52 protein-coding genes and 1 pseudogene (2 of these 53 cut by a window edge) are annotated in these 57,177 nt (G+C 70.0%); 32 read left to right on the plus strand and 21 right to left on the minus strand.

The window, feature by feature from the left end:
- From FHS23_RS05905 to folK, 12 genes are all read left to right on the plus strand, one after another.
- On the plus strand, positions 1-29 hold the final stretch of the coding sequence (locus tag FHS23_RS05905; protein ID WP_246381740.1) for a zinc-dependent metalloprotease. 961 nt of this gene lie to the left of the window's left edge; the window shows 29 of its 990 coding nt (coding positions 962-990); the start codon falls outside the window, past its left edge; it ends in the stop codon at positions 27-29.
- Entirely contained in the window at positions 8-1,054 is a 1,047-nt protein-coding gene (gene tilS / locus FHS23_RS05910) for a tRNA lysidine(34) synthetase TilS (RefSeq protein WP_221218963.1), read from the plus strand. The genes FHS23_RS05905 and tilS overlap by 22 nt, the downstream gene beginning before the upstream one ends.
- 14 nt (positions 1,055-1,068) lie before the next feature.
- Entirely contained in the window at positions 1,069-1,641 is a 573-nt protein-coding gene (hpt, locus tag FHS23_RS05915; protein WP_183648991.1) for a hypoxanthine phosphoribosyltransferase, read from the plus strand.
- Between the two features lie 184 nt (positions 1,642-1,825).
- Positions 1,826-2,194 (plus strand): hypothetical protein, encoded by a 369-nt coding sequence (locus FHS23_RS05920; protein WP_183648993.1) that lies wholly within the window; start codon positions 1,826-1,828, stop codon positions 2,192-2,194.
- Positions 2,195-2,212: 18 nt separating this feature from the next.
- Positions 2,213-3,718: a WXG100 family type VII secretion target gene (locus FHS23_RS05925; protein ID WP_343053667.1), complete on the plus strand. Its 1,506-nt coding sequence runs from the start codon at positions 2,213-2,215 to the stop codon at positions 3,716-3,718.
- A 6-nt stretch (positions 3,719-3,724) separates the two neighbouring features.
- Complete coding sequence (locus tag FHS23_RS05930; RefSeq protein WP_183648996.1) at positions 3,725-4,519, plus strand: ESX secretion-associated protein EspG; 795 nt, start codon at positions 3,725-3,727, stop codon at positions 4,517-4,519.
- Between the two features lie 89 nt (positions 4,520-4,608).
- Entirely contained in the window at positions 4,609-5,397 is a 789-nt protein-coding gene (locus tag FHS23_RS05935) for an ESX secretion-associated protein EspG (protein WP_183650971.1), read from the plus strand.
- A 325-nt stretch (positions 5,398-5,722) separates the two neighbouring features.
- Positions 5,723-8,155: an ATP-dependent zinc metalloprotease FtsH gene (ftsH, locus tag FHS23_RS05940; RefSeq protein ID WP_183648999.1), complete on the plus strand. Its 2,433-nt coding sequence runs from the start codon at positions 5,723-5,725 to the stop codon at positions 8,153-8,155.
- A 22-nt stretch (positions 8,156-8,177) separates the two neighbouring features.
- Positions 8,178-8,795 (plus strand): GTP cyclohydrolase I FolE, encoded by a 618-nt coding sequence (gene folE / locus FHS23_RS05945; protein WP_425501084.1) that lies wholly within the window; start codon positions 8,178-8,180, stop codon positions 8,793-8,795.
- 35 nt (positions 8,796-8,830) lie between these two features.
- Positions 8,831-9,631, plus strand: coding sequence for a dihydropteroate synthase (gene folP, locus FHS23_RS05950; protein WP_183650975.1), 801 nt, complete (start codon positions 8,831-8,833; stop codon positions 9,629-9,631).
- 3 nt (positions 9,632-9,634) lie between these two features.
- Complete coding sequence (gene folB, locus FHS23_RS05955) at positions 9,635-10,018, plus strand: dihydroneopterin aldolase (protein WP_343053668.1); 384 nt, start codon at positions 9,635-9,637, stop codon at positions 10,016-10,018.
- A gap of 37 nt (positions 10,019-10,055) precedes the next feature.
- On the plus strand, positions 10,056-10,547 hold the full coding sequence (gene folK / locus FHS23_RS05960) for a 2-amino-4-hydroxy-6-hydroxymethyldihydropteridine diphosphokinase (protein WP_183649002.1): 492 nt from the start codon (positions 10,056-10,058) through the stop codon (positions 10,545-10,547).
- 15 nt (positions 10,548-10,562) lie between these two features.
- Here the strand turns inward: folK and FHS23_RS05965 are convergent, their stop codons facing one another.
- Complete coding sequence (locus FHS23_RS05965) at positions 10,563-11,543, minus strand: MerR family transcriptional regulator (RefSeq protein ID WP_183649005.1); 981 nt, start codon at positions 11,541-11,543, stop codon at positions 10,563-10,565.
- Between the two features lie 218 nt (positions 11,544-11,761).
- Between FHS23_RS05965 and FHS23_RS05970 the strand changes: the two genes are divergently transcribed.
- From FHS23_RS05970 to FHS23_RS06010, 9 genes and pseudogenes are all read left to right on the plus strand, one after another.
- Complete coding sequence (locus FHS23_RS05970; protein ID WP_183649008.1) at positions 11,762-12,205, plus strand: DUF3180 domain-containing protein; 444 nt, start codon at positions 11,762-11,764, stop codon at positions 12,203-12,205.
- Positions 12,206-12,292: 87 nt separating this feature from the next.
- Positions 12,293-14,815: a DUF6779 domain-containing protein gene (locus FHS23_RS05975; protein WP_183649011.1), complete on the plus strand. Its 2,523-nt coding sequence runs from the start codon at positions 12,293-12,295 to the stop codon at positions 14,813-14,815.
- Positions 14,816-15,032: 217 nt separating this feature from the next.
- A complete protein-coding gene (locus FHS23_RS05980; protein WP_183650981.1) occupies positions 15,033-16,151 on the plus strand; it encodes a PrsW family intramembrane metalloprotease in 1,119 nt (372 codons plus the stop codon).
- 124 nt (positions 16,152-16,275) lie between these two features.
- Positions 16,276-17,172, plus strand: a pseudogene (locus FHS23_RS05985) (Rossmann-like and DUF2520 domain-containing protein); the annotation flags it as partial.
- Between the two features lie 15 nt (positions 17,173-17,187).
- Complete coding sequence (gene panC, locus FHS23_RS05990) at positions 17,188-18,180, plus strand: pantoate--beta-alanine ligase (RefSeq protein ID WP_183649017.1); 993 nt, start codon at positions 17,188-17,190, stop codon at positions 18,178-18,180.
- Positions 18,181-18,192: 12 nt separating this feature from the next.
- Positions 18,193-18,708: an aspartate 1-decarboxylase gene (gene panD, locus FHS23_RS05995; RefSeq protein ID WP_183649020.1), complete on the plus strand. Its 516-nt coding sequence runs from the start codon at positions 18,193-18,195 to the stop codon at positions 18,706-18,708.
- A gap of 7 nt (positions 18,709-18,715) precedes the next feature.
- Complete coding sequence (locus FHS23_RS06000) at positions 18,716-19,522, plus strand: type III pantothenate kinase (protein ID WP_183649023.1); 807 nt, start codon at positions 18,716-18,718, stop codon at positions 19,520-19,522.
- A 74-nt stretch (positions 19,523-19,596) separates the two neighbouring features.
- Positions 19,597-21,102 carry a lysine--tRNA ligase gene (gene lysS, locus FHS23_RS06005; RefSeq protein ID WP_183649026.1) on the plus strand — a complete coding sequence of 502 codons (1,506 nt, stop codon included), beginning with the start codon at positions 19,597-19,599 and terminating at the stop codon, positions 21,100-21,102.
- 265 nt (positions 21,103-21,367) lie between these two features.
- Entirely contained in the window at positions 21,368-21,718 is a 351-nt protein-coding gene (locus FHS23_RS06010) for a histone-like nucleoid-structuring protein Lsr2 (RefSeq protein ID WP_183649029.1), read from the plus strand.
- Between the two features lie 213 nt (positions 21,719-21,931).
- Here FHS23_RS06010 and FHS23_RS06015 read toward each other — a convergent pair whose 3' ends face one another.
- Entirely contained in the window at positions 21,932-22,783 is an 852-nt protein-coding gene (locus FHS23_RS06015) for a (2Fe-2S)-binding protein (RefSeq protein WP_425501103.1), read from the minus strand.
- A gap of 515 nt (positions 22,784-23,298) precedes the next feature.
- Here FHS23_RS06015 and FHS23_RS06020 point away from each other — a divergent pair.
- Complete coding sequence (locus tag FHS23_RS06020) at positions 23,299-25,860, plus strand: ATP-dependent Clp protease ATP-binding subunit (protein ID WP_183649031.1); 2,562 nt, start codon at positions 23,299-23,301, stop codon at positions 25,858-25,860.
- Positions 25,861-26,041: 181 nt separating this feature from the next.
- On the opposite strand, the gene FHS23_RS23895 is transcribed toward FHS23_RS06020, so the two are convergent.
- The 4 genes from FHS23_RS23895 to FHS23_RS06040 all read right to left on the minus strand — a co-directional run bounded on the left by FHS23_RS23895 (position 26,042) and on the right by FHS23_RS06040 (position 29,163).
- Entirely contained in the window at positions 26,042-26,299 is a 258-nt protein-coding gene (locus FHS23_RS23895) for an NAD(P)H-binding protein (RefSeq protein ID WP_183649034.1), read from the minus strand.
- Positions 26,300-26,345: 46 nt separating this feature from the next.
- A complete protein-coding gene (locus FHS23_RS06030) occupies positions 26,346-27,182 on the minus strand; it encodes a Sir2 family NAD-dependent protein deacetylase (protein ID WP_183649037.1) in 837 nt (278 codons plus the stop codon).
- Complete coding sequence (locus FHS23_RS06035) at positions 27,179-27,496, minus strand: antibiotic biosynthesis monooxygenase family protein (protein ID WP_183649039.1); 318 nt, start codon at positions 27,494-27,496, stop codon at positions 27,179-27,181. The genes FHS23_RS06030 and FHS23_RS06035 overlap by 4 nt, the downstream gene beginning before the upstream one ends.
- Positions 27,497-27,690: 194 nt before the next feature.
- Positions 27,691-29,163, minus strand: coding sequence for a M1 family metallopeptidase (locus tag FHS23_RS06040; protein WP_183649042.1), 1,473 nt, complete (start codon positions 29,161-29,163; stop codon positions 27,691-27,693).
- Positions 29,164-29,176: 13 nt separating this feature from the next.
- Between FHS23_RS06040 and FHS23_RS06045 the strand changes: the two genes are divergently transcribed.
- Entirely contained in the window at positions 29,177-29,938 is a 762-nt protein-coding gene (locus tag FHS23_RS06045; protein ID WP_183649044.1) for an alpha/beta fold hydrolase, read from the plus strand.
- Positions 29,939-30,002: 64 nt separating this feature from the next.
- Here the strand turns inward: FHS23_RS06045 and FHS23_RS06050 are convergent, their stop codons facing one another.
- The 4 genes from FHS23_RS06050 to FHS23_RS06065 all read right to left on the minus strand — a co-directional run bounded on the left by FHS23_RS06050 (position 30,003) and on the right by FHS23_RS06065 (position 33,827).
- Positions 30,003-30,986, minus strand: a complete 984-nt coding sequence (locus tag FHS23_RS06050) for a peptidoglycan recognition protein family protein (protein WP_183649047.1) — start codon at positions 30,984-30,986, stop codon at positions 30,003-30,005.
- A 239-nt stretch (positions 30,987-31,225) separates the two neighbouring features.
- Entirely contained in the window at positions 31,226-32,113 is an 888-nt protein-coding gene (locus FHS23_RS06055; protein WP_425501085.1) for an HhH-GPD family protein, read from the minus strand.
- A gap of 39 nt (positions 32,114-32,152) precedes the next feature.
- The gene (locus tag FHS23_RS06060) at positions 32,153-32,656 is read right to left on the minus strand and encodes a beta-class carbonic anhydrase (RefSeq protein ID WP_183649050.1); all 504 of its coding nucleotides are present in this window, start codon (positions 32,654-32,656) and stop codon (positions 32,153-32,155) included.
- A 70-nt stretch (positions 32,657-32,726) separates the two neighbouring features.
- The gene (locus FHS23_RS06065; protein WP_183649053.1) at positions 32,727-33,827 is read right to left on the minus strand and encodes a LacI family DNA-binding transcriptional regulator; all 1,101 of its coding nucleotides are present in this window, start codon (positions 33,825-33,827) and stop codon (positions 32,727-32,729) included.
- A gap of 301 nt (positions 33,828-34,128) precedes the next feature.
- Here FHS23_RS06065 and FHS23_RS06070 point away from each other — a divergent pair, with 301 nt between their 5' ends.
- Genes FHS23_RS06070 through FHS23_RS06080 form a run of 3 tightly spaced genes read left to right on the plus strand, consistent with a single transcriptional unit; the run spans position 34,129 to position 37,025 of the window.
- Positions 34,129-35,229, plus strand: a complete 1,101-nt coding sequence (locus tag FHS23_RS06070) for a metal ABC transporter solute-binding protein, Zn/Mn family (protein WP_183649066.1) — start codon at positions 34,129-34,131, stop codon at positions 35,227-35,229.
- A gap of 47 nt (positions 35,230-35,276) precedes the next feature.
- Entirely contained in the window at positions 35,277-36,080 is an 804-nt protein-coding gene (locus FHS23_RS06075) for a metal ABC transporter ATP-binding protein (RefSeq protein ID WP_246381746.1), read from the plus strand.
- Between the two features lie 54 nt (positions 36,081-36,134).
- Positions 36,135-37,025: a metal ABC transporter permease gene (locus FHS23_RS06080; protein WP_183649072.1), complete on the plus strand. Its 891-nt coding sequence runs from the start codon at positions 36,135-36,137 to the stop codon at positions 37,023-37,025.
- Here FHS23_RS06080 and FHS23_RS06085 read toward each other — a convergent pair.
- Positions 36,982-38,316, minus strand: a complete 1,335-nt coding sequence (locus FHS23_RS06085; protein WP_183649075.1) for an alginate O-acetyltransferase AlgX-related protein — start codon at positions 38,314-38,316, stop codon at positions 36,982-36,984. The genes FHS23_RS06080 and FHS23_RS06085 overlap by 44 nt on opposite strands.
- A gap of 69 nt (positions 38,317-38,385) precedes the next feature.
- Positions 38,386-39,615 (minus strand): DUF445 domain-containing protein, encoded by a 1,230-nt coding sequence (locus FHS23_RS06090; protein ID WP_183650987.1) that lies wholly within the window; start codon positions 39,613-39,615, stop codon positions 38,386-38,388.
- 111 nt (positions 39,616-39,726) lie between these two features.
- Between FHS23_RS06090 and FHS23_RS06095 the strand changes: the two genes are divergently transcribed.
- From FHS23_RS06095 to FHS23_RS06105, 4 genes are all read left to right on the plus strand, one after another.
- Positions 39,727-40,896, plus strand: coding sequence for a cell division protein DivIVA (locus tag FHS23_RS06095; protein WP_183649078.1), 1,170 nt, complete (start codon positions 39,727-39,729; stop codon positions 40,894-40,896).
- A gap of 139 nt (positions 40,897-41,035) precedes the next feature.
- Positions 41,036-42,055 carry a hypothetical protein gene (locus FHS23_RS06100; protein WP_343053674.1) on the plus strand — a complete coding sequence of 340 codons (1,020 nt, stop codon included), beginning with the start codon at positions 41,036-41,038 and terminating at the stop codon, positions 42,053-42,055.
- An 835-nt stretch (positions 42,056-42,890) separates the two neighbouring features.
- Entirely contained in the window at positions 42,891-43,013 is a 123-nt protein-coding gene (locus tag FHS23_RS23510) for a hypothetical protein (RefSeq protein ID WP_281372349.1), read from the plus strand.
- Between the two features lie 74 nt (positions 43,014-43,087).
- Positions 43,088-43,645, plus strand: a complete 558-nt coding sequence (locus FHS23_RS06105; RefSeq protein ID WP_221218966.1) for a DUF1697 domain-containing protein — start codon at positions 43,088-43,090, stop codon at positions 43,643-43,645.
- Between the two features lie 142 nt (positions 43,646-43,787).
- On the opposite strand, the gene FHS23_RS06110 is transcribed toward FHS23_RS06105, so the two are convergent.
- From FHS23_RS06110 to FHS23_RS06140, 7 genes are all read right to left on the minus strand, one after another.
- Positions 43,788-45,224, minus strand: a complete 1,437-nt coding sequence (locus tag FHS23_RS06110) for an MBOAT family O-acyltransferase (protein WP_183649080.1) — start codon at positions 45,222-45,224, stop codon at positions 43,788-43,790.
- A gap of 155 nt (positions 45,225-45,379) precedes the next feature.
- On the minus strand, positions 45,380-46,348 hold the full coding sequence (gene rlmB / locus FHS23_RS06115) for a 23S rRNA (guanosine(2251)-2'-O)-methyltransferase RlmB (RefSeq protein WP_183649083.1): 969 nt from the start codon (positions 46,346-46,348) through the stop codon (positions 45,380-45,382).
- A 4-nt stretch (positions 46,349-46,352) separates the two neighbouring features.
- Positions 46,353-47,729 (minus strand): cysteine--tRNA ligase, encoded by a 1,377-nt coding sequence (gene cysS, locus FHS23_RS06120; protein WP_183649086.1) that lies wholly within the window; start codon positions 47,727-47,729, stop codon positions 46,353-46,355.
- Positions 47,730-47,746: 17 nt separating this feature from the next.
- Positions 47,747-48,433, minus strand: a complete 687-nt coding sequence (locus FHS23_RS06125) for an HAD family hydrolase (protein WP_183649089.1) — start codon at positions 48,431-48,433, stop codon at positions 47,747-47,749.
- Between the two features lie 86 nt (positions 48,434-48,519).
- Positions 48,520-48,987, minus strand: a complete 468-nt coding sequence (gene ispF / locus FHS23_RS06130; protein WP_183649092.1) for a 2-C-methyl-D-erythritol 2,4-cyclodiphosphate synthase — start codon at positions 48,985-48,987, stop codon at positions 48,520-48,522.
- The gene (locus FHS23_RS06135; RefSeq protein ID WP_246381347.1) at positions 48,984-49,670 is read right to left on the minus strand and encodes an IspD/TarI family cytidylyltransferase; all 687 of its coding nucleotides are present in this window, start codon (positions 49,668-49,670) and stop codon (positions 48,984-48,986) included. Before FHS23_RS06135 ends, ispF begins: the two co-directional genes overlap by 4 nt.
- A gap of 113 nt (positions 49,671-49,783) precedes the next feature.
- On the minus strand, positions 49,784-50,275 hold the full coding sequence (locus FHS23_RS06140; protein ID WP_030532268.1) for a CarD family transcriptional regulator: 492 nt from the start codon (positions 50,273-50,275) through the stop codon (positions 49,784-49,786).
- 362 nt (positions 50,276-50,637) lie between these two features.
- On the opposite strand from FHS23_RS06140, the gene FHS23_RS06145 reads away from it, so the two are divergent.
- Together FHS23_RS06145 and radA are read left to right on the plus strand one after the other, a co-directional pair.
- Positions 50,638-51,183 (plus strand): copper chaperone PCu(A)C domain-containing protein, encoded by a 546-nt coding sequence (locus FHS23_RS06145; RefSeq protein ID WP_343053676.1) that lies wholly within the window; start codon positions 50,638-50,640, stop codon positions 51,181-51,183.
- Between the two features lie 151 nt (positions 51,184-51,334).
- Positions 51,335-52,702, plus strand: a complete 1,368-nt coding sequence (gene radA, locus FHS23_RS06150; RefSeq protein ID WP_183649096.1) for a DNA repair protein RadA — start codon at positions 51,335-51,337, stop codon at positions 52,700-52,702.
- A 264-nt stretch (positions 52,703-52,966) separates the two neighbouring features.
- On the opposite strand, the gene otsB is transcribed toward radA, so the two are convergent.
- Positions 52,967-55,495 (minus strand): trehalose-phosphatase, encoded by a 2,529-nt coding sequence (gene otsB, locus FHS23_RS06155; RefSeq protein ID WP_246381350.1) that lies wholly within the window; start codon positions 55,493-55,495, stop codon positions 52,967-52,969.
- 140 nt (positions 55,496-55,635) lie between these two features.
- A protein-coding gene (locus FHS23_RS06160) for an alpha,alpha-trehalose-phosphate synthase (UDP-forming) (protein WP_246381351.1) crosses the window boundary here: on the minus strand, positions 55,636-57,177 show its 3' portion. Its footprint extends 84 nt past the window's final position; 1,542 of the gene's 1,626 nt are visible here — the last part of the coding sequence; its start codon lies off the right edge, out of view — the gene reads right to left on this strand; it ends in the stop codon at positions 55,636-55,638.

Here is a 57,177-nt window from a genome sequence, read left to right on the forward strand (position 1 = left end):
CGCAGGCATGGGTGCGGCGGGTTCACTGACGTCCGTGAGCGGGTTCCACGCCGTCGCGGCGGTGCGCAAGGCCGTCCGGGAGTTCCTGCGCACGGCTCCGGAAGCGGTGGACTCGCTGTGCGTCGCGGTCTCCGGCGGCGCCGATTCGCTCGCCCTCGCCGAAGCGACCGCCTACACGTGCCGCGACCTGCGGGTGACGGCGTTGGTCGTCGATCACGGACTGCAGGACGGTTCCGACGCGGTGGCGGACAAGGCGGCGGCCACGGCGCGTGAACTCGGTGTCCACGATGCCCGGGTGCTGCCGGTGTCGGTGTCCGGTCCCGGTGGTCCGGAGGCTGCGGCGCGCAGGGCCAGGTACGCCGCGCTGCGCGAGGCCTCGGCGGGCGCGCCGGTGCTGCTCGGCCACACCCGCGACGACCAGGCCGAGACGGTTCTGCTCGGACTGGGCCGCGGCTCGGGCCCGCGATCGATCGCGGGTATGCGCCCGCACGACCCGCCGTGGGGCAGGCCACTGCTCGGCCTGCCGCGGACGACGACGAGGGCGGCGTGTGACGAACTCGGCATCACGCCGTGGCAGGACCCGCACAATGCGGACAGCCGGTATCGGCGGGTGCGGATCCGTGACGAGGCGTTGCCGACGCTGGAAGACGTCCTCGGCGGCGGCGTCTCGGGAGCACTGGCGCGCACGGCGGCGCAACTGCGCGAGGACGTCGACGTCCTCGACGACCTGGGCGAGGAGTTACTCGCCGCCGCGCTCACGGAGACACGTGACGCGGCGGAGACCTCGCCGGACGCCGTCCCGGAACCGGCGGTGCCGGTGCTCGCCGCGGCACCCGCGGCGCTGCGCAGACGGGCTCTGCGCAGCTGGCTGCTCGGCGCCGGAGTGCGTGAACTCACGGATGCGCACCTGCGGTCCGTGGACGCGCTGATCGCCGACTGGCGCGGCCAGGGCGGCGTTTGGCTCGCGGGGGATTTTGAGGTGCGCCGGGCACGTGGAAAGCTCAGGGTCGAACCGGCAGCGGCCGGGAGCATTACGACGTCAGACCACCGCTAGAGGGGACAGCTGCCGTGTACGAAGGCGACATCGCCTCCGTCCTCATCACCGAGCAAGAGATCAAGGACAAGATCGCCGAGTTGGCCGAGAAGGTCGCCGCGGACTACACCGGAGGCGACGATCCGGCGGGCGAGTCGGGCGGCACCGACCTCGTGCTGGTCGGCGTACTCAAGGGCGCCGTCATGTTCATGACCGACTTCGCGCGTGCGCTACCCGTGCCCGCGCAGCTGGAGTTCATGGCCGTGTCGTCGTACGGCTCGTCGACGACGTCGTCCGGGGTGGTCCGGATCCTCAAGGACCTCGACCGCGACATTGCGGGCCGGGACGTGCTGGTCGTCGAGGACATCGTTGATTCGGGCCTGACGCTGTCATGGTTGATGAAGAACCTGACGGCGCGCCACCCCCGGTCGCTGAACGTCGTGTCACTGGTGCGTAAACACGAGGCGGTGCAGGTCGACGTGCCGGTGAAGTACATCGGCTTCGATATTCCGAACGAGTTCGTCGTCGGCTATGGTCTGGACTACGCGGAGCGTTATCGTGACCTGCCCTACATCGGGACTCTCGACCCGAAGGTGTACTCCACGTAAGGCGGCCCGCTACTCGAGGTGAGCGCATCGCGGCTGGTTCGGTCCACACGGATGACTGCGGAACCGCGGTTCCTTCGATCGCGTCATACCGAACACGTTGATGCGTTAACCTAAGCGAAGATCGCAGGTCGGCTGCCGAAAGGCCTGCCGTCGGCTCTGAGGGGACGTAGGGAGAGTCTGGAAGATGGGGAACAGCAGTCACGCGGACGCGGCGGCGTTCCGCCAGGCGGCGGTCAACGGCCAGGTCGGCATCGACCCGGACCACGCCGAAACGGTGCTGAACAAGCTCCGCACCGGTAAGGACGCGGTCGAGGCGCTGATCCAGAAGTCCGAGGAGCTGGCCACTCCGCCGCAGATCGGCGCGAACCCGGTCGGCAACGCGATGGCCACCAAGTTCTCCCAGCGCGCGGGCGGGGGTGGCGAGTCCTACACCGACGCGCTCCGGAATCTCTACAACCAGTACGACGAGGCCGAGCAGGCGATCACCACTGCGATGCGCCGCTACCGCGACATCGACGCGGACAACGCCCAGCCGTTCACCGGGCAGCTCTGACACAGGGGGAAGTGAGCAGTGAACATCGACAACGATTCCGGTCTGATCGGTTCCGGCCCGACCGGTGACGGCGGCGCCGGAGACACGTCGCTGGACGCGGGTCCTGCCCCGGTCGAGTCGGGGTTCGAGGCCGGTCCTGCTCCGGTGAGCGCCGGGCTGACGGGCGGTCCCGCGCCGGTGACGGGCCCCGGCGACGCGGTGCGGCTCGGCGGGGCCGGCGAGGTCGCCGACATCGTCAGCCGCGCCCGTAACCGGCAGGACGGCTTCTCCTTCGACAGTGAGCGGGCGATCGCCGACCGGCCGAACTGGGAGGCGCACGAGAGCAAGCAGCTCTACGCCTTCGCGACGGTCAACAACGTGCCGGGCAGCGCCGAGGAGATCGGCAGCTCGTGGGGTCGGCACGGGACGACGTTGCAGCAGGTCTCCGAGGATCTGTACGCCACGATCAGCGAACTCGGCACGGCGTGGGTCGGCCAGGCCTCGGGTGCCGCCCAGGGCGCGCTCGTGGGTATCGCCAACTCCAGCTCGCAGGCGGCGGAGGCCGCCAGGGCGATGGGCAACCGGCTCTCGCAGCAGGCCGCAGCAGCCGCGGAGCTGAAGAAGATGCCGCAGCCGGAGGAGTTCGACCCGGCGTCCGAGACCGCGAACATGCTGGCCATGGGGCCCGCCGCGATGGTCAACGACATGAAGGAGAAGTTCGACCAGGCGCGCGCGGTCAAGGCGCAGCAGGTGCAGTACCTGAACACCTACACCGCCGCGATGTCCGAGGTCGACAACTCCACGCCGAGTTTCGGCCCCGAGTCGCTGGGCCTGAAGCAGTCGACGAACTCGAGTGGCACCCACGTCTCGTCGGTCGGCGGGCCCGGCCCGGTCGGTTCCGTCGGCTCGGCCGGTGTCGCCGGCCCGATGGGCGGTGGCCGCGCCGACGGGCTCTCCCTCCACGGCGGCCCCGCGCACCAGCAGGCGCCGAACGCGCCGCAGCAGCAGCCCGCACCGCAGGCGCCTCAGTCGCCCGCCGCGCAGGCTCCGGCTCAGGGCGTCTCCGCGGCGGCCGGTCAGGCTGCGGCTCCGGCGAACTCCGCGGCCGGTGGTCTCGGTGCGGTCGCGGGCGGTGCCGCGCTCGCCGGTGGTGGCGCCGCCGTCGCGGGTCGCGCGCTGTCCAAGGGGAGCAAGACGAGCGCGTCCGAGAAGGAGCAGAACGCCGAGGGCGCGACCACGGCCCAGGCGCAGCAGGCGGCACAGCCCGCCGCGTCGGTGCAGCAGCCGCAGAACACGGGCATGCCGGGTGCCGGTGGCGTCATCGGCGGCCGTGAGGCCGCGGCGATGAGCCCGGCCGCCACTCCGATGGGTGGAGGTATGGGCGGTATGGGTGCCGCGGGTGCCGCTGCGGGTAATGGTCAGGGAGAAGAGGAACACACGCACGCGTCGTTCCTCATCGAGGCCGACCCGGACGACGTGTTCGGAGCGAACCAGGCGACGGCGCCGCCGGTGCTCGGCGCCTGGGGCCCGGACGACGAGGAGTGATGACCGTTGGCGGAGCGGCTCACGCCACTGGAGTTCGATTTCCTGTGGGAGTCGTTCGGCGCCGGTGAGCTGCCCTATCCGCTCGAGGTCCGATCGCACGGCGAGACGCTGGAGCAGCGAGCGGCACTGCGGGCGCAGATCCTCGCACAGCTGGCGGCTCGGGGGCTCGTCGACGAGTCGGGCAGGTCCTCACCGCTGATCGAGGACTGGTTCGGGTGTCTCGCGACGGCTCAGGTGAGCCTGGACTCCGTGCAGGTCGACGCTCCGGATGACGAGCCGCACCTGGCGGTGGCGGCCGCGCTGGGGCCGCAGGGCGTGCTGCTGATCTCCGACTCCGGCGGCTACGTACTCGACCGGGTCCCGCCGGACGGCCTGGCCAGTGCCGTCGTGGGGCTGCTGCCCGCGGAGCGCCGCGGCGAGGAGAAGTCGATCACGGTGCCGCTCGAACAGCTGCTGTCCGGTTCCGGGGTGGACTTCCTGCAGCGGCGTGGTCCGGCCGGTCCGGACGGCAAGGCGGAACCGGACGACGACCGCAAGGCCCTCGCACGGCTCAACGCGCAGCCGCGGCTGCGGGGCGGGCAGATCGGCGCCAACGCCCGCAACGCGTCGGGCGGCAGGACCCGGATGCCGGTGCTGAGCTGGTTCGATACCGAGTCGGGTCGCTACTTCACACAGGCCAGCCGCGGCCAGGACGGCCGGGACTGGATCACCATCGCCCCCGCGGACGCTCCGACGTTGCGGCACCGCCTGTCCGAGATGCTCGCCGGTGCGGCCGGTGCCGCGACGACGGCATCGCTGTGACGGCGGCATTCGAGAAGCGCTGACGAGGTCGGTTCATGTTCACGCACCAGACGAGCACCATCACCGGTTCGGGATTGGTCGGGAGGATCGTGCCCACCCAGGAGTTCTTCAGCCCCGTCACGTTCGATTTCCTGTGGGAACGGATGGGCGCCGGCGAGTTGCCGTACCCGCTGAAGGTCGTCTCGCACGGCGAGACGGAGAGTCAGCGGCGCAGGCTGCGAGACCGCGCCGAACAGGAGATCGAGGCCCGTGGCGTCGAGGGCTCGCCGGTCGAGGGCTGGCTCGACCTGCTGGGCAGGGCGTCGATGGCGGTCGACGCCCTGTTCATCCCCGAGTTCCAGCACCCGCCGGTAGGGGTGATCGCCGCATCGGACGGCAAGCAGGCCGCGCTCGCGATCCAGGACCGGGAGGGCGTGCGGCTGAGCGCCGCCTACCCCGACGGCCTGGCCTCGGCGGTGGTCGACCTGCTCCCTCAGGCGCAGCGCGGCACGGAAGCGTCGATCACGCTCCCGCTCGACGAGGCGCTGCGGGCGCGACCGGACCGCACCGGGGCCCTGGCCGGCAGGGCGGGCGGTGACGCTGACGGCGGTCGCAAGCGCGGCGGCTTCTCCGAGCGTGCGCGGGACCCGCGGGAGGCGTACTCCCAGTTGATCGCCCAGCCGCGGTTGCGGGGCGGTCAGCTCGCGGCGAACAGCAGGGACGAGCTGGGCTACAAGCAGCGGTCGGCCGTCCTGGCATGGTTCGACACGGCGACGGGTCGGTACCTGAGCACCTCCGCGTCCGGCGGCGACGGCAGTGAATGGGTGACCGTCGCGCCCGCGGACGCGAAGACGCTGCGCAGCAGGCTCGGCGAGCTGCTCAGCGGGGTCTGCCGCTGAGCGCTGTGCCCGCCACGCCCGCCGTTCCCTGCCCGGCTCGGCCCTGGTCGGGGAGCGGATCAGGTGATGCCACGCACGGAACGGGAACATGTGCCGGGTGGTGTCCGTTGACCTATCGATGACGGCTGCGGACGTGGCCGGAGCCGATGCACGGATTTCGATGAGGATGCCCCGATGGCCCCGTTAACCGGGCGGTACCCTGATAGAACGGCATTCGCCGCGGCAGTGCGAACCGTGCACCAGCGGGAGTTGACAAGACCGTGACGGCGGAAGTCACCATCCACCGCCTAACCAGGGAGGGTCGAGGCCTCAACGGCCGGATCTAATGGACCGCAAGCGCCTGCTCAAGAACCCACTGCTGTGGATAGTCGCGGTTCTGCTGCTCTATTTCGCGTTCAGCATGCTTTTCGACAGCGACCGTGGTTACACGGCGGTGCCGACCTCGCAGGCCGTGCAGCAGATCGAATCCGGCAACGTCACCGAGGCGAACCTCGAGGACAAGGAGCAGCAGCTCAAGCTGCACCTTTCCGAGGGCATCAACGTCGACGGCGAGAACGCCAAGCAGATCATCACGAAGTTCCCTGGAGGCGCTTCCGGGCAGCTGTACAACGTGCTGCTCGACGCCCGCACGGGCTCCGGTGACAACGGTCAGAGCATCAAGTTCGACACCACGGTCACGCAGGACTCGTTCTTCACGCAGATGCTCATCTACATGATCCCGCTCGGGATCTTGTTGCTGCTGCTGATGTGGATGATGAACAACGCCCAGGGCGGCGGGAACAAGGTCCTCAACTTCGGTAAGTCCAAGGCCAAGCAGCTCAACAAGGACATGCCGACCACGATGTTCCACGACGTGGCGGGTGCCGACGAGGCCGTCGAGGAACTGCACGAGATCAAGGACTTCCTGAGCAGCCCGGGCCGTTACCAGCAGCTCGGCGCGAAGATCCCGAAGGGCGTGCTGCTCTACGGGCCGCCCGGTACCGGCAAGACGCTGCTCGCGCGGGCCGTCGCCGGTGAGGCGGGCGTGCCGTTCTACACGATCTCCGGTTCGGACTTCGTCGAGATGTTCGTCGGTGTCGGCGCTTCACGTGTGCGTGACCTGTTCGAGCAGGCGAAGCAGAACGCGCCGTGCATCATCTTCGTCGACGAGATCGACGCGGTCGGCAGGCAGCGCGGCGCAGGAATGGGCGGCGGCCACGACGAGCGCGAGCAGACCCTGAACCAGCTGCTCGTCGAGATGGACGGGTTCGACTCGCGTGGGGGCATCATCCTCATCGCCGCGACGAACCGTCCCGACATCCTCGACCCGGCGCTGCTGCGGCCGGGCCGGTTCGACCGGCAGATCCCGGTCGCGGCGCCCGACCTGCGGGGCCGCGAGGCGATCCTCCACGTGCACTCGACGGGTAAGCCGTTGGCCGAGGACGTCGACATGAACGCGCTGGCGAAGCGCACGGTCGGGATGTCCGGTGCCGACCTGGCGAACGTCATCAACGAGGCGGCACTGCTCACGGCCCGGCAGCACGGCACGGTGATCACGGACTCGTACCTGGAGGAGTCCGTCGACCGCGTGGTGGGCGGTCCGGCGCGCAAGAGCCGGATCATCTCCGAACAGGAACGCAAGATCACCGCGTATCACGAGGGCGGGCACGCCCTGGCCGCGTGGGCGATGCCGGACATCGAGCCGGTGTACAAGCTGACGATCCTGCCGCGCGGGCGCACCGGCGGGCACGCGCTGATCGTGCCCGAGGACGACAAGGACTTGATGACCCGGTCCGAGATGATCGGCAGGCTGGTGTTCGCCATGGGCGGGCGCACGGCCGAGGAGCTGGTCTTCCACGAGCCGACGACGGGCGCGTCCTCCGACATCGAGCAGGCCACGAAGATCGCCCGCGCGATGGTGACCGAGTACGGCATGAGCCCGCGCCTCGGCGCGGTCAAGTACGGCCAGGAACAGGGCGACCCCTTCGTGGGCCGCGCGGCGGGCCAGCAGGCGAACTACTCCCTCGAGGTCGCACACGAGATCGACGAGGAAGTGCGCAAGCTGATCGAGACCGCGCACACCGAGGCGTGGGAGGTGCTCAACACCTACCGCGATGTCCTCGACGAGCTCGTGGTCGAGGTCCTCGAGAAGGAGACGCTGCAGCGTCGCGATCTCGAGCGGATCTTCTCGGCCGTCGAGAAGCGGCCGCGGATCACGGTGTTCAACGAGTTCGGTGACCGGCTCCCGTCGGAGAAGCCGCCGATCAAGACGCCGCGCGAGCTGGCCGCCGAGCGCGGCGAGTCGTGGCCCGAGCCCGAACCGGCCAGGCAGCCGGAGCCCGCGCCCGTCGCGGCGCCGGCACCCCAGTCGCCGGTGGCGGGCGAGGAACCGCAGAGCGGCGAGCTGCCGCAGGGTGGCTCGCCCCAGGGGGGACAGCAGGAGCAGCCGAGTCCGGGGTCGTACAACCCGTACGCGCCGCCGTCGGGGCCGAACGGCACTCGCGGTCAGAACGGTGGCCAGAACGGCGGGAGGCCCTGGCCGGGGCAGTCGCCCGGAAACAACCAGCCCGGCAACAACCAGCCCGGCCAGCCGTACGGCCAGTCCGGGTCGCGGCCGTCGGGCCCGCCGAACTACGGCGCGCCTCCCGGGTGGACGCCGGCGACCTCGCCGAACCCGCGGCCGACGAGGCCGTGGGCCCAGCCGAACCCGAACCCTCAGCCGCAACAGCGCCCGCAGGACGAGGGCGGCTCCGACGAGCAGGACGGTCACCATCGCTAGCGAGATCTCCGGGAATGGGTACGTGGTGGTCGACGAGAACAGCATCGACGCACCGCGTGCCACGGGCCGGTCGTTCGATCAGGCGCGCGCGGAGGCGGCCGTGCGGGAGCTGCTGCTCGCGTGCGGTGAGGACCCCGACCGCGACGGCTTGAAGGAGACGCCCGCGCGCGTGGCGCGGGCGTACCGCGAGATGTTCGGTGGGCTGTACAACGACCCGGACCACGTGCTGGACCGGACGTTCGACGAGAGCCACGAAGAGCTCGTGCTGGTGACCGACATCCCGCTGTTCAGCCAGTGCGAACACCACCTGGTGCCGTTCCACGGGGTGGCGCACGTCGGTTACATCCCGAACGCGCAGGGCAAGGTGACGGGGCTGTCGAAGCTGGCCCGGCTGGTGGACCTGTACGCGAAACGGCCGCAGGTGCAGGAGCGGCTGACGACACAGGTCGCCGACGCACTGGACCGCAAGCTCAACCCCCGCGGCGTGATCGTGGTGATCGAGGCCGAGCATTTGTGCATGGCCATGCGGGGTATCCGCAAGCCGGGTGCACGCACCACGACGTCGGCGGTTCGCGGGATCCTGGAACGTTCGGCGACCTCGCGTGCCGAAGCGTTGCAGTTGATCAAGGGGAACCGGTGAACGAGCGCATTCCTACGGCGGACCGCTGTGTGGTGATGGGCGTCCTCAACGTCACGCCCAATTCGTTCTCGGACGGCGGCAAGTACCTGAGCCGCGAGGACGCACTCGCCCACGCGCACGCCATGTGGCGGCGCGGGGCGGACATCATCGACGTCGGTGGTGAGTCGACCCGGCCCGGTTCCGAACGGGTCGACGCGGACACCGAATTGGCACGGGTGGTGCCGGTGGTGCGGCAGCTCGCCGCCGACGGCGTCCCGCTGTCGGTCGACACGACGCGTGCCACGGTCGCCGAGGCTGCCGTCGAAGCAGGCGCGCAGATCATCAACGACGTCTCGGGCGGTTTGGCCGACCGGAACATGGCGAAGGTCGCCGCGCAGACGGGCGCTCCGTTCATCCTGATGCACTGGCGTGGCCACAGCAGGGACATGAACGCCCTCGCCGAGTACACCGACGTAGTGGCTGAGGTGCGCGACGAGCTGCGCGCGCGGATCGACGAGGCGCTGGCGGCGGGCGTGTCCGCCGACTCGATCGTCCTCGACCCGGGGTTGGGATTCGCCAAGCGTGCCGAGCACGACTGGGCGTTGCTGCAGCGGCTCGACGAGTTCATCGGCATGGGCTTTCCCGTGCTCGTGGGCGCATCGCGGAAACGGTTCCTCGGTGCCCTGTTGGCGGACGCCGAAGGTGAGCCGCGGCCCGCGTCGGGCAGGGAGGTCGCGACGGCGTCGATCTCCGTGCTGTCCGCTGCGGCAGGCGCGTGGGGCGTGCGGGTGCACGACGTCGGCGCGTCGCTCGACGCCGTGAAGGTCGCCGCCGCCTGGGCCCGGGGAGGGCACTGAGCCGTGGCGGACACCTCGGTGCCGCGGGCACGCGACCGCATCACGCTGACCGGCCTGCGCGTGTTCGGCCGGCACGGTGTGTTCGACGACGAGAAACGCGACGGTCAGGAGTTCGTCGTCGACATCACGGCGTGGCTGGACCTGACCAGCGCCGCCGCGTCCGACGAGCTGACGGAGACGCTGCACTACGGCGAGTTGGCGCAGCTGGCCGCCGACATCGTGGCCGGCGAGCCCTACGACCTCATCGAGAGCGTCGCGGGCCGGATCGCCGACGAGGTGATGACCGACGAACGACTGTCAGCGGTCGAGGTGACGGTCCACAAACCCGCGGCGCCGATCCCGCTGACGTTCGCCGACGTCGCGGTGACCGTCGGGAGGAACCGTTGACCCGGGCCGTCGCCGGTGGCCATCAGGGAGGGATCCGATGAGCCGGGCCGTGTTGTCGCTGGGGTCGAACCTGGGCGACCGGTCGGCGTACCTGCGACGGGCCGTCGACGGTATGCGTGATGCGCTCGTCGCGGTGTCGAGCGTGTACGAGACCGCGCCGTGGGGCGTGACCGACCAGCCCGACTTCCTCAACGCCGTGTGCATCGTGGACGACCCGGTGCGCGACCACTGGGCGTGGCTGCGCGCCGGACAGGCCCTTGAACGCGAGGCCGAACGCGTCCGTGAGCAGCGGTGGGGACCGCGCACGCTCGACGTCGACGTGGTGGCGGTCGACGACGTGCGCTCGACGGACCCGGAACTGCTGCTCCCGCACCCGGGAACGCCCGAACGGGCCACGGTGCTGATCCCGTGGCTCGAGATCGACCCGGACGCCGACGTCCCGGGAGTGGGACGGGCCGATGCGCTCCTCGCCGCCCTACCGGCGGCCGACCGCGACGGCGTGCGCAAGCGCACCGACCTGTCCCTCTGACCCGGCCGACGGCGACTACGCCGACGCGCGAACCGCCGCGACGACCCACTTCGTGGCCGCGACCCTGCTGGGAATGGGCGGCCAGCCGTTGATGATCGCCAACAGCTGCCAGTAGCGCTCCGCCCTGGCGTCGCCGCCCGCGTCGATCTGCCCGGCCAGCCACGTGCGGTACTCCGGGCCGTCGACCGGCTCGGGAACGCCGGCACCCACGAACCACGTGGACGTGTCGGCCTCCCCGAGGGACGCCCGCACGATCTCGTCGGCGAGCGCCCTGCCCTCGGCCGACTGCGGAGAGACGCCACCGTCGAGCAGGTCCTGGGCCCGCGTATGCCAGTCCTCCCAGCGCTGCTTCTGGGCCCACGAGAACGCGTCGACATCCTGGCCCGCCTCGCGCCGCTGTGCCTGCTGCTCACCCATGCCCCGGATCAGCGCCCGGAATTCGGCGTCGGACACGAGCTCGGCGAACTCGATCCACGCCTCCAGCTGCTGCGGCGACGGATCGTCGGGCAGCTCGGGCTTGGCCGACCGCATCCACGCGTAGAACTCCGTGTCCACGTCAAGGCCCTCGGTGACCTCGTCCCAGAACTCGTCGACGAGGCGCTTGCGCTCCTCGTCCGACATCGATGCCAGTTTGTTCATCAGTCCCACCTCTTCCAACTCGGATTCACGGTTCGCGACCGCCCGCAGTACGGCCCTGCGGTGGCGCAGCTCCCGGAGCCGGTCGTCGAGCGCCGCCACGTGCGCCTTCGCCAGCTCCGCGACCGTCGACGCCCCGCCCAGTACCCGCTCGATGTCGGCCAGGGCGAGACCGAGCTCGCGCAACGTGCGCACGAGTTCGAGCCGCGCCAGCGCGGTGACGTCGTAGAGCCGGTAGCCGGCCGCGGTGCGGTCGGTGGGAGGCACGAGACCCTCGTCGGAGTAGAACCGGATGGTCTTCACCGGCAGGCCGGTGCGACGTGCCAGTTCGCCGATCGTGAATCGTCCCGATGGGGTCATCTCCGCCTCCACGAATCCGAGCCTCGAGGCTCCAGTCGGTGGAGAGTCAACAACAATCCGCGGACGCGTGCCTGCCGGATCCGCGGACCGGCGCCGACCGAGGATCGCCGGGCGACGATCGCGATTGCAGAACACGTGGGTCCGATTGCAGAAGCCGCGGTGCTGACTGCAGAACGCGCCGCGGTCTGCGGGTCGGCGGAGCCCAGTACGGTGGGGACATGCACTTCACGCGCCCTCGCGAGCTGGTCGTCGCCGGGCTGGTCGGGCTCGTCGCGGTGTATCTGCTCTTCGAGTTCGCGTACGGACAGTTGCCGAGCCTGCCGACTCTCGCGGGTACGACGTTGCTCGTGCTGGCCGCGATCGAGACGGTGCTGGCGTTCGTGGTGCGGTCCCGGATCCGCGAGGGACGGGTGATCACGGGACTCGGTATCGCCCGTGCCGTCGCGCTGGCGAAGGCGTCCTCGCTTCTCGGGGCTCTCATGCTCGGCGCGTGGCTCGCGGGTGTGGCCTTCCTCGCGCCTCAAGCGGGCGATATCACGGCCGCTGCCGACGATCTGCCCGCCGCGGTGATCGGAACGGCGTGCGCTGCGATGTTGATCGGCGCCGCCCTGTGGCTCGAACATTGTTGTCGCGCACCGGATACCGGCGACCGCGACGAGTGATCAGCACCGACCGGTCAGCGATCAGAACCTGCCGCTCGAAGTACCGACGAGGTCACGATCAGGCAACCGGAAGGTACGGTATCCGGCATGACTGGCGAGGGTGAGGACGAGCCCGGCCGCAGATCGGGCGGCCGACTGTGGCCGGCCGTGGGCGTGCTGCTCGCGCTCGGCGCCACCGTCGCACTGATCCTGGCGGAGGACATGCGGCTGCTGCGGTTGGGCATTCTGGCCGCGCTCTGGGCCGCACTCATCGGCACCTTCCTCGCGACCCGCTACCGCAAGAAGGCCGCGGAAACCGAGGTGGCCGCATCCAAGGCACAGGAGATCTACGAGCTCGAACTGGAGCGCGAGGTCGCCGCCCGGCACGAGTTCGAGCTCGAGGTGGAGGCCGAGACCAGGGAACGTGTCGAGGACGAGTCGCGCGCCGAGCTCGAGGCGCTGCGCGCCGAGGTCTCCTCCCTCAGGGAGAGCCTCCAATCCCTTTTCGGCGGTGAGGTGATGTGGGAGCGCATCGCACTCACCGCACAGTCGACGCGGATGCGCTCGTTCGGTGACGAGCGCCCTCTCGTCGCCGCCGGTGAGAGCCCGGAGAAACCCCGGCTGACCGCGGGCCGGGCCGAGAATCCCACCGAGTTCATCGGCCGGGTCGTCGACGCCGACGGCAACGATGCAGGCGCCATCGCCAGGGCCATCGGCACGGCAGGCGGCAACGGCGACGTCGCCGACGCGTTCGGGGGCGGCAACGGCTCGTCGCGCAGCGCCGCGGCGAAGGCCGCTGCCGCGCAGAACACGGCGGCCCCTCAGAACACGACCTCTCGCAACGGTTCGTCGGGCAGCGCCGCGTCGAACGGTGCCCGGTCCGCCGCCCCGGCTCGGAACGGCGCCGCCGCCGACGGCACGACCTCGAACGGCGCGGCGTCCAACGGCACGGCGTCCAACGGGGCGGCCTCGAACGGTGCGGCGCCCCACGGCCGGACGTCTCGCGGTTCGGCGGGCGGCGCGATGCGGAACGGTGCGGCCGCGAACGGTGCAGGACCGCACGGTGCGGCGGCGAACGGTGCGGCGTCCAACGGTGCGGATCCGCGGCAACGGTCCGGTCGCCGCGAGGAGCCGGCGGAGTCGACGGCGTGGTTCGCACAACCCGTGGACACCGGCGACACCGACACCGACGACGGCGAGTTCGACGAGTACGGCGACCCCATCGACGAGTCGGACACCGACCGCGCACCTGCTCCAGCACCGTCGGCCGATCCGCGGGCCGCACCTCGCAAGAGTCGCGGCCCCCAGCGGCGGCCCGAGGAGGCAGGTTCGCCTCCGGTGCCGCCGCGGCAACGCCCCGCCGGCCCGCAGCAGCCGCACGACCCGCGGTCCAGCGCCGCACAGTCCGAATCCCCGCAGTCCCAGCCCCCGCAGCCCCAGCCCCCGCAGCCCCAGCCCCCGCAGTACCAGGGCGCACAGTCCCACGGCGCACAGGCCAGTGGCCCGCAGCAGGCCGGGGGACAGCGGCGGGGCACCCCAGGCACCCGGACACAGGTCGCACCGCGGATGTCGAAGGCGTTCGGCGACGTCGCCGGCAACCGTCCCGATGCCGACGCCGATGCCGACGACCAGGCCGACGACGACGGGCGTAGCAGTCCGCCGGACCCCGGCGGTAGCGGCGCCGGGCCCGACGAGGATCCGACCCGCCGGGTGCGTGCCCGTGAGGCCGCCGCCGCGAAGGAACGCTTCCGCCCCGCTCAGCGGGCCGGTGCGCAGCCGCCGCAGTCGGTCAGGCAGGGAGCGAAGCCGCCCCAGCAGGAGGCCGGTCGGGCGGTCCCGCCGCGGGCCACCGATTCGCGGCCCGCGCAGCAGCCCGCAGGTCCGCCGAAGCAGCCGGGTCGGGACCGCGGTGGTGCTGACCGGAATGGTTCCGACCAGCCGGGCGGCGATCCGGTCGGCGCCACGGCCCAGCAGCGCGCGCAACCCGCACATCCCGCCTCGGCGGTGCGCGCCCGGCCTGCGGTGTCACCCTCACGGCCGAACGAACCCGACAACCAGGGTCAAAATCGACGTGATGTTGGCCTCACCCGGACGAGTGAAGCGGACGAGCACGGGCGTCCTGCCTCGCAACCTGGAGCTTCGGTCGGTCAGGGTATGGACGAGACCGCATCACAGACCGCTTACGCTCAGACACCCGAGACAGACTCCGGAGGGGCGCGTGACCCACGCGCCGGCGCTCCGAAGGCCGCCGAGCCGGCACCCGAGGTGGCTCCGGCGGAACAACCGATCGTGAAGGGACCCCTTCCACCCATGTCTTACCCCGAGCAGCCCGCCGGCGCGGCCGACTCGACCGAGGCCTCCGGCGAGGATTCCGTCGTCAACCCGACGCTGCCGCCCGAGGTGCGCGATCTCGCGCGCAAGCCGGGTGGTCGCCGTCGGCGTGCCGAGCCGGAGGACGAGGAGCAGGGCGAGCAGGCGGCCGAATCCGGCGGCGGCCGTCGTCGCGCTCCGGATACAGAGGACGGCGAGCCCACGGGTTCGCACTCCTCCGGTCGTTCGGTGAGCGAGCTCCTCGCCGCCTACGGCACGGGCGACACGACGCCGCGCCGCCGTCGTCGCGCCGAGGACTGAACCTCCCGGTTTCCGCGCCCTCCGGAGCTCCGTGGTCACTTCGAGACGTGACAGCGGGGCTCCGGAGGGCGTTGCCGTCCGGCGAACCCGGGCATTCGTGACATTCCGCCCGTAAGGCTTGCGCCGGTCCGTGTCCCTCGCCCGGGTGTCGAGGTCGGCTACTACCCTGCGCGGCGTGAACGGAGCGGCGACCGTCGTGCGGCACGCCCGGCGGAACATGACACGTCTGGTCACCGTGCTGGTGCCGGTGACCGGCATGGTCGCGGTGGCGATCTGCGGCCTGATCGTGTTCGGGCTCGTCACCGTCCAGGCGGGGGCGCTCCCCGTGATCGTGGGCGTGATCGCAGCCGTGGTGCCGGTCTCGATCGTCACGGCCGCGCTGCTGTGGGTGGACCGGTGGGAACCGGAGCCCGCCAAGTACCTGCTGTTGACCTTCCTGTGGGGCGCGTGCGTGGCGACGCTGCTGGCGCTGTTGGTCAACGACACCGCCAAGAGCGTCGGCGACTATCTCCTCGGCTTCGAGGGCGGCAACAGGATCGCCACCATCATCTCCGCACCGCTCGTGGAGGAGGCGATCAAGGCGGTGCCGCTCGTGGCGGTGCTGTGGCATCGGCGGAGCGAGTTCAACGGCGTCGTCGACGGCATCGTCTACGCGGGATTCAGCGCCGCCGGTTTCGCGTTCACCGAGAACGTCTACTACTTCGCGAGCGCGTTCAACGAGGCCGGTTTCGGCGACGGCATGTCCTCGGGCGTGCTCGCGGCGTTCACGCTGCGCGGCGTGCTGTCACCGTTCGCGCACCCGCTGTTCTCCGTGGTCATCGGTATCGGCGTGGCGCTGATGGTGCAGAAGCGCTACTACGGCGCCGCCCGGTTCATGCTGCCCGTGGTGTCGTACATCGGGGGCGTGTGCCTGCACGCGCTGTGGAATGCCGCGGCGACCCTCGGCGGTGCGCAGACGTTCCTCAACGTCTACTTCTTGATCATGGCGCCGTTGTTCATCGGGGTCGGACTGATCGTGGTGTGGCAGCGGCGCCGCGAACAGCGCGTCGTCGCCGGGGCGCTGCCCGCGATGGCGCGCCGCGGCTGGATCGCGCAGTCGGAGATCGACCTGCTGGCGGACCTGGCCGCGCGGCGGCGCTGGCGCAGGCAGGCGCGCCGCGAGTCGGGTTCCGAGGCCGCGAGAGCCGTGGGCGACTACCAGGCGGCCGTGACCGAGCTGGCGTTCCTGCGTCGCAGAGGCGTCACGACCGACGACGAACGTGCACGGCACGACGATCTGCTCGCCGAGGCCCGGCAGGCCAGGGCCGACGCCGTGACCCTCGCGCGTACCGGGTGAAGCCGGTCACCCGAGCGCGTGACCGGCACCGGGTTGGCGCTACGCTCGCGGCGTCGTCTGGTACCCGCGACGAGGTCGGGACTGGAACGAGTTTTGGGAGTTTTGCGGCCATGAGCCTCCGAAGGGGCGCGCGATGACGCGGCCCGCCCGCCTCGCGGTGGGCGTCGTGTCGGCGGGACGTGTCGGCAGTGTTCTCGGTGCGGCACTGACCCGCGCCGGACATGCCGTGACCGCGGTCAGCGCGGTGTCGGACGCTTCCGTCCGCCGCGCCGAACAGCTGCTGCCGGACGCCGAAATCCTGCCTCCCGACGAGGTCGCCCGTCGCGCCGACCTGGTGCTGCTGGCGCTGCCCGACGACGTCCTCGAACCCATGACCGCGGGTCTGGCCGGTGCCGACGCACTGCGTCCCGGCCAGATCGTCGTCCACACGTCCGGCGCCCACGGGGTCGGTGTGCTCCGCGCCGCCGCCGAGGCGGGTGCGCTGCCGTTGGCGCTGCACCCGGTCATGACCTTCACGGGCCGCGCCGAGGACGTGGAACGGCTGACCACGGCCAGTGTCGGCATCACCGGGACGTCCGGCGACGACGCGGCCTGGCACGTCGGCGAGGCGCTGACCGTCGAAATGGGTGCCGAACCCGTCCGGGTGCCCGAGGCCGCCCGCCCGCTGTACCACGCGGCGCTGGCGCACGGCGCGAATCACCTGGCCACGATCGTTGCCGACAGTGTCGACCTGCTTGCGGACGCCGGCGTCGACCACCCGGACCGGGTCGTGGCGCCGCTGTTGTCGGCCTCGCTCGACAACTCCCTCCGCCACGGCGGCCGTGCGCTCACTGGACCGGTGGCCCGTGGCGACACCGGCACCGTGACCGAGCATCTGCGGGTCCTGGCGGAGCGGGCTCCCGACGTCGAACCGACCTACGCGGCGCTGGCCCGCCGCACGGTGGCACGGGCGAAGCTCGCGGGGCTGCTCGGCGACGACGCGGCAGCCGAACTGGAAAACCTCCTCGACAACCGATCGTGACAGGCAGCGAACCCCATGACTTTCCCGAAGAACACGCCGAAGTTCACCCGCGGCGAGCTGAACGTCTACCGCAGGCCCGCCGAGGTGTCGCAGGTGACGGCCGCACTGCGCGGGGTGGGCCGCAACGTCGCGCTGGTGCCCACGATGGGCGCGCTGCACGAAGGGCACCGTGAGCTGATCCGCAGGGCCAAGCGGTTGCCGAACACGGTCGTCGCCGTGTCGATCTTCGTGAACCCGTTGCAGTTCGGCGAGGGCGAGGATTTCGAGGCCTATCCGCGCAGTCTCGAACAGGACTTCGAGACGCTGCGGGAACTCGGCGTCGAGCTCGCGTTCGTCCCGGAGGTCGAGGACCTGTACGGCGAGTCGGGCGTCGCCGTGACGCTCGATCCCGGTCCGCTGGGCGCCGAACTCGAAGGCGAGATGCGGCCAGGGCACTTCGGCGGCATGCTCACCGTCGTGGCCAAGTTGCTGAACATCGCGCGCCCGCACTACGCCTTCTTCGGGGAGAAGGACTACCAGCAGCTGGTTCTGGTCAAGCGCATGGTCGCGGATCTGAACCTGGAGACGCGCATCGTCGGTGTGCCGACGGTTCGGGAGGACGACGGGCTGGCCCTGTCGTCGCGGAACGCATATCTGTCCGAAGAGGACCGACGCAGTGCCGCCGTCCTGTCGACCGCCTTGGGGATGGGCGTGAACGCGGGAACCGACGGTGCGGAGGCGGTGCTCGAGGCCGCGCACAGGGAGCTGGCGGCGCACCCGGAAATCGAGATCGAATACTTGGAGTTGAGGGGAACCGATCTGGGGCCCGCACCCGTCGATGGTGAGGCGAGGTTGTTGATCGCGGCCAGGCTCGGCCGTACCAGGCTGATCGACAACACGCCGGTACCGCTCGGTGCCGCCGCCGCAGGACTGGGCGACGACCAGGACGAGGCGGACCACGACGACGTGGCAGGCGACGGCCGCAACGCCGCCCCAGCGGGAACAACTCCGTCTCAGCAGGGGTACTAAAGGGAGTCGAAGATGTACCGCACCATGCTCAAGTCGAAGATCCACAGAGCCACGGTGACGCAGGCGGACCTGCACTACGTGGGCTCGGTGACAGTGGACGCGACCTTGATGGAGGCCGCCGACCTGCTGCCCGGCGAGATGGTGGCCATTGTGGACGTCACCAACGGAGCGCGGCTCGAGACGTACGTCATCCCCGGTGAGCGCGACAGCGGGGTGCTGGGCATCAACGGTGCGGCGGCGCACCTGGTGCACCCCGGCGACATCGTCATCCTCATCGCCTACGGCCAGCTGGACGACGCCGAGGCCAGGACGTTCCGTCCCCGCGTGATCTTCGTCGACGCCGACAACCGCATCGCCGACCGCGGCGCCGACGCGGGCCACGCTCCGGAGGGTTCCGGCCTCGTCTCCGGGGCGCTGCCGATCGACGACAGCGGGCACGCGTTCATCGAAGGCGAGCTGCCCGCGTTCCCGCTCGCCGAGACAGCCGACGCCGCCCGCCTCGACGCGCTGCTCCACGCGGAGAGCTGAGACGCGCGTGCTGCTCACCATCGACGTCGGGAACACCAACATCTCGCTCGGTCTGTACCCCGAGGACGGTTCCCGCGTCGAACTGGTGCGTGATTGGCGCATGCGCACCGACGCGCAGATCACCGCCGACGAACTGGCGTTGACCATGCGCGGCCTGCTCGGCGAGTACGCCGACCGCATCACCGCGATCAGCGCGCTGTCGACCGTGCCCGCCGTGCTTCGCGAGCTGCGGGTGATGCTCGGCCGCTACTACGCCGACGTGCCCACCGTGGTGGTCGAGCCGGGCGTGCGCACCGGTGTGCCGCTGCACGTCGACAATCCGAAGGAGGTCGGGGCGGATCGGCTCGTCAACACGTTGGCCGCCTACCACCTGTGCGGCTCCGCGTGCGTGGTCGTCGACTTCGGTACGTCCACGAACGTCGACGCGATCTCGGCGAAGGGTGAATTCCTCGGCGGTGCGTTCGCCCCGGGCATCGAGATCTCGGTCGACGCGCTCGCGTCGCGTGCCGCGGCGCTGCGGAAGGTCGAATTGACCCCGCCCCGTTCGGTGATCGGGAAGACCACCGTCGAATGTCTCCAGTCCGGCATTCTGTTCGGTTTCGCGGGCCAGGTCGACGGCCTCGTCCGCCGGATTTCGAAAGAGCTGGGCGACGGTCCCGTCGAGGTGATCGCCACGGGTGGTCTCGCGCCGCTCGTGCTGGGCGAATCCGAGACCATCACCGAGCACCGGCCCGATCTGACACTGCTGGGCCTCAAGCTCGTCCACGAACGGAATCCCGACCGGGGAACCGGCCGCTGTTCACGGCGGAAATAGCAGCCCGCAGGCGGCTCGGTCGATGGCAGGAGCCGGTTCACGACCTCGCATCGGCCATTCGTACGCTGGTGCGCATGAGCGATACCCCGGAACACTCCCAGAGCGACGACGACCTGCCGGAGCAGCTGCGGGTGCGCCGGGACAAGCGTGATCGCCTGCTGGCCGGCGGCACCGAGCCGTACCCCGTCGAGGTGCCGCGCACACACACGCTCGCGCAGGTGCGCGCCGCTCACCCCGACCTGCCCGCCGACGCGCAGACCGGTGACGTCGTGGGCGTGACCGGCCGCGTCATGTTCATGCGCAACACCGGCAAGCTGTGCTTCGCCACGCTGCGTGAGGGCGACGGCACGGAACTGCAGGCGATGCTGAGCCTGGCCAACGTCGGCGAGGAATCCCTGTCGGCGTGGAAATCGGACGTCGACCTCGGCGACCACGTGTTCGTCCACGGAGAGGTGATCACCTCCAAGCGCGGTGAACTGTCGGTCATGGCCGATGCGTGGCAGCTCACCTCGAAGGCGATGCGCCCGCTGCCCGTCGCGCACAAGGAGATGTCGGAGGAATCGCGGGTCCGGCAGCGTTACGCCGATCTGATCGTGCGCCCGCGGGCCCGTGAGGTCGTGCGCACGCGCGCGAACGTGCTTCGCGCGCTGCGTGATTCTTTCCACGGCCGGGGATTCACCGAGGTCGAGACGCCGATGCTGCAGACGTTGCACGGCGGAGCTTCGGCGAGGCCGTTCACGACTCATTCCAACGCCTTCGACATGGACCTCTACCTCCGCATCGCCCCGGAGCTGTATCTGAAGCGGTGTGTGGTCGGCGGTATCGAGAAGGTCTTCGAGATCAACCGCAACTTCCGGAATGAGGGCAGCGACTCATCCCATTCCCCTGAGTTCGCGATGCTCGAATACTACGAGGCGTATGCGACGTACGACACAATCGCGGACCTGACGAAACAGCTCGTCCAGGAAGCCGCCGAGGCCGCATTCGGTTCACAGATCGTCACGCTCCACGACGGAACGGAGTACGACCTCTCGGGTGAGTGGGCGTCGATCACAATGTACGAGTCGCTCTCCGAAGCACTCGGTGAGGAAGTCACGCCGGAAACGACGGCCGAGAAACTGCACGCCGTCGCCGAGGCACGTGGCATCGAGGTCGATCCGAAGCTCACCCACGGCAAGCTGGTGGAAGAACTGTGGGAGGAGCTGGTCGGCGACCATCTGTATGCGCCGACATTCGTGCGCGACTTCCCCGAGGAAACCTCGCCGCTCACCCGTGCACACCGGACCAAGCCTGGGATCGCCGAAAAGTGGGACCTGTACGTTCGGGGATTCGAGCTGGCCACCGGCTACTCCGAACTGGTCGATCCGGTCATCGAAAGGGAGCGGCTGACCGCCCAGTCCAAGCTGGCGGCGGGTGGCGACGAAGAGGCCATGCAGCTCGACGAGGATTTCCTTCGGGCGCTCGAGTACGGAATGCCGCCGACCGGTGGCGCCGGAATGGGAGTGGACCGGCTGCTCATGGCCCTCACCGGCCTCGGTATCCGGGAAACCATCCTGTTTCCGCTGGTCCGGCCCGAATAGTTTCGATCCACCCGGTGGTGATGGGAGGCGAGGCGAAGTCGTCTCCCATCCATCGGGAAACCCGACAAAACTCGGGCGTCTGATTTGCTTTTATGAGTTCGCGGGGGTATTACTGTCAGCAGTTCCCCGACTTTGCCTCATGGGGACCGCTCGCCCGGCCGGATCGACAAGCCGGTTCGGTTGTACGGTTCGATGAGGTTTCCGACGCCGATGGGGATCGGCGGTCCCATCGGTCTATCGCAGGTTTCACAGGAGGAAAACAAGGATGGCGCAGAAAGTTCTCGTCTCCCTCGTCGACGACCTTGACGGGTCGGAGGCGGAAGAGACCGTCGAGTTCGGTCTGGACGGTGTGACGTACGAGATCGACCTCTCGGCGGAAAACGCCGAGGAATTGCGTGACGCGCTCGCGCAGTACGTCGAGCACGCCCGCCGGGCCGGTGGTCGCAAGCGCACGACCCGCGCCACCGCGTCGAAGCCGCAGGCCGGCCGCAGTGCAGCGGTCGACCGTGAGCAGAACCAGGCCATTCGTGCCTGGGCTCGCAAGAACGGTTACGACGTTTCCGACCGTGGCCGTATCCCGTCCGAGGTTGTCGACGCCTACCACCGCAAGAACTGAGTGGGCATTCCGGACGCTCCCGCAGCAGCTCCGCGTTCGAACGAGCCTTCGAAGGGCCTCCCGGTGTCGCACCCGGGAGGCCCTTCGTATTTGTGACGACGGTTACCCCGCGGCTGAGTCCCGTTCGTGTGGAAGCGGCACCTAACTGACAGGCGAGGCCGGCTGACCTCGTTCCTGGGCGCGGCGACCGCGGGTGAGTCGAGCGGCCGTCGCCTACTCCCTGTGGTGCCGGTCGCCGCCGCCGTGCCGCTCTTCGGCCTCGCCGGCGTGCTCGTCCCCGGCGCGGCGGCGTAGCCGGGGACAGCCCGTGCACTCCTCGCGGCCCGGAAGCAGGTGGGTGAAACAGCAGCTCTGCCGCTGCCTGGCCCAGCCGTCGTCGCCGGTGCGCAAGGTCGACGGCGACGTCAGGGGTGCGAACGCGGCGCCGAGCACCAGCGTGGCGTCGGCGACGCCGCCGCCCTCGTCGCCGCAGTCACGGCCCGCCCACCAGAGGCAGTCGTCGAGCGCGTCGGTGGCGGCCGACCAGAGGGTGCGGCTGCCGAGCGGGCTCGCGCCGCGGTAGGCGCGGACGAAGCGGGCGGCGTGAGCGGTGTAGCGGCCACGCAGCACTCCGGCGAGTTCGCGTTCGTCGGCGGCGACGGAGGCCTGCGGATCGGCGCACGCCGGGTCGAACGGCAGGCAGCCGAAGCCCTTCCCGAGGACGGCGATCGCCTCGGGGCTCGGCCGCCCGTGGTCGGCGAGGCGCACGGCCAGGTCCGCGGGCCGGAGCGAGGGCACGCGGCGTTCGTGGAACAGCAGCGCCGCGCCCGCGTACGCGGGGATGCGCAGGTACCAGGACATGACGTAGGCGAGTGCGGTGCGGCTCGGGGCGTCGCGGTAGGTCTCCCGCAGCCACGCCGCGGTGCGGGCCCACCAGAAGGCGAACCACTGCGGGTCGTCGAGCAGGTCGGAGCAGCGGATCCAGCCGGGGCCGGAGGCCGAGCCGGTGAGGGTGAACCGGTCCTGGGCCGCGTCGACCCGGGCCAGGGACGCGGCGAGCGTGGTGCCCGCGGTGCGGCCACCGATCCGGCGGCTGCTCGCAGGGGCGCCGGTCCCCGCGTCACCGACGGCGTTGTGTGCAGCGTCACGCACGGATCGGTCGACGGTCACGGTTTGCTCCAACGGTGTGACGACACGGCGGCGGGTGCCACCCGTGCCCGAAGTGCCTATAAGGGGAGCCTAACCTAAACCTCTGTCGTGCACTGCGCCGGTCGAGTGACACGATGGTGGAGCACGTGAGAACCCGAACCGGCTGGACACGGGGCGTGACGCACGGTCTCGGGCGTGTTCGCCGGAAGCGGACACGCCCGGACGTGGGGAATCGTGGTCGGCGCGCGCTCGTTGCACCCAGCGGAAACAGCGCCGTAGCCAGCGACAACACTGGAATGGCACGATCCGGCGAGGCCGCCGACGGACCCGCCGGATTCGTGTGAGTGGTAGGCCACCGGACACGCATGGCTACTAGAGTGGTCTCACGGTGCCGAACCCATCACGAGGAACCGATGGGTCGGGCCGCCGGCGCAGCAGTCGAGGGAGTGGGAATGTTCGAGAGGTTCACCGACCGCGCGAGGCGGGTGGTCGTCCTGGCCCAGGAAGAGGCCAGGATGCTCAACCACAACTACATCGGCACCGAGCACATCCTCCTGGGTCTGATCCACGAGGGTGAAGGTGTCGCCGCCAAGGCGCTCGAGTCGTTGGGTATCGCGCTTGAGGGCGTCCGTCAGCAGGTCGAGGAGATCATCGGCCAGGGGCAGCAGGCCCCGAGCGGGCACATCCCCTTCACGCCGCGTGCCAAGAAGGTGCTGGAGCTGTCGCTGCGCGAGGCGCTGCAGCTCGGCCACAACTACATCGGTACGGAGCACATCCTGCTCGGCCTCATCCGCGAGGGTGAGGGCGTCGCGGCCCAGGTGCTGGTCAAGCTCGGCGCGGACCTCAACCGCGTGCGCCAGCAGGTGCTGCAGCTCCTGTCCGGTTACCAGGGCAAGGAGCCGCAGGAGGCCGGCGGTGGCCGTGGCGAGGGCACCCCGTCCTCGTCGCTGGTGCTCGACCAGTTCGGCCGCAACCTGACGCAGGCCGCGCGCGACGGCGGTCTCGACCCGGTGATCGGCCGGAACTCGGAGATCGAGCGCGTCATGCAGGTGCTGTCGCGCCGCACCAAGAACAACCCGGTGCTGATCGGTGAGCCCGGCGTCGGCAAGACGGCCGTCGTCGAGGGGCTCGCGCAGAACATCGTCAAGGGCGAGGTGCCCGAGACGCTCAAGGAGAAGCAGCTCTACACGCTGGACCTCGGCTCGCTGGTCGCGGGCTCGCGGTACCGCGGTGACTTCGAAGAGCGCCTGAAGAAGGTCCTCAAGGAGATCAAGACCCGCGGCGACATCATCCTGTTCATCGACGAGCTGCACACGCTCGTCGGAGCGGGAGCGGCCGAAGGTGCCATAGACGCCGCGAGCATCCTCAAGCCGATGCTGGCCCGCGGTGAGCTGCAGACCATCGGTGCGACCACGCTCGAGGAGTACCGCAAGTACATCGAGAAGGACGCCGCCCTGGAGCGTCGCTTCCAGCCGATCCAGGTGGGCGAGCCGTCGCTCGAGCACACCATCGAGATCCTCAAGGGTCTGCGTGACCGCTACGAGGCGCACCACCGCGTGTCGATCACCGACTCCGCGCTGGTTGCGTCCGCCACGCTGGCCGACCGGTACATCAACGACCGGTACCTGCCGGACAAGGCGATCGACCTCATCGACGAGGCAGGCGCGCGGATGCGCATCCGCCGGATGACCGCCCCGCCGGACCTGCGCGAGTTCGACGAGAAGATCGCCGACGTGCGCCGGGACAAGGAGTCGGCCATCGACGGCCAGGACTTCGAGCGGGCCGCCAACCTGCGCGACGAGGAGAAGCAGCTCCTGTCGCAGAAGTCCGAGCGCGAGAAGCAGTGGAAGGACGGTGACCTGGACGTCGTCGCCGAGGTCGACGACGAGCAGATCGCCGAGGTCCTCGCCCACTGGACCGGCATCCCGGTGTTCAAGCTCACCGAGGAGGAGACCACGCGTCTGCTCCGCATGGAGGACGAGCTGCACAAGCGGATCATCGGCCAGGAGGACGCGGTCAAGGCCGTGTCGCAGGCGATCCGCCGTACCCGCGCCGGCCTGAAGGACCCGAAGCGCCCGTCCGGTTCGTTCATCTTCGCCGGCCCGTCCGGTGTCGGTAAGACCGAGCTGTCCAAGGCGCTGGCGAACTTCCTGTTCGGTGAGGACGACGCGCTCATCCAGATCGACATGGGTGAGTTCCACGACCGCTACACCGCCTCGCGGCTGTTCGGTGCCCCTCCGGGCTACGTCGGCTACGAGGAGGGCGGTCAGCTCACCGAGAAGGTGCGCCGCAAGCCGTTCTCGGTGGTCCTGTTCGACGAGATCGAGAAGGCCCACCAGGAGATCTACAACACGCTGCTGCAGGTCCTCGAGGACGGCCGCCTGACCGACGGTCAGGGCCGCACGGTGGACTTCAAGAACACGGTGCTGATCTTCACCTCGAACCTGGGTACCGCGGACATCTCCAAGTCCGTCAGCCTCGGTTTCTCGTCGGGCAACGACGAGGTGACGCGCTACGAGAAGATGAAGCAGCGTGTCAACGAGGAGATGAAGAAGCACTTCCGGCCCGAGTTCCTCAACCGGATCGACGACATCATCGTCTTCCACCAGCTCACGCGGGACCAGATCATCGAGATGGTCGACTTCATGGTCACCCGCGTCGAGGAGGCCCTGAAGGGCAAGGACATGGCCATCGAGCTCACGGACCGTGCGAAGGCGCTGCTCGCCAAGCGCGGCTTCGACCCGGTGCTCGGTGCCCGTCCGCTCCGCAGGACCATCCAGCGCGAGGTCGAGGACCAGCTGTCCGAGAAGATCCTGTTCGGCGAGGTCGAGCCGGGCCAGATCATCATCGTGGACGTCGAGGGCTGGGAAGTCGGCGACGACAACGACGACCAGGCCACGTTCACCTTCCGCGGTGAGCAGAAGCCGGTCGACGTGCCGGACGCACCGCCGGTCAGCATGGCCGCGGGTGAGGAAGGCTCGGGTTCGGGCTCTGGCGAGACCGAGTCGGAGTGACGATCCCGACCAGCCGGACCGGAACGGCCGAGTAGGCCGTCCGGAACGGCCGAGTAGGCAGAAACGGCGGGCACCGCGTACGCGGTGCCCGCCGTTCTCGTATCCGCGTGCCCCGCACTCAGCCCCGCGTGTTGCGCCTTCCAGAGACTGTGTTGCGCTCTCCAGGGGCCGTGTTGCGCGTTCAGGACGCCGTGTTGCGGGTTCGGGGGACAGTGGTGCGCCGCGAGGTGCCCGGCGTGGGATCGAGCAGTGTGGTCGCGGCGACGGCCGCGATCTCCAACCTGCGCAGGTAGCCGTCGGCCACTTCGAGCTGGTCGGGCAGATCGGCCTTCGTCTGGTTGTCGGTGAGGGCGCGGACGTTCGTGGCGCCGCGTTCGAGCAGGTCGTCGACGGTCTTGCGGCCGATGTTGCCGGTGGCTCCGGTGACCAGGATGATCATGGCGCGGTCTGCCCGGGCGGGCGCGGAGGGCGCGTGCGGACGGTTCTCAGCCGTTCAACCGTGCGTCGATGGCCGTCAGCGCGTCCAATGCGCCGACAGGGAGGGACACGCCGCGGCCATGGCGGACCTCGGGTTCGCGCGGGTTGATGCGGATCAGGGCTCCGTCGGCGGCGCTGGCGAGTTCGGCCTGCCTGCGCACGGTCGGCACGGCGAGTCCGGCGCCGAGTTCGACGACGGCGAGGCGTCCGGCGCTGCGCCGCCATGCCTGGAGCTCGTCGAGCTGCCGCTGGGAACGTTCGCCGAGCCAGTCGGCGTCGCCGAACATGAGGATGTTCGGCCGGGCGAGGGCACCGCAACCCGGACACGACGGCAGCGGTTCCTGCGCGCGCATGGTGGCCTCGTCGACGGTGACGGTCACGTCGTCGGCAGGCCAGATGCCGGCGGAGCAACCGGTGAGGCACTGCAGATGGTGGATCGAACCGTGGACCTCGGCGACACCGGAGAACCCGGCCTCCTGGAACTGGCCGTCCACATTGGAGGTGAAGACGCGTGCGCCGCCCGATTTCCCCGCTGCCCAGCGGCGGAGGACATCGAACCCGGGGTGGGGAGTCGTGCGGCGGTACAGCTCGAGCCGGTGGCCGTAGAAGCCCCACGCGAGTTCGGGGTCGGCGGCGAAGTGCACCGGGTCGGCGACCTCGACGAAGCTGAGTCCCAGCCGTGCATACGGCGGGTAGGCGCGCCAGAAGCCTTCGTCGCCGCGGAAATCGGGCAGCCCCGAGTCGACGCCCATGCCCGCACCGGCGCAGACGAGCAGCGCGTCGGCGGAGCCGATCAGCTCCGCCGCGCGCTCGAGCTCGCCGACGTGGTCGAGCGGGTCGTTCACTCGTCCGCGGAGTCGGGTGACGAGCCGAGGACGACCTCGAACTCCAGCAGGTTGGCCCCGCTGGAGACCGGCTTCTGCTGCTCGCCCGCGTGGGCTTCCTTCGCGCCGCCCTGCGCCCAGGCCTGGTAGTCCTCCTCCGTCTCCCACTTGGTGTAGACGAAGTAGCGGTTCTCGCCGGATACCGGGCGTAGCAGTTCGAAACCGAGGAAACCGGGAGCGTTGTCGACGGATCCCTGTCGCGCAGCGAACCGCTTCTCCAGTTCGGGCCCTGCGCCCTCGGGGACCTCGATTGCGTTGATCTTCACAACAGCCATGACGCCGAGGGTACTGGCGAGCGGGGTGACGCCGCAGTAGCCGAGGTCCGGCCGGTTGCGGGGTGTCGCTCACGCCGCAGTGCCGCGCGCGCTCGCGCCGTCGACGAAGGCCTGTCCCCGTCGCCAGGCCACCCCCGGCACCGACGGTCGGCCACGGCGCCGCGGAAGTCCGTCCACAGTGACCGGACGTGCGCTCAGTTCGACAGCGTCCCCGGGTACAGATACTGCTCGTCGGGCAGTCCGCTGCGGTGGAACCACTCGGCGAAGAACCCGTCGAGGCTGCGCCCGTAGATGCGTTCGACGAACCGCTCGAACTCCGGCCACGACGCGTTCCCTTCACGATGCTCACGCGGCCAGGAACGCATCACACGCCAGAACGCCTCCTCTCCGAGCTGTCGGCGCAGCGCGTGCATCGCCAGGATTCCTTTGCCGTACACGCCCTGGAACTCGTCGCCCGCGCCCATGTCGTAGAGCGGAGGATCCCAGAACTCCTCCGTCACCGCGGCCACGGTTTTGTGGTATTTGACGTCCAGGTCGGCGCCCTCCTTGCCCTCGTCCCACAGCCACTGCGCGTAGCTGGCGAAGCACTCGTTGAGGCAGATGTCGGCCCACGACGACACGGACACCTCGTTGCCGTACCACTGGTGTGCCAGCTCGTGAACGATCGTCGACAGTGTCGCGCCGGCGTCGTAGGTGGGCCTGCCCTGTGTCTCCAGCGCATACCCGATGTCGGCGCCGAGGTAGATGCCGCCCGTGGTCGTTGCGGGATAGTCGCCGAAGCGCGATTCGAGGAACCGCACGATCTCGCCGGTACGCCGCGCCTCCGGCCGCAGGTCCTCCGAGCCCGGTGCGAACGCGTTCACCATCGGGGTGCCGTCGTCGAGTGTGCGGCGGGTGACGTCGAACCGGTCGATCGCGACGGTCGTCAGGTACCCCGCCACCGGTTCGGGTTCGACCCACCGCGACGTCGTCCAGCCGTCACGGGTGGTCGTCTGCTCCTCGCGGCCGATGGACACCGCCGTCCAGCCCTGCGGGACGCGTGCCGTGAGCCGGAACGTCGCCTTGTCGCGGGGGTGGTCGTTCGACGGGTACCAGAACGACGCCGACGGCGGCTCGCCCATCGCGAACGCACCGCCGGACGGGGTGCGGTGCCAGCCGTTGCTGCCGAGGCCGCTCGCGGTCCGCTCGGGTGTGCCGTGGTACTGAACCCGAACCCGGAACCGTTGGTTTCCCGCCTTCGCCCGCTCGGGCGTGATCACCAGTTCGTGCGCACCTTCCCGGTCGAACCGGGTGCGGACGCCGTCGACGTGCACCGACTCGACGGTCATCCCGCGCAGATCCAGATTGAACCGGCTCAGCGGTTTCGTGGCGCGTGCCGTCATCGTGGAGTCGCCGTGGAGCACCCCGGAGTCGGGGTCGTAGCGCACGGACACGTCGTAGTCCTGCGCGTCGTACCCGCCGTTGCCCGCCTCCGGGTAGTACGGATCGCCGATCCCGGGTGCGCCCGGCTCGGCACGTCGTTGCTGCAGCGCACCGGCGCTCTCGCCCGCCGACGTGGCGGGCGTGCGCTGTGGTGCGGTGGACCTCGGCTCGTCACCGCCGGAGGTGCACGCCGCTAGGGTGCACACGAGAGCGAGCACGCAGGATCCGGCCCGGCGAATGGCCATGGGGAGAGCGTAGATGCGGTTGGGTGAGGGCGCCGTGTGGTTCGGCGGCACGGGACAGCCGATCGTGCTGTTGCACGGGCTGATGGGCAGGGCGACGACGTGGTGGCGGGTGGCGCGCTGGCTGGAGCCCTACGGTGACGTCGTGGGCCTCGACGCGCGTGGGCACGGCCGCAACCCGCGTCCGCTGCCCGCTACCACGGAAAACTTCGCCGCCGACGTCGCCGAGTTCGTCGAACGGCTCGACGCGGGACCCGCAGTCGTGATCGGACATTCGATGGGTGGGCTGCACGCGCTCACACTCGCCGCGACGCGGCCGGAACTGGTGCGCGCGATCGTGATCGAGGACTTCGCCCCTGACCTGCGCGGCCGGACCGTCGAGACGTGGCGGGGGCACTTCGAGTCGTGGCCGCGGCCGTTCGCGTCGCTGGCCCACGTCCGGGAGTTCTTCGGCGACACCGGCGAGTACTTCGTCGAATGTTTCGAGGAGCGCGCCGACGGCTACCACCTCATCGCCGACCTCGACGACCTGTACGCGATCGCCGCAGAATGGGGACGCCGCGACTACTGGTCCTATGTGGACAATCTCGGACGTCCGCTGCTCGTCGTCGAGGCGGGCGACACCGTCATGCCGGCGGGGCAACAGGCCGAACTGGCCCGACGGGCGGGCGGACGGCACGTCGTCGTCGAAGGCGCCGGGCACGTGGTGCACGACAGCGCACCGGACGAGTACCGGGGCGCTGTCGAGGCCTTCCTGTCCGACGTGCTGAACCGCTGAGAACACGGTTCCCGGGACCCGCAACAGGGCCCCGGGGGAGCCGCGACACGGTGGGAGTGCCGCGTTATCGCGCCAGGCGCGCCCGCAGTTCCTCCCGTTCGGCTCCCGTCGCCGCGAGCAGGGGCCACACGTCGGCGCCGAGGTAGCCGCTCTCGTCCGCCTTGCGGTGGAGCGACGCGCCGCACGTCAGCTCCTCGACACCGTTGGTGCGCTTGAACTTCGCCACCTCGCGGGCCATGCCTGCCGTGAAAACGCCGTCGGTGGCGACGTTCGCACCACGCTCGCGCAGCAACGTCTGCGCCGTGCGTACCTGCGGGCCCGCGTCGCCCGGCGTCAGCAGCGGCCAGGACTTCGGCTGTGCCGCGCGGGTGCCGAGCTCTGCGGCGACCGCCTCGCGCAGTTCCGGCAGCCTGCCGTAGAGGACCTCACCGGGGCACTGGGTGGAGTTGAAGTCGCGATGTCCCATGATCAGGTCTGTGGTCACGCCGTACTGCGAGGCCATCCACGCGACCAGCTGTACGAGCGAGTCCCACAGCGCCTGCGTGACGTCGACGTCGACGTAGATGCCCTCGTTCTCGATGCCGATGCAGGTCGAGTTGTTGCCGCCGACGTGTGCGCCCTGCACGTGCTGGGTGCCGTCCTGCACGACCTCGAGCGAGTGGTGCCTGCCCTCGGTGATGTGCCCGCCGCGGCTGTTGGTGAACTGCTGGCCCGAATCGCCCCAGCCGTTGTCGATGTGCAGCTGCTGGATGTCCCGTGAGATCTGGAAGGCGTGGTCGACCGAGTAGTCCTCGCTGTTCGCGCCCGCGGTGTGGTGGACGACGATGTACGTCGGCGGGTCGTCGAGGATGACCGGGTCCTGGGTCGGCGCCTGTGCGCCCCAGTCGGCCGTGGTGTAGATCAGCGGCTGATCGGCCCTCGGGGTCACGCCCCGCGGTGCGGCCGCGCCCGCCTGCGCGGTGCCGAGGCCCGCGAGCGCACCTGCGGCGGTGACGGCCAGTCCCCCTTTGAACAGGGTGCGACGGTGGAATTCGGGCTGGTCGGGCATGTCGTTCGAGCTCCCTCCACTGGCTGTGGGTGCGTGGGATGTCGCTGCGTGGGGACATCGGAGCACGAAACATCAACGGTCGCGAATAATTACCGACGAATTGCGGGTCACTGTCGTGAAAACTTTTCGCCGACGGGTGGAGGCGTGACCTGCAGGGATCGCTGCCGTAACGGACAAAAAGTACAGTTCGACTTCACCTGAACGGGCCAGCGGTCCGTCGATACGACGTCGTCGCGTGATCAGTGCTCACCCGGTAGTGCGAACCTGCCGTCGGCCGTCTGCTCGACGAGTCCGTCCGTGAGCAGCGAGTCGAGGCAGCGGTCGCGCTGGCCGGCCCGGTCCCACACGACGTCGAGCCGCGTCTTGGGCACGGGTTCGTCGGTCCCGCGCAGCACGTCGAGCAGCAGGCCGCGCACCTGCCGGTCCGTTCCGGCGAACTTCTGCACCGGCTTGGCGGGACCGTCGTAGGCGGGTTTGCCCGCGCGGACCCAGGCGCAGTCGTCGACGATCGGGCAGTCCGCGCACTGCGGCGCACGTGCGGTGCAGACGAGCGCGCCCAGCTCCATCAGTGCCGCCGACATCGTCGCGGCACGGCGTTCGTCGGCGGGTAGCAGCGCCTCGACGTCGGCCATGTCCTTCGTGTTCGACGCGGGACCGGCATCGCCCGCGCCGTGCACCGCACGTGCCACGACCCGGCGGACGTTCGTGTCGACGACGGGGGTGCGCTTGCCGTAGGCGAACGCCGCGACGGCCCGTGCCGTGTACGCCCCGATGCCGGGCAGTGCGAGCAGGGTGTCGACGTCGTCGGGCACGACGTCGCCGTGCTCGCGGGCGATCACGTCGGCGGCCGTGTGCAGTCGCAGTGCCCGGCGCGGGTAGCCGAGCTTGCCCCACGCGCGCAGGACCTCGGCCTGCGTCGCGGCCGCCAGCGCGGACGGCTTCGGCCAGCGTTCCAGCCACTCGTGCCAGATCGGCTCCACGCGCGCGACGGGTGTCTGCTGCAGCATGATCTCGCTGATCAGCACGCCCCAGCCGTCACAGTCGGGCCTGCGCCACGGCAGGTCGCGCGCGGTCTCGGAGAACCAGTCGAGCAGCGTTTCGGAGGCGATGTCGGCGGTCAGGGTCACGCGGGCATTAAAACACCGCCGCCCCGACCGCCGAGCAGGTCACTCCGCCGCCTGCGGCACCTCGGACAATCGGCCCGTGTGCACGTCGTAGACGAAACCGCGCACCATATCCCGGTGCGGCAGGAACGGACTCTGCTGCAGCCGCCTGCACGATGTGCGCACACTGGCCTCGACGTCGCGGAACGCCTCGACCGCCCACGTCGGGCGCAGTCCCGTGTCCGCTTCGAGCTCGTCCTTGAAACCCTCGTCGGTCACCGAGTTCAGCCCGCAGTCGGTGTGCTGGATGATCATGACCTCGCGGGTGCCGAGCTTGCGCTGACTCAGCGAGAGCGACCGGATCGTGTCGTCGGTGACGACGCCGCCCGCGTTCCGCAGGATGTGCGACTCGCCTTCGATCAGGCCGAGCAGCTGGAACACGCGGATGCGGGCGTCCATGCACGTCAGGATCGCGACGTGCTGGGAGGGCCGGGGGGACGAGCGGTCGCCGGTGACGGCGTCACCGAGTTCGGCGTTGCGCTTGAGGAGCAGGTCGATCGCGGTCATGACGTCTATCTGACTCGCCTGACGTCGCCGGCACAAGTCCGGTTGGTGTTCATCATGGTGCCGGCTCGGATCAGGGGCCGAACCAGTGCTGCTCCGCGGTTCGCGGCGGGGCCGACGTGGTGCCGACGCGCAGCTCGGTCGGCAGGGTGATGACCTTCGACGCGACGCGGTCGCCCGCGCCGAGGAGCAGCTTGCCCGCCGCCTTGCCCTTCTCGAGCACCGGCTGGTGGACGGTCGTCAGGCCGGCGCGCGTCGCCTCACCGATGCCGTCGAAGCCGGTGATCGTCAGGTCCGCGGGCACGCGCAGGCCGCGACGGCCCGCCTCGGCGAGCGCGCCGAGCGCGAGGATGTCGGAGGTGCAGATCAGCGCCGTCACGCGCGGATGTTTGTCCAGCAGCTGCCGCGCGGCCGATGCGCCGTCGTCGACGTGGTGGTCGAAGCGCTCGACCACGGGGACCGACTCCCACGGCACCCCCGCGGCCTCGAACGTGCGCTGCAACGCCGCGAGTCGCGCCCGCTGCACGTGGTAGTGGGCGTCCTGCTGTCGATAGAGGAACGCGAAGTCGTCGTTGCGGTCGCTGGACAGGCGCATGCACAGCACACCGACCTGCCGGTGGCCCAGGCCGACGACGTGGTTGGCGAGGTCGACGGTCGCGGCCTCGTCGTCGGGTCCGACGCGGTCCATGCCGTCGAGCTGCGGCTGGTCGACGATGACCGTCGGCACGGGCCGCTGCAGCGCGGCCTCCAGGTGCGGGTCGTCGTCGGGCACGGAGTAGACGACGAAGCCGTCGACGCCCGCGCGCTGCACGGCGGCGACGTCCTCGTTGCCGGGACTGCCGGGCACGAGCGTGAGGCCGACGCCCGCGTCCTCGCATGCGAGCGCGAGGCCCTCGAGCACGCCGACGGCCGCGGGGTCGCGGAAGGCGTACGAGAGGTTCTCCGTGAGGAGCAGGCCGACGGCACCGGCCTTGCGGGTCCGCAGGGAGCGGGCGACCGGGTCGGGACCCGCGTACCCGAGGCGCTTCGCGGTCTCGAGGACGCGTTTGCGCAACTCGGGCGACAGCTGGTCCGGCCGATTGTAGGCATTGGACACGGTCGTACGCGAGACGCCAAGTTCGGCGGCGAGGGACGCCAGTGTGGCCTGCCGCCTCGATCGCATCGGCCGGTTCATGAACAAACCGTAACGGTTCAGAACACGGTGCAGAACCGGAGGCCCGCGTCGATCACATTTACCCGGCCGCCTGCGCGGTCACGGGCGGTATCCCGCGCAGGCCGTGCTCCGGCCGGTGGGCGCCGATGTGATCACCGGCGATGCAGGGTCGGTGACGCAACGTCGACCGGTCGGTCGCCCCGTCGGGGTTTCGTCACCGATTTCAGTGGCCGCCCAGTTGGGAACGGTTCCCATTATCTATACTGACCGTGACAGGCGGCGCTCCCGGAGCGGGTTCCGGGCACAGGCAGGGTGGTGGACGATGAACAAGGCGCGGGTATTCACGGCGGTGCCCATGGCGGCGGCGCTCGTGGCGGCGACGGCGTGCAGCGGCTCCGACGACGGTTCCGGTGACGACTCCGGGATCACGGTCGTGGCCTCCACCAACGTCTGGGGCTCGGTGGTCGAGGCCGTCGGCGGCGACCGCGTGGAGGTCAACTCCCTCATCGACGACCCGTCGTCGGACCCGCACTCCTACGAGGCCACCGCCGAGGACGCCGCCGACGTCCAGGACGGCGACCTGCTCGTCTACAACGGCGGCGGTTACGACGACTTCTTCACCCAGCTCGTGGAGCAGACCACGAGCAAGCGCTTCGTCGTGGCCGTCCCGGACGACGGCGGCGGCCACTCCCACGACCACGGTGGCGGCAGCGGCGGCAGTGGCGAGACCGGCGCACCGGGCGTCGACCACGGCGAGCACGGCGAGAGCGGCGACGAGCACGAGGGTCACGACCACGGGGACCACGGCAGCGAGGGCCTGCGTGCCCAGCAGGGCGACGGTCACGACGATCACTCCACTGAGGACGCTCACGGCGGCGAGGGGCACGAGGGGCACAGCCACGCCGACGGCGACAACGAGCACGTCTGGTACGACCCCGAGGTCGTCGGTGAGGTGGCCGACAAGGTCGCAGCCGAGTTGGCGAAGATCGCTCCGGAGCAGAAGCAGGCCTTCACCGACAACGCGGCCGAGTTCAAGAAGCGCCTCGACGGGCTCGAGCAGAAGATCGCCGACGTCCCCGACGGCCGGGTGCTGGCGACCGCGCCGGTGGCGCACTACCTGCTCGCCGACGCGGGCCTCGAGGACGTCACGCCGAAGGACTACACGCGGGCCATCGAGAACCAGACCGACGTGCCGGTGGCCGCGCAGCAGCGGGTGACGAAGCTGGTCGACGGCGGCGACATCGACGCGGTGATCAACAACCCGCAGACGGTCACGGCCGTCACCGAGAAGCTCACGGGCGCGGCCGGAAACGCGAACGTGCCGGTGGTCGACATGACCGAGACGCTGCCGGAAGGCCAGGACGACTACATTGCATGGATGACCGGCCAGGTCGAGAAGTTGGCGGGAGCATTGGGTCAGTGAGCACCACGGGCACGGGCGAAGCGGCGAGCGGAACCGGCGCGGTCGAGATGGAGGGCGCGGCGCTGGCGTTCGGCGACCGCACCCTGTGGTCCGGCCTCGACCTGCGCGTCGAGCCGGGGGAGTTCGTCGCCGTGCTCGGGCCCAACGGCTCCGGCAAGACCACCCTGCTCAAGGTCCTGCTCGGGCTGCAGGCGCTCAGCGCGGGCACGGTCCGCGTCGCGGGCACGGCGCCGGGGAAGGGAAACCACCGCGTCGGCTACGTCCCCCAGCAACGGGCCATGGACCAGCAGCTGACGCTGCGCGGCCGCGACCTCGTCGGGCTGGGCCTCGACGGCGACCGCTGGGGCACCGGCCTGCGCGGCATGCGTGCCCGCAGGCGCAAGGTCGACGAGGCGGTCGAATCGGTCGGCGCGACGTCGTACGCCTCGTCGCCGGTCGGTGTCCTCTCCGGTGGTGAACAACAGCGGCTCCGCGTGGCGCAGGCCCTGATCGGCGAACCCGACCTGCTGCTGTGCGACGAACCGCTGGCCTCGCTGGACCTGACGCACCAGCGCACCGTCACCGAGCTCATCGAACGGCGCAGGCGCGAGACCGGCACCGCGGTGCTGTTCGTGACCCACGAGATCAACCCCGTGCTGCCGCACGTGGACCGCGTGCTGTACCTGGTCGGCGGTCGCTTCCTCATCGGCACCCCTTCCGAGGTGATGACGTCGGAGACGCTCACCGAGCTGTACGGCGCCCCGGTGGAGGTGGTGCGGGTCGGCGGGCAGATCCACGTCGCCGGTGCGCAGAGCGCGCTGTGCGAGGACACCGTGCATCATCACGAACACGACCACACTGAGCCCGTGTGACCTGGCGACCCCCACTTCGACCCGTACCGACGATCCCCGGATGAAGGCCCGCTGATGGACAAGCTGTTCGACGTCGAGCTGACCGCGCGCCTGCTGCAGCTCGACTTCGTGCTGATGGCGCTCGGCGCTGCGGCGGTGCTCGGTCTGGTCGCGGGCGCACTCGGACCGTTGATCGTGATGCGCCGGATGTCGTTCGCCGTGCACGGCACCGCCGAGCTGGCGTTCACCGGCGCCGCCGCCGCGTTGCTCCTGGGTATCGGCGTCAGCTACGGGGCGCTGGCGGGGGCGGTCATCGCAGCCCTGTTGCTCGGCCTGCTGGGCGGCCGGGAGTCCGAACGCGACTCGGTGATCGGCGTGATCCTCTCGTTCGGACTTGGTCTCGGCGTGCTGCTGCTCTGGTTCTACGACGGCCGTTCCAGCAACAAGTTCGGCATCCTCGTGGGGCAGATCGTCGCGATCGAGCAGCAGGACCTCGAACTGCTCGTCGGCTCGGCGGTCGTCGTGCTGATCGTGCTCGCGGTGATCTACCGTCCCCTGCTGTTCGCGACCGTCGACCCGGCCGTGGCGGTGGCCCGCGGGGTGCCGGTGCGGTGGCTGTCGCCGTTGTTCGCGGTGCTGGTGGGCGTCGCGACGGCCCTGGGCGTGCAGATCGTCGGGGCGCTGCTGGTCGTGGCGTTGATGGTCACGCCTGCCGCGGCGGCCGCCCGGGTGACGTCGAGTCCCTGGCGCGCGACCGTGCTGGCCGTCGTGTTCGCCGAGGCCGCGGCGCTGGGCGGCATCGTGCTCTCGCTCGCACCGGGCGCGCCCGTGAGCTTCTTCGTCACGGCGATCTCGTTCACGATCTACCTGGTGTGCCGCGTCATCGCCTACCTGCGCGGCAGGCAGCGTTCGCTCCGCGACCTCAGCGGATCGGATTCGCCGCGAGCCGCCGTTCGACCATCGTGAGGAACCCTTCGTCGAGCAGCGGCAGGTCGCCTTCGGCCACGGACCGTTCGACGGTCTGCACCACGACGATCTCGGAGCGGACGAACGTGTCGATCGTCGCGTCCTTGTGCTTACCGAGGTGCGGGTAGCTCAGCAACGTGAGGTCGGCGAACGCGGCGGGCAGATACCGCGACGAGGCGAACGTGAACGAGTCGCCGATCAGCGCCGTCGGCGCGCCGATCGTGCCCTCGATGTCCTTGCCCGCGTCGGCGTCGTAGCGCTCCGGGCCGTCGAACTTGCGCAGCGTGTCCTGTGTGCGGTCGGTCTCGCCGTCGGGCATCAGCTCGTAGCGCACCGACGTCTTCGGCTCGGTGCGGCCCAGCATCGACGCGAGGTCGCCGTTCGCCGTCGACCACCCCACGCCGGGGCTGCGCCACGTGTCGGTGACTCCGGGCTGGAGCTTCTCGGCGACGTCGCGGGTCAGCATCACGGCGCCGTCGTCGGTCCAGTGCGTGTCGTTGGCGAAGTACGGCGGATGACCCAACTGCCGCTCGGCGGCCTCGAGTGAGGGGCGGACGTCGAGGAAACTCCGCTGCTGGGCGGCCAGTTCCCAGAACCGCTCCGTCGTCTTCGCCGAGCACTCCTTGCCCGCGTAGTTGTCGGGAAGGTGCTGCGGCACCATCGTCGTCTTGTCCGGCGCGATGGTGAGCAGGAACCGGCGCCCCGAGGCCTCGACGGCGTGGCGGATCCGGTCGAGCCGCTCGAACGTCTCCGTGAGCGGACGCTGCGGGAAGCACTTCCCCTTGACGTCGTCGCCGTAGTACAGCCAGCCGTCGGAGCCCTCGATGACCTCGGTGTAGCCGGCGCTCTGCTGCTGTTCGTCCCGGGCCCCGCCGCCGTCGCCGTTCCCGTCGCCGTTCCCATTGCCCTCAGGTCCGTCCGGCACACCCGGGATCGGACCGGATCCCTCGGCGGGCCCCATCGGTGCGGGCTCGCCGAAGAGCCCGTGGCTGATGCCGTCGGCGGCTTCGATGGCACCTTCGCGGAAGACGAGGTGATCGGTCGCCCACTGCGACATGCCCGTGAAGAAACCCCACCCGTCGGCGGGACTGGGGAAGCTCGCGAGTTCACGGTTCTCGATCTCGCTCGGCCTGCCACCGAACACCCACCCCAGCGCGGGCGCGGCGAAGAAGACGGCCGCGCACACGAGGGCCGTGACCTGGCGGCTGCCGTGACGTGGCCGGTGCAGCGAGTGCTCACGCGGCAGCCACGCCTCGTGCACGGGCGGCAGCTTCCGGGAGGTGTCGGTCACCCGGACACGGTATCGGCCCGCGTCTCATCCGGTGGCCGATACCGGCGGACAGACCGGCGGTGAGCGGACCTAGTGCAGCATGACCAGGACCTGGAGCTCGCCGACGATGCCGCCGATCAGGCCGCCGACGACGACGAGCTTCCATTCGTCCTGGCGGAAGGCCGGCCGCAGCAGTCCCTCGTACTCCACGGGCGTCAGCTTGTTCATCCGGTCCTCGACGAGCCGTGCGACGGCCATCGCCTCGGTCAGGTAACCCTCGGCGTGCTGGACCGTCTCGGGCACGCGCGCGATCGCCTTGTCGGCCGCCGAGCGCTTCATCTCATCGAGTCGCTTCGTGCCGAGCGTGGCCGTCACCAGCGGCCGCGCGTTGCCCGCCTGTTCGTCGACCGCTTCCGCGACGACCCGGGAGATCATCGCCATCAGCCGGTCGGAGCGCGGGCCGCGCAGGATGGAGTCCATCAGGTTCGGCACCGTCAGCACGTCACGGGCGATGATCTCGCCGTACTGCTGCGCGACCTCTGCCTTCCTGCGCTGGAACTTGCCCTGGAAGTACAGCTTGCGCGTCACGTGGACCGGTTCGCGCGGCACGAAGATCAGCTTGATCGCCAACCAGTCGGTGAACAGGCCGACCGCGGCGCCGAAGACCGGCATGACCAGCGGGTTCTTCGTCACGGCCCACACGACCGCCTGCACGATGCCGAGCGCGAAACCGAAGTAGATGCCCGAGCGCGCGATGAACGCCATCTCGGGACGTGACGTCTCGCGGATCAGCTTCACCAGCAGCTTCTTGTCGCCGGTGAGTCGCCGGACCGTCATTTCCTTGACGTCGAGGAAGTCGTCGACGTTCTCGCGCATCTCCAGCATCAGCTGCCGCACGAGCTGCGGCGTCTGCGCTTGGATCTGCTTGATGACCAGGTCCTGCGCGACGGTGGGAAGCCGCTCCCACACTCGCGGATGGTTCTCGGTGAGCACCTCGCGCGCGACGTCGTCGACGGTGCGCAGCAGCGGTTGCTCGATCTCCTCGGTGATGCGGTCCGGGTCGATCCGCGCGAAGACGTCCTTGATGTCGAGGAGGTTCTTCGTCAGCAGTTCGGTGGCGATCGCGGCCATGCGGCCACCGTGCTGCGGGACGACGCCCTGCCAGCCGAGGAACGTGCCTTTGATGCCCTTCCATTCGATCGGCCGGAACATCATTTCGATCGCCACGCGCTTGGTGACGTAGCCGATCAGTGCCGCGACGAAGGGAATGGCCGTGTACAGCGGCCAGTGCTGCGAGATATCGGCGACGATCGCGTCGATGTCCACGTCGCGGTCTCCTTCCCCCTCAACCGGTCACGCCGCAGAACAGTATCGCGACGGGTTGTGACACGAGGTATGGGCTTCGGACTACCGACTCATTAAAGTTGCCGGATGGCCGAAGCCGACGTCACCCCGAATTCCCCCAGATCCGGCGCCTTCACGACCGTGTTCCGCGGTTACGACCAGGTGCAGGTCGACGACCACATCAAGAAGCTGAACTCCAAGCTGGAACAGACCTCGCGCAGTCGGGACGACGCCACGGCGTCGGTCGCGGACCTGACCAAGGCGCTCGGGCACGCCCAGCAGGAGCTCGTCGAGACCAAGGCAGCGCTCACCCGGATGGCCGAGGAGCCCACGGGGCCCGCAGCCATGAGCGAGCGCGTCAAGACGATGATGACGCTCGCCGAGGAGGAGATCGACGAGCTCCGCAAGAAGGCCGAGGAGGAGGCCGACGCGACCAGGTCGGCCGCCGACTCGTACGCGGAGAAGACCCGCGAGGAGGCACGCGCGGAGGCGCAGCGTCTCGCCGAGGAGGCCGAGCGCGAACGCGGTCGCCTCGACGAACAGGCGACGAAGCGGCGCAGCGATGCCGAGAAGGCCTCGCAGGACAAGATCACCGCGGCGGAGAAGAAGTCGGCCGACGAGATCGCCGCGGCGAAGGCGGCGGCGGAGAAGGCCGCCAAGGAGCTCACCGACGACGCGAAGAGCCGCGCCGACGCCATGATCTCCGAGGCCGAGACCCGGCTCGCCGACGCGACCGACAAGCACGCCCAGGTGCTGGAGCTGCGCCGCACCGTCGCCGACCGCATGACCGCGAGCAACGCCGCGCTCAGCGAGGCGCTCGACAAGCTCGGCTCGGCGCCGGAACCACTCGATCGGGCGACGTCCGGGTCGGACGGTGCCGACGCCGCCCGGCCTGCCGGCGCCGGCAAGTCCGCCGGTTCTCCGGAGGCCGGACCGACGGACTCCGGATCCAAGGATGCCGCGTCCACGGCTGCCGAATCGAAGGACTCGGGAGCGGGCATCTCCGGTTCGAACGCCTCGCAGAAGACACCGAAACCGCAGGTCGGGGCCGCAGCGACGAGTTCGGAGTCGGCGGCAGCGTCCGGGAGTGCCGAACCGGGGGCCGGTTCCGCGGAGGCGGCCACGTCGGCGTCGGACGAGTCCGGCGGTGAGCAGTCGGCACGCGACTCCGCGGGCGCGTCCGGCCCTGCGCAGACGACTCCGAAGCCCGCCTCCGCGAAGGCCGACGGCCATGGCAAAGAGGCATCCTCGGCGTGATGCGTGCGAGACTCACCGGTGACGCCGGTACGTGGCGGCTACAGTACGCCGCGTCGACCGGACGTTGCCGGTCGTCATGCACCGGCGAAGATCACAGCGGTGCTGTCAATACGGACGGAACGGGTTCAAGGTCCACGCCGTGAGTACGAGAACGCCTGACACGTTGCAGACCGCCGCGGACGACGCGACGGCCGGTGCCGACCAGCACGCCGCTCCGGAGGCGGCCGCCGAGGCGGTCGCGACCGGGGCAGGCGAGTCGGCGGCGACCGACACCGTCCACGACGGAGCAGCGTCGGCGGCCGCCGAACCGGCGGCGCAGGCCGATGCGGTGGACGTCGAGGGCGTGTCGGTGGACGTCGAGGTCGCCGACGATGATGCCGACGTCGCCGCCGACGGCCCCGGAGGTCTCGACGGCGCGGCTCGGGAACCACGCCCGGTACCGGTCGACTTCCCGGTGTACGGCCTGCACCCGCGGATACCCGGCCCCCGCTGGGTCGACTTCTTCGAAGGCGGAAGTGGTGGCCCCGCCGCGCCGGATGCCGACGCCGGCGTCGTCGCCGAACTCGGCGAGGCCGGCCAGTCGCCGTGGGCGTTGTGGCTCGGCCAGCGGCTGGCCGACACCGAACGAGGTTTGCGCATCGGCAGTATGCCTCGGCTGCGGTACGAACGCGCCATGTGCCCCAGTGGCGGCGACCCCCTGGCCGAAGTGGCGTTCGGCGCCGCGTTCGGACTGGTCAACCTCACGTTGCCGGACAGCAGCGTGCCGCGGCCGGACGGGCTGATCGAATCGTTGCTCGCCCACGCGGAACAGCACGCGCGGCGGTATGAGAAGTGGAAACGCGTGACCTGGCGCGTCGACGGGATGTCGGTGCGCGCGCGAATCTGGGAGTTCGCGGGCGGCTGGACCGGCTTCACCGGCGACCTCGACGACAGCTACGTCGCGGTGATCGGCATCGGTGTCGCGGCCGAGGGGCTGAGCCTGGCGAGGGTGACCGATCCCAAGGCGTACGGTGTGGACTTCTCCGTGCCCATCAGCCTTGCCGACCTGGGCAAACACCGCGCGACCCGCCCCGAGGCGTGGCTGCCGCCGCCGCGCCGCGACGCCTTCCACGCGGAGCAGTTGGCGTTGCTGCCCGAGGACCGCACCACCGCGCAGTAGCGCCCGTGTTGCGCATCCCGGGGCCCGTGTTGCGTTTCCCAGGGGCCGTGTTGCGCTTTCCGGGGGCCGTGTTGCTCCCACCCGTCGCCCGACCGCCACCCCTCATCGACGCGCTGACGCGCGGCTGCGCTTGATGGGATGGTGTCGCAGGTTGCGGCCGCTGGCGTGTGAATAAGAATGAAACCGGCGGCGCCAAGTCGACGTCGGACAATATTTGCCGTGCATCGCTTGCGCGTTTCCTGAACCCGGGGCGGAAATGTGTCAGGTCAGCGGCCTCCGTGGTGTTGCGGATTTCCTCGCCTCGCCGGTCGAACGCTGCGGTGGCAAGCCCGGGCGCCGTGGCTGTCTTGCGGTGCCACGAGACGGGCGTCGCCGTTGTGTCCGATCTGGACGGTCGCGAGGGCGCACAGGAACCGCGGCGGGAAGAAATCGGTCTTGGTCGTCGCACGGATGCCTGGTCAGCCAGCTCCACAGGATTATGCAGCGTGGCAAGGTAGTCGTCGTCGAGCTCGGAGACCGCGAACCGCGAACCCTCGACCACGAGTTCGCTCGTCGTGGATCGCACGGACGGACTGCGTGCGCCGGTACCGTGAAGTGGCCGGCCTGATTCGATCAGGGCCAGTCGGTCGATTGTCGGAAGGCGCTCGTACGGCTTGGGGTTGTTGACCGACGCCGTTCCAATCGGCCCAGAACACGGAAAGTCGATCAGTCAATTCGTTCGGACAACGCGCCTTGGTCGCGTGTTTGATCTGCTCGATCTCGCCCGGCGAATATGTGGCACCAACGGGCGCGATCAGTGCTACATCGACATCACTGACGAGTGGTGAGAATCCGCGTGGGCAAGGCTGCCGAGGGCGTACGCCGCGGCGAGCCGGTCGCCGAGTACGTGGATCGCAGCGTCTACCGCGGCTCGCAGGACGCCTCGGTGTCCTCGCGTTTCGGACTGCCCCTGACGTGATCATGACATCGTCTCGCTGCGAGCGTTGCCTATTCATGCGCCGCCGGCGTCGGGGGTCGGCTTAGAGTGGCGGTGTGACGTCGACGTGGTACTGCGCGCTGCTGCGGGGAATCACCCCTGGAAATCCGAACATGCGTAACGAGAAGTTGCGTGGGGTGTTCGACGATCTCGGGTTCACCGGCGTGGCTTCGGTGCTGTCGAGTGGAAACATCGTGTTCGCTGCGGAACCGACCGACACGACGGCGCTCGAGAGTCGGATCAGGGGCGCCCTGCGGGACGAGTTGGGCATCGGCGGCGGAACCATCGTGCGCAGCCGCAGCGAACTGGCGGCCCTCGTCGGCACGGAGCCGTTCGGCGAGCTGCAGCACGCTCGCGAGACGTACCTGACGGCGACGTTCCTGAAGGAGCCACTCGAACCGGTGCCCGAGCCGTTGCCCGAACCGGGCGGACTGGCGGTGCGCATGGTCGGTTACGACCCCGACGCGCGTGCGGTCCTGGCCGTCTCGGACAACACCGCCTCGTCGTCGCCGGACTTCATGGCCTGGCTGGAACGGCGGTTCGGCAAGGACATCACGACACGTACGTGGCTGACCGTCCATCGCATTCTGAAACGGATACCGGACCACGTGTAGCCCGCAACACGGGCCCCGGAACTGCCCCCCCCGGAACCTGCAACACGCGCCCTGGAATCCGCAACACGGGCCCCGGAGGCCGCAACACGGGCCCTGGAATCCGCAACATGGGCCCCGGAACCCGCAACACGGGTCCTCGTCCTCAGAACTGGTAGTACAAGAAGGGGCTGAAGGTGCCCGTGGCGACGAGGATCGTCGCGTAGGCGATGCCGACGGTCATGATGCCGACGCGCAGGGCGTTCGCGGGCTTCGTGCGTGCCGATTCGAGCAGCGGCCCCATCACCGGCGTCGCGGGCAGCACGAACACCCCCGCAGCCAGCAGCAGCAAGACCAGGCGCTGGTTCGTCAGCGCGGAGGCGGCGACGTCGGTCAGGCCGTCGAAGTCCGGCGCGAACATGTGTCCGATCATCGAGAGTGCCTGCCCCAGGTCGGGCGCCCGGAAGAACACCCAGCCGATGATCACCAGCACGAGCGTCAGCGCGCGCCGCGCGATCCGCGGGCCTGTCGAGGCGGGCGTGCGCGCCCCGCCCGTCGCGCGTTCCAGAACGAGCAGCGCACCGTGGTACACGCCCCAGATCACGTACGTCCACGCCGCGCCGTGCCAGAACCCCGTCAGCACGAACACGATCCACAGGTTGCGGTACGTCTTGTGCCCGCCCGAACGATTGCCACCGAGGGGGATGTAGACGTAGTCGCGGAACCAGCGCGACAGGGACATGTGCCACCGCCGCCAGAACTCCGTGATCGTCACCGCCGAGTACGGGCGGGCGAAGTTCTCCGGAAGGCGGAAGCCGAGCATCCGGCCCAGTCCGATGGCCATGTCGGAGTAGCCGGAGAAGTCGAAGAACAGCTGCAGCGTGAACGCGATCGCACCGAGCCAGGCGATGGCGAACGTCATCTCGTCGGCCGGGGTGGAGAAGCACGCGGCGACGAACGGGGCCAGCGAGTCGGCGATGACGGCCTTCTTGCACAGGCCCAGCGCGAACCGCGGGAACCCGGCGGCGATGTCGTCGAGCCGATGCTGGCGATGTTGCGGCAGCTGGTCGGCGATCTCGTGGTACCGCACGATCGGCCCGGCCGCGAGCTGCGGGAACATCGCGATGTACGTACCGAACGACACCGGGTTGCGTAGCGCGCGCCGCTCGCCGCGGTAGATGTCGACCACGTACGAGATGTGGTGGAAGGTGAAGAACGAGATGCCGATCGGCAGGGCCAGCTCGGCGACGGGGAAGTCCCCACCGAACAGCTGCGCGAACCATGCGACCTGCTCCGTGGCGAACCCGGCGTACTTCCACACCAGCAGGATCGACAGGTCGAACGCGATGACGCCGATCAGCAGCCTGCGCCGGCGTGAGCTGCCGCCCAGTCCCCAGTCGTCCGGTTCGAGGGCGGGACCGGCCAGGAAGTTCACGATCATGCAGGCGATGAGCAGCAGCGTGAACGCGCCCGCGCCGGTCGCGTAGAAGATGAGGCTGCCGACGGCGATGATGCCGTTGCGCCACGCCCGTGGGCACACCAGCACCGCGACGAGCATCGCGGGCAGGAAGTACCACAGGAACAGTGGCGAAACGAACGACATCCGGTGGGCCCCCTCGGCTGATCCGAAGTGACCCTAGCTCAGCGGGGCGCCGGGCACGGCCGATACCGGCACGTTCCCGAGTCGTCCTTCACAGTCGACGACAGTGCCGGGCCGCCCACCCGGCACGGCGCGTCGGCGCCGGAGGGGCGGGCCCGTCAGACGCGGCCGGCGGTCCGGCGGCGCCGGGCGACCTCGGCCATCAGGACGGCCGCGGCCACCGAGGCGTTGAGTGATTCGACCTCGGGCGACATGGGGATCGACACGGTGACGTCGCAGTTCTCACGCACCAACCGGGACAGTCCCCGTCCCTCGGAGCCGAGGACGATCACCAGCGGCTCGGTGGCGACGTCCAGACCGTCGATGTCGAGCGTGGCGTCCGCGTCGAGCCCGGCGATCATCACGCCTTCCGACGCCCACGCCTGCAGTTGCCGCGTCAGGTTCGTGGCCACCGCCACCGGAAGCTTGGCCGCGGTGCCTGCACTGGTCCGCCACGCCACGGCCGTCATGCCCGCGCTGCGCCGCTGGGGGAGCAGCACGCCGTGTGCACCGAACGCGGCCGCCGAGCGGATCACGGCGCCGAGGTTGCGCGGGTCGGTCACGCCGTCGAGCGCGACGATCAGCGGCGGATCACCCGCGTCGCGGGCGGCGGCGAGCAGGTCGTCGGGGTGCGCGTACTCGAACGGCGGCACCTGCAGGCCGATTCCCTGGTGCACGGCGCCGCCGGTCTTGCGGTCCAGCTCGTCGCGCGGCACCTCGAGAATCGAGATCCCCTTGTCGGCCGCGAGCTGCACGGCCTCCTTGACACGGTCGTCGGCGTCGATGTTCAGCGCGACGTACAGCGCGGTCGCCGGGACGTCGGCGCGCAGCGATTCGACCACCGGATTGCGACCCGCGATGATCTCCGGGCTGTCGGCGGCCTTCTTCTGCGCGCGCTGACGGTTGTCCTCGCGCTTGGCCTGCTGAGCGGCCTTCTTCTGTTTCGGGTGTCCGGGGCGGTTCTCGCCCTTCGGCGTCGGCCCCTTGCCTTCGAGCCCCTTGCGGCGGTTGCCGCCGGAACCGACGACCGGGCCCTTCTTGGTGCCCTCTTTACGGACCGCGCCGCGGCGGCGGGAGTTACCGGCCATGTCCTCAATCCCTCACTGTCCACGATGGACCATTTGGGGTGTCCTCCACCGCGATGCCCGCGGCGGTCAGCTGGTCACGGATGGCGTCCGCGCGCGTGAAGTCCTTCTCGGCCCTGGCCCGCATGCGTTCGGAGAGCAGCGCGTCGACGAGCGTGCTCAGCGCGCGGGCCTCGCCGCTGTGGCTCGCCGCGTCCTGCCACTGCTCCGACAGCGGGTCCAGGCCGAGCACGTGGACCATCGCCCGCACCGACTCGGCGAACTCGCGGGCCTTCGTCTCGTCGCCCGCGTCCAGCGCCGTGTTGCCGTCGCGCACGGTGTTGTGCAGCACCGCGAACGCCTGGGGCGTGCCGAGGTCGTCGTCGAGCGCCGCACCGAACTCCGCCGGGACCTCGCCGAGGCGCACCTCGCCGCCGACGCGGCGCAGGAACTGTTCCACGCGGCGGTACCCCTGCGCCGCCTCGGCCAGCGCCTCGTCGGAGTACTCGATCGTCGAGCGGTAGTGCGGCTGGATCAGGTAGTACCGCAGCTCGACCGGCCTGCACTTCCGCAGCATCTCGGGGATCGCCACGATGTTGCCGAGCGACTTCGACATCTTCTCGCCCGAGAGCGTCACCCATGCGTTGTGCAGCCAGTACCGCGCGAAGCCGTCACCCGCCGCGTGCGATTGGGCGCGCTCGTTCTCGTGGTGCGGGAAGACGAGGTCGACACCGCCGCCGTGGATGTCGAACTCCGAGCCCAGGTAGGTCGTGGCCATGGCAGAGCACTCGAGGTGCCAACCGGGCCTGCCGTCGCCCCACGGGGTCGGCCACGACGGTTCCCCGGGCTTGGCGGCTTTCCACAGCGTGAAATCGCGCGGGTCGCGCTTGCCGTCGGCGGCCGTCTCACCCTGCTGCACCTCGTCGGGGCGCTGGCCGGACAACCTGCCGTAGTCGGGCAGGGACGTCACGGAGAAGTAGACGTCGCCGCCGGAGACGTACGCGGCGTCCCGGTCGATGAGCCGCTGGATGAGCTCGATCATCTGGGTGACGTGGCCGGTGGCGCGCGGCGAGATCGACGGCGGCAGGCAGCCCAGCACGGTGAAGGCGTCCTCGAACGCACGCTCGTGCGTCGCCGCCCACTCCCACCAGGGCCTGCCCGCGTCGGCGGCCTTGGTGAGAATCTTGTCGTCGATGTCGGTGACGTTGCGGACCAGCAGCACGTCCAGTCCGTTGTGGACGAGCCAGCGGCGCAGGACGTCGTAGTTCAGCGCGCCACGGACGTGCCCGATGTGCGGGACGCCCTGCACGGTGGCCCCGCAGACGTACATGGACGCCGTTCCGCTACGCGCGGGATGGAACTCCCGTACGTCCCTGGTCGCGGTGTCGTAGAGATGAAGGGCCACGCCCGAAATGGTACGGGCTACAGCGCGCCGTGCTCGCGGAGGGCGGCGCGTAGCCCGCCGGGACGTTCGACGGTGGGCAGCGGCTCGACCAGCGCGAACTCGCAGCCGATGTCCCGAGCGCCGCCGTCGGCGTCGGTGTGGTCGCCGATCATGAGCGTATTCTCGGCGGGTGCCCCGAGGCGCTCGACCAGTATCCGGAAGATCGCCGGGTCCGGCTTGATCTGACCCACCTCGTACGACAGCACGAACTCGTCGATGTAGGCGTCCAGGCCCCGCGCGGTGAACGCGGGCCGGATGTCGAACGCGATGTTGCTCAGCACCCCGACCTTCGTCCCCGAGCCCGCGAGTTCCTTCAGCACGTCGGCCGTGTCGGGGTACGGCGTCCACTCGGCGGGGTCGACGAGCCGCCGGTACAGCGCCTCGGCCTGCTCGGTGCCTGGGACGCCGCTCTGCCGGAGGATCTCCAGGTACGCCTTGTGGTGCAGCTTCGCGTCGAGGTCGCGGCGCTCCCATGCGTCGCGGTGGTCCTCGTCGAGGTCGACGGTCAGTGTGACCGGCGCCGTCATCCGGCGCATCAGTTCGGCCTGCTCGTCGGCATCGAGGGGCGTTCCGTCGTCGTCGACCAGGTCGGTGAACCAGGACCGCCGGTGTTCGAGCCTGAACAACGTCCCCGAGAAGTCGAACATCACCGCCTGAATCGCCATGTCGACGACACTACCGTTGCGCGGGTTCTGCGGTGGTCACCGAGGCGCCCGTGACGCCAGGGCGGGCGGACTACCGGCCGCGTGGATCACCGGGGGAGGAGCAGCGCGGTGGCGATGGCGGCGACGCCCTCGCCACGTCCGGTCAGGCCGAGGCCGTCGCTGGTGGTGCCCGAGACGCTGACCGGGCCGCCGACGGCGGCCGAGAGCACCTGCTGAGCCTCGTCTCTGCGGATGCCGATCCGCGGACGGTTGCCGATGATCTGCACGACGGCGTTGCCGACGCCGAAACCGGCGGTCTCGACACGGCGGCGCACCTCCGCCAGAAGCTCCGCACCGTGGGCACCCGACCAGCGCGGATCGCCCGTGCCGAACACGGCACCCAGGTCGCCGAGCCCCGCGGCGGACAGCAGCGCGTCGCACAGCGCATGGGAGGCGACGTCGCCGTCGGAGTGGCCCGCGCAGCCGTCGTCGTCGGGCCAGAGCAGCCCGGCCATCCAGCACGGCCTTCCCGCTTCGATCGGATGGACGTCGACGCCTTGGCCGATGCGGGTCATGCGGTGTTCTCCGTGCTCAGCAGTGCTTCGATGACGGCGACGTCGAACGGGGTGCGCACGCACATGCCGTGCGGGTCGCCGGGGACGGTGCGGGCCCGACCGTCGAGTCGGACGAGCAGCTCCACGAGATCGGTGACGCCGGAGTCGCCGGTGAGCAGTTCGCCGAGGACGCCGGCGCGGACCGCGACGGGTGTCTGCGCGTGGCGCAGCAGCGACCGGTCGCGGGTGCCGTGGACGACCCCCTCCGCATCGACGACCTTGACCGTGTCGGCGACGGGTTCGACCGGAACGGCCGCCGGTGCGCCCTCGCGGACCGCGTCGACGACCGCCGAGCCCACGGAGGCCGGGACGAAGGCACGTCTGGCGTCGTGGACCAGCACGACGTCGTCCGGGCCGGGCGCCGAGGCCGTCCACGCCGCTCGCAGTGCGGTGCCGGGCGTGGGTCCCGACACCGGATCAAGCTGCGACACGGCATCAGGCTGGGACACCGGAATGGGCTGCGACACCGGATCAGGCTGGGACACCGCTCCCGGGTCGGCGGCCACCGCGTCGTCGGCGACGAACAGGACACGGTGGTCGTCGAAGGTCGGAAGGGGGTGAGCAGCACGATGCCGTGCCGGTCCTGCCACGACGATCCGGTCCACGCATCCGGATTCGAGCAGGCCGTGCACGGCATGTGACAACAACGGTTCCCCGTGAACGGGGAGCAACGCGCCGGAGCGCGCCGCGTCCCCGTTCCCGAGCGGAACCAGTGCGATGACGTTCAGGGTCGTATGACCTTGTGCAATCGCTGGAGCTAGACGACCGCGGTTTCGAGAACCTCGTCGAGCAGCACCTCGGCCTTGCCTTCGTCGGTACCTTCGGCGAGCGCCAGCTCGCTCACGAGGATCTGCCGCGCCTTGGCCAGCATCCGCTTCTCACCGGCGGACAAGCCGCGGTCCTTCTCCCGCCGCCAGAGGTCGCGCACCACTTCGGCCACCTTGTTCACATCGCCGGAGGCGAGCTTCTCGAGGTTGGCCTTGTACCGACGCGACCAGTTGGTCGGTTCGTCGGTGTGGGGAGCACGCAGCACGTCGAAAACGTGATTGAGGCCGTCTTCTCCCACGACGTCACGAACACCGACGATCTCGGCGTTGTCAGCGGGAACGCGAACGGTCAGATCACCCTGCGCCACCTTGAGGACGAGGTACTGCTTCTCCTCGCCCTTGATCACGCGGGTCTCGATCGCTTCGATGAGTGCGGCACCGTGGTGCGGGTAGACGACGGTCTCTCCGACCTTAAAAACCATGTGTCCTCTGCCCCTTTCGCTGTATCCAGCTTAGCACGTCCGACGTGTGCTCAACCAGACGGCTGCCTTCGTCCTCGCAGGTCAGTGGGCTAATCGGACTGCCTTAGGGGCTTGACAACGACCGAATTCGTATACTCATGCAGGTGGGCCGGGATCCGTTTCCCGCCGTTTTCAAATCCACTATGGACATTTTCGCCGTCCGGTTCCCGGCGAAGTGCCCGGTCACGGGTGTCGACCCCTACGTGGTGTCGTACTCGCCACCACGTGATGTCCGCCCGAGGCGGCCGGGATAGTCTGCCTACCGGCTGCCTCTCCCAGGAGCGGGTGGTGACGCGTTGCAGGCGCAAGGAAGGACACGAGCAGTGAAACGTCGCATGATCGGTGCGGGCATCGCAGGTATCTCGCTCCTCGTCGCGGGATGCAGCGCAGGCCAGATCACGCAGACGGACACCCAGGTCGCGGGCGTCAACGGCGGTTCGTCGGAGGTCGGGACCATCGCCGTGCGCAACGCGGAGCTCGCCTATCCGGAGAACGTGAAGCCGGCCGCCTACCTCGAGGGCTCCGACGCCGACGTGGTCATGAGCATCGTCAACTCCGGCGAGCAGGCCGACGAGCTGCAGTCCGTGACCACCGACGCCGCGGAGAACGTGGCGATCAAGGGCGAGACGAGGCTGCCGGCCGACACCACGCTCGCCGTCAGCCCGGGGAAGCCGGACGCGGCCCAGCTGGACGGCGAGATGACGCTCCAGGGTCTGAAGCGGGAGGTTCGGCCGGGCCAGGAAGTCACCGCGACCCTCTCGTTCCGCGACGCGGGCACCCTCGAGGTCACGCTTCCCGTGAAGGTGTCGGACGAGCCGCGGCCCGACGCGCCCTCCGAGGACGAGGGCCACGGCGGCGGAGGCCACTGAGCGACGCTCCGCCACTCCGCCACTCTCGGACACTCGGCCACTCTCGCCGCCCCGGGATCGCCCTCGGACACGAGTCGACGGGGTTGTGCTGACGGGGCGGTGACAGGACTGCGCCCCCGGACTGTCGGTGGCGGCCGATACGGTCCCGGACGTGGCCAAGAAGACGTCGAGTACCTACCGCTGCGCCGAGTGCGGCTACGAGGTCGCCAAGTGGGTCGGCCGATGCCCGGAGTGTCAGGCGTGGGGGACGATCGAAGAGCGCGGTGACGCGCGTCCGCAGGTCGCCCGCGTGGCCGCGGGGGCGCCGAGTGCTCCCGCGCGCCCGATCGCGCAGGTCGACGTCGAGTCCTCGCGGGCGTCCCCGACCGGGGTGTCGGAACTCGACCGGGTGCTGGGCGGGGGCCTCGTGCCCGGCGTCGTGGTGCTGCTCGCCGGGGAGCCCGGCGTCGGCAAGTCGACCCTGTTGCTGGAGGTCGCGTATCGCTGGGCCGCGGAGAGCGGTTCGGCGGCGCTGTACGTCACGGGCGAGGAGTCCGCGGGCCAGGTACGACTGCGCGCCGAGCGCACCGGCAACGTCGACGACTCCATGTTCCTCGCCGCGGAGAGCGACCTGTCCGCGCTCCTCGGCCACGTCGACGACGTCAAACCGGGCCTGCTGATCGTCGACTCGGTCCAGACGATGTCGTCGCCGCAGGTCGAGAGCTCGCCGGGCGGTGTCACGCAGGTCCGCGCCGTCACGGCTGCGCTCGTCGCGCTGGCCAAGGAGCGCGGGCTTCCCGTAGTGCTCGTCGGGCACGTCACCAAGGAGGGTTCGGTCGCGGGGCCGCGCGTGCTGGAGCATCTCGTCGACGTCGTCCTGCACTTCGAGGGCGACCGGCATTCGACGTTGCGCATGGTCCGCGGCGTGAAGAACCGGTTCGGCGCCGCCGACGAGATCGGATGCTTCGAACTGCGCGATGACGGCATCGTGGGCGTTCCCGATCCGTCGGGATTGTTCGTCAACCGGCATGCCGAAGCGGTGCCGGGGACCGCGGTGACCGTCACGGTGGAGGGAAAACGGCCGTTGCTGGCCGAGGTGCAGGCGCTCGTGGGCAAGTCGTACCTGAACCAGCCGCGGCGCGCGGTCAGCGGACTCGACTCCTCACGAGTGAGCATGGTGCTGGCGGTGCTGGAGAAACGCGGCGGCGCGGCACTCGGCGACAAGGACGTCTACGTGGCCACCGTCGGCGGGATGAAGGTGACCGAGCCCGCGGTGGACCTGGCGGCCGCCCTGGCCGTGTCGTCGGCGTTCGCCGACGAGGCGCTGTCGCCGAAGCTCGTCGCGATCGGCGAGGTCGGCCTCGCGGGTGAGGTGCGGCGCGTGACCGGTGTCGGCAGGCGGTTGACGGAGGCGGCGCGCATGGGGTTCACGCACGCGCTCGTGCCGCCGGACCCGGGCCCGTTGCCCGACGGCATCAAGGCCCTCCAGGTCGCCGACCTGGCGAGCGCCGTACACGCCGTGCAGTACGTCCCGGGTTAGCTCGTCGGGCGGGTGGTGCGGAGCGAAAGGGCGCCGGCCGGGGCGCCCCCGACGCACGCCCCGGCCGGCTACGCGGGAGAGACGTACGAACCGGGACGCGATGCTGCACAGATTCGCGATTTGTGTTTCAAGTCACAAATATAGCGTTCGGTGGCTGACGACTCGTCACGCCGAGCCGCGTTGCGGTCGAATCCGGTGACGGAATCCGACCGCAACGCGGTGGCGGAGCACGGCGGTCGTTGTGCGGAGCCGTCCGCTCGCGAGTCAGCGGCCGAGCAGCCTCGCACAGCGGATCAGCCCGATGTGGGAGTAGGCCTGCGGGTGGTTTCCCAGCGAACGCTCGGCGACCGGGTCGTACTGCTCGGGCAGCAGCCCCGTCGGCCCCGCGGCGTCGACGAGCTGGTCGAACAGCTCCTCGGCCTCGGTGCGCCTGCCGGTCAGCAGGTAGGCCTCGATGAGCCATGCGGCGCACAGGTGGAACCCGCCTTCGCCGCCGGGCAGGCCGTCGTCGCGGTGGTAGCGGTACACGGTCGAACCGCTGCGCAGGTCGGCCTCGATGGCGGTGACCGTCTGCTGGAACCGCTCGTCCTGCGGGTCGAGCAGGCCGGCGAGGCCGACGAACAGCGACGCCGCGTCGAGGTCGGTGCCGTCGTAGGCGGTGGTGTAGGCCTTGACCTCGGAGTTCCAGCCGTTCTCGAGCACGTCGGCGGCGATCTCGTCGCGCAGCTCGGGCCAGCCCGCCGGGATCTCGCGGTTGTAGATCTCGCCGAGCCGGATGGCCAGGGCGAGCGTCTGCCAGCACATCACCCGGGAGTAGACGCGGTGCCGCGGCACGTGGCGCTCCTCCCAGATGCCGTGGTCGGGCTCGTCCCAGCGGCGGCTGACGGCCTCGGCCATGGCGCGCACCATCTGCCAGTCCTCGTCGCGCAGGTCGCCGCGTGCTTCGGCGAGCGTCATGACGAGTTCGACGACCGGGCCGAAGACGTCCAGCTGCACCTGGTGGTTGGCGAGGTTGCCGACACGTACCGGCCGCGAGCCCTTGTATCCGGGCAGCGAGTCGATGACCGCTTCGGCGCCGAGCTGCGTGCCGGCGAGCGTGTACAGCGGGTGCAGCCGTTCCGGACCGGGGAGGGTCGACAGCACGCCGTGCAGCCAGCCCAGGAACGCCTCGGCCTCGTCGAGGGAGCCGAGTGTGACCAGCTCGCGCATGGTCATCGCGCCGTCGCGGATCCAGCAGTAGCGGTAGTCCCAGTTGCGGACACCGCCGATCTCCTCCGGAAGGGACGTCGTCGCCGCGGCCATCACACCGCCGGTGTCGGCGTGGATGAGCCCGCGCAGAGTGAGCGCCGACCGGGCGACGAGCTCGGGTTCGACGTCGGGCAGCTTCAACGCGCCCACCCACGTGCTCCAGTACCGGCCCGCCTCGGCGCGGCGTTCGAGCTCGGGAAGTTCGTGCGCGGCCAGGTCGGTGGTGCCGCAGCGCAGCTCCATCACGACGGGCGCGCCGGGCTCTGGCTGCACCAGCGCGGTCGCTGTGTCGTGCAGGCCGTCGCTGGTGATCGCCCAGCTGACGCCGGGCGAGCGCAGCACGAACGCCTCGGAGGTGCCGAGCACCTGGAGGCCTTCCTCGTGCTGGACGAGCCGCACGGGAACGCCACCGAACTCGGGCCGCGGTGCGAACGTGACCTCCGCCGTCGCCTCGCCGGAGATGACCCGCACGATGTCGGTGCGGTGGGTGGGCGTTTCGGAGTCCATGTAGTCGGTGACCAGCAGCCGCGACCAGCGCGTCTCGACGGTCATCGTGCCCGGGAGGTAGCGCTGCCCCAGTGGGAGGCCGTTGCGGTGCGGGGCGATCGTGAAGTGGCCCGCGCCCTCGCCGCCGAGCAGGTCGGCGAACACGGCCGCCGAGTCCGGCCCGGGGTGGGCCAGCCACGTGAGCTTCGCGTCCGGCGTCAGCAGCGCCACCGACCGCGAGGAGGCGAGCATCGAGAGCCGCTCGATCGGTGCGGCCTGTTCCCCGTACAGCCAGTTGCGGCGTTCCTCGAGCAGGAAAGCCAGGATCGTCGCGACCTGTTCCGTGTCGCCGACCCGGTGGTGCGCGAGCGTGTCGCCGTCGCCGACCTTGATGCCCAGGTCCGGGCCGGTCAGCTGTTCGAAGGCCTTCTCGTCGGTGACGTCGTCGCCGATGAACAGCGCGGCGGTGGCGCCGACCTGGTGGCGTAGCGTGCCGAGCGCGCTGCCCTTGTTCGTCTGCACGACCGACAGCTCGACGACCTCTTTGCCGTCGGTGACCGACACGCCGTCCCACGTACACGGTCCCTTGTGGACGTCCTCGACGATGCGGGCGGCGTCCTCCCGTGAGGCGCGGCGGACGTGCACGGCCACGCCCGCGGGCTTGACCTCGAGCTCGGCTCCCGGAGCGCCGTCGACGACACGGTCCAGTTCGGCCTCGATGCGGTTGCGCAGCCCTCGGGACTCGTCGTCGAGGTCGTGCACGAAGCCGACGTCGAACTCGGAGCCGTGGCTGCCGACCAGGTGGACCTCGGCGGGCAGGCGCGAGAGCGTCGCGAGGTCGCGTAGTGCTCTACCGGAGATCACGGCGGTCGTCGTCTCGTGCTGTGCGGCCAGCGACCGGAGCGCCCCGACCGATTCCGCCAGCGGGCGGGCCTCGTCGGGCTTCTCGGTGATGGGCGCCAGCGTGCCGTCGTAATCACAGGCGACCAGCAGGCGCGGCGTTCGCGCGATCTGCATGATCGCGCGCCGCAGCTCAGCGGGCAGGGCCTCGGCGGTCAACACTCCTCCTTAAGGAGTTTCTCGCGGGTGAGTTCTCCGGCTGGGGCCGTTCCACTCGGTTGTCGCAGCCGCTCTCGCGGCTCGAACCCGGGACGGGTGCTGCCTCAGGCCCCAGTTCGTCGATGCACTCGCGGGAGTGCTCAGGTCGCCGGCCCGGCCCCGAGGGCTTCGAGGAACGAGCGCGCCCACCTGTCGACGTCGTGCGTCAGTACCTGACGACGCAAGGCGCGCATTCGTCGGCGACCTTCCGCGGGGTCGAGCTTAATAGCCTGTTCGAGTGCGTTCTTCACCCCGTCCAGATCGTGCGGGTTGACGAGAAAAGCGCTGCTCAGCTCGGCTGCGGCGCCCGCGAACTCCGAGAGCAGCAGCGCTCCGCCGAGGTCGTGCCGCGCGGCGACGTACTCCTTGCAGACGAGGTTCATGCCGTCGCGCAGCGGCGTCACGACCATGACGTCCGCCGCCAGGAACAGCGCGGCGAGCTCGCTGCGGTCGATGGATTGGTGCAGATAGTGCAGCACCGTGTGGCCCACCCGGCCGAACTCACCGTTGATGCGCCCGACGATCTGCTCGATGTCGACGCGCATCTGCTGGTAGTGCTCGACGCGTTCGCGGCTCGGCGTCGCCAGTTGGATGAACGTGACGTCGCCGGGCTCGACGCGGCCCTCCTGCAGCAGCTCGTGGAACGCCTGCAACCGCAGATCGATGCCCTTGGTGTAGTCGAGCCGGTCGATGCCGAGCAGGATCTTCTTCGGGCTGCCCAGCTCCTCCCGTACCTGGGCGGCGCGTTCGATGACGGATTTGCCGCGGGACAGCTTGTCGAGCCCGGCCGCGTCGATCGAGATGGGGAACGCGCCGACGCGCACGGTGCGGTCGTCGACCTGCACCATGCCGGGCCGTGACCGCACGCCCACGGAGCCGCGGCTCGGTTCGAGGCCGATGAGCTGGCGTGCCAGCCACAGGAAGTTCTGCGCGCCGCCGGGCCGGTGGAAGCCGACGAGGTCGGCGCCGATCAGTCCGCGCACGATCTCTGCACGCCACGGCAGCTGCATGAACAGCTCCACCGGCGGGAACGGAATGTGCAGGAAGAAACCGATGCGCAGGTCGGGCCGCAGTTCGCGCAACATCGTCGGCACGAGCTGCAGCTGGTAGTCCTGCACCCACACCGTGGCGCCGTCGCCCGCCACGGCCGCGGCGGCCTCGGCGAACCGCTGGTTCACGCGCACGTACGCGTCCCACCAGCTGCGGTCGAAGATCGGCCGGGCGACGACGTCGTGGTACAGCGGCCACAGCGTGGCGTTGGAGAAGCCCTCGTAGTAGTCGCGGACCTCGGCCGAGCTCAGCCGGACGGGGTGCAGGACGAGGCCGTCGTCGCTGAACTCGTCGACGTCGACGTCCGGTACGCCCGGCCAGCCGACCCATGCGCCGTTGCGGGAGCGGAGGAACGGTTCCAGCGCGGACACGAGCCCTCCCGGACTCTGTGTCCAGCGCTGGTTCCCGTCCTCGGTGCGTTCCAGGTCGACCGGCAGCCGGTTGGCGACGACCACGAACTCCGCACCCTGCCGCTGCCGGTTCTTCCCCGGATCGGGGGACGCCGCGGGCCGGGACCCGTTCGGCGTCGCAGCGACGGCCTGCGGTCCGGCGCTGTTCGAAGGCTCGGCGTTCGACGACTCGGAGCTATTCGC

This window comes from Prauserella isguenensis (assembly GCF_014191605.1).
GTDB lineage: Bacteria > Actinomycetota > Actinomycetes > Mycobacteriales > Pseudonocardiaceae > Prauserella > Prauserella isguenensis.

What these genes read in the sequence shown, in the direction of transcription:
- FHS23_RS06065 (WP_183649053.1), bottom strand. Translation starts at nt 33,827, where the DNA reads ATGAACCGGCCGATGCGATCGAGGCGGCAGGCCACACTGGCGTCCCTC.
- FHS23_RS06010 (WP_183649029.1), top strand. Translation starts at nt 21,368, where the DNA reads ATGGCGCAGAAAGTTCTCGTCTCCCTCGTCGACGACCTTGACGGGTCG.
- FHS23_RS05965 (WP_183649005.1), bottom strand. Translation starts at nt 11,543, where the DNA reads ATGACCCCATCGGGACGATTCACGATCGGCGAACTGGCACGTCGCACC.
- tilS (WP_221218963.1), top strand. Translation starts at nt 8, where the DNA reads ATGGGTGCGGCGGGTTCACTGACGTCCGTGAGCGGGTTCCACGCCGTC.
- FHS23_RS06060 (WP_183649050.1), bottom strand. Translation starts at nt 32,656, where the DNA reads ATGACCGCGATCGACCTGCTCCTCAAGCGCAACGCCGAACTCGGTGAC.
- FHS23_RS06050 (WP_183649047.1), bottom strand. Translation starts at nt 30,986, where the DNA reads ATGCCCGACCAGCCCGAATTCCACCGTCGCACCCTGTTCAAAGGGGGA.
- FHS23_RS06040 (WP_183649042.1), bottom strand. Translation starts at nt 29,163, where the DNA reads ATGGCCATTCGCCGGGCCGGATCCTGCGTGCTCGCTCTCGTGTGCACC.
- panD (WP_183649020.1), top strand. Translation starts at nt 18,193, where the DNA reads ATGTACCGCACCATGCTCAAGTCGAAGATCCACAGAGCCACGGTGACG.
- ftsH (WP_183648999.1), top strand. Translation starts at nt 5,723, where the DNA reads ATGGACCGCAAGCGCCTGCTCAAGAACCCACTGCTGTGGATAGTCGCG.
- FHS23_RS06080 (WP_183649072.1), top strand. Translation starts at nt 36,135, where the DNA reads ATGGACAAGCTGTTCGACGTCGAGCTGACCGCGCGCCTGCTGCAGCTC.
- FHS23_RS06035 (WP_183649039.1), bottom strand. Translation starts at nt 27,496, where the DNA reads ATGGCTGTTGTGAAGATCAACGCAATCGAGGTCCCCGAGGGCGCAGGG.
- FHS23_RS05920 (WP_183648993.1), top strand. Translation starts at nt 1,826, where the DNA reads ATGGGGAACAGCAGTCACGCGGACGCGGCGGCGTTCCGCCAGGCGGCG.
- FHS23_RS06125 (WP_183649089.1), bottom strand. Translation starts at nt 48,433, where the DNA reads ATGGCGATTCAGGCGGTGATGTTCGACTTCTCGGGGACGTTGTTCAGG.
- folK (WP_183649002.1), top strand. Translation starts at nt 10,056, where the DNA reads ATGAGCCGGGCCGTGTTGTCGCTGGGGTCGAACCTGGGCGACCGGTCG.
- FHS23_RS05980 (WP_183650981.1), top strand. Translation starts at nt 15,033, where the DNA reads ATGACACGTCTGGTCACCGTGCTGGTGCCGGTGACCGGCATGGTCGCG.
- FHS23_RS06045 (WP_183649044.1), top strand. Translation starts at nt 29,177, where the DNA reads ATGCGGTTGGGTGAGGGCGCCGTGTGGTTCGGCGGCACGGGACAGCCG.
- FHS23_RS23895 (WP_183649034.1), bottom strand. Translation starts at nt 26,299, where the DNA reads ATGATCATCCTGGTCACCGGAGCCACCGGCAACATCGGCCGCAAGACC.
- FHS23_RS06020 (WP_183649031.1), top strand. Translation starts at nt 23,299, where the DNA reads ATGTTCGAGAGGTTCACCGACCGCGCGAGGCGGGTGGTCGTCCTGGCC.
- FHS23_RS06070 (WP_183649066.1), top strand. Translation starts at nt 34,129, where the DNA reads ATGAACAAGGCGCGGGTATTCACGGCGGTGCCCATGGCGGCGGCGCTC.
- folP (WP_183650975.1), top strand. Translation starts at nt 8,831, where the DNA reads ATGGGCGTCCTCAACGTCACGCCCAATTCGTTCTCGGACGGCGGCAAG.
- rlmB (WP_183649083.1), bottom strand. Translation starts at nt 46,348, where the DNA reads ATGGCCGGTAACTCCCGCCGCCGCGGCGCGGTCCGTAAAGAGGGCACC.
- panC (WP_183649017.1), top strand. Translation starts at nt 17,188, where the DNA reads ATGACTTTCCCGAAGAACACGCCGAAGTTCACCCGCGGCGAGCTGAAC.
- FHS23_RS05970 (WP_183649008.1), top strand. Translation starts at nt 11,762, where the DNA reads ATGCACTTCACGCGCCCTCGCGAGCTGGTCGTCGCCGGGCTGGTCGGG.
- FHS23_RS06140 (WP_030532268.1), bottom strand. Translation starts at nt 50,275, where the DNA reads ATGGTTTTTAAGGTCGGAGAGACCGTCGTCTACCCGCACCACGGTGCC.
- FHS23_RS05975 (WP_183649011.1), top strand. Translation starts at nt 12,293, where the DNA reads ATGACTGGCGAGGGTGAGGACGAGCCCGGCCGCAGATCGGGCGGCCGA.
- lysS (WP_183649026.1), top strand. Translation starts at nt 19,597, where the DNA reads ATGAGCGATACCCCGGAACACTCCCAGAGCGACGACGACCTGCCGGAG.
- FHS23_RS06095 (WP_183649078.1), top strand. Translation starts at nt 39,727, where the DNA reads ATGGCCGAAGCCGACGTCACCCCGAATTCCCCCAGATCCGGCGCCTTC.
- ispF (WP_183649092.1), bottom strand. Translation starts at nt 48,987, where the DNA reads ATGACCCGCATCGGCCAAGGCGTCGACGTCCATCCGATCGAAGCGGGA.
- FHS23_RS06075 (WP_246381746.1), top strand. Translation starts at nt 35,277, where the DNA reads ATGGAGGGCGCGGCGCTGGCGTTCGGCGACCGCACCCTGTGGTCCGGC.
- FHS23_RS06110 (WP_183649080.1), bottom strand. Translation starts at nt 45,224, where the DNA reads ATGTCGTTCGTTTCGCCACTGTTCCTGTGGTACTTCCTGCCCGCGATG.